We start from the raw sequence: 57671 nt of genomic DNA, 5'->3' as shown, positions 1-57671 counted from the left end.
CGGTGAACGTGGGGTCGGTGATCGGGATGGACTCGGTGCCGATCGTGTAGCAGAGCCCTCTGGCCAGGAACATCCCGGCCAGCGTGACGATGAACGGCTGGATGTCGAAGGCGTGGATCAGGTAGCCCATCACCAGTCCCAGGGCCGAGCCGACGAGCAGCACCAGCGGCACCACCACGTACGGCGGCCAGCCCGGCCCGGTCATCAGGCTCGCCGCGATCATCGTCGACAGCGCCACCACCGAGCCCACCGACAGGTCGATGCCGCCGGTGAGGATCACGAACGTCATCCCGACCGCCACGATCAGCAGGAAGGCGTTGTCGATGAAGACGTTCAGCACGATCTGCCCGGTGGCGAACCCCTCGTAGCGGATGCCGCCCGCCACGAACATGGCGACGAACAGGCAGGCCGTCACCAGCACCGGCACGTACTTGGCGGGGATCGTCCTGCCCCCGCCGAGGCTGAGCGTCGTCATGTGCTCACCCGTACTTTCTCCTCGGTCACGGGGCGGGGTGGAGCGGCCCGGCCGCGCCGGTGGAACACCTTGTCGCGGAAGGCCTGCGACTGGATCAGGCAGACCGCGGTCACCACGAGCGCCTTGAACAGCAGCGTGGTCTCCGGCGGCACGCCGATGGAGTAGATCGTGGTGGTCAGCGTCTGGATGATCAGCGCGCCGATCACCGTGCCGCCGAGCGAGAACCGGCCGCCGGCCAGCGACGTGCCGCCGATCACCACGGCCAGGATGGCGTCCAGCTCGATCCACAGGCCGGCGTTGTTGCCGTCGGCGCTGGACACGTTCGAGCTGATCATGAGGCCGGCCACGCCAGCGCACAGGGCGGCGAACGCGTACACCATGACGATGATCCCGCGCGCCCTGATGCCGGCCAGCCTGCTCGCCTCCGCGTTGCCGCCGACCGACTCGATGAGCATGCCGAGGGCCAGCCGCCGGGTGAGGAACACGGTGATCGCCAGCACGGCGATCACGATGAGGATCCCGAACGGCACCGTCAGCAGGTAGCCGCCGCCGATGAGCTTGAAGGCGGGGTCGTTGACGGTGATGATCTGCCCGTCGGTGATGAGCTGGGCCAGGCCGCGCCCGGCCACCATGAGGATCAGGGTGGCGATGATCGGCTGGATGCCGACCGCCGCGACCAGGAACCCGTTCCAGGCGCCGAGCAGCGTGCACAGGCCGAGTGCCAGCGCCACGGCCGCGAACAGGCCCTGGTCCTGGCTGATCTGCAGGCAGGCGAGCGCCCCCGAGATGGCCACGATCGAGCCGACCGACAGGTCGATGCCGCCGGTCGCGATGACCAGCGTCATGCCCAGCGACACCAGGATCAGCGGCGCGCCGAACCGCAGGATGTCGATGAGGCTCCCGTACAGGTGGCCCTCGCGGAGCTGGATGGAGAAGAAGCCCGGCGTGAAGATCAGGTTGACCAGTAACAGCGCGGCCAGGACCAGGATCGGCCAGAGCAGACGGCGCATCAGGTCCTGCCTCCGCTCGCGATGGTCTCCATGATCACGTCCTTGGTCAGCTCGTCGTCGTTGGGCAGCTCGGCGATCATCCGGCGGTCGCGCAGCACCGCGACCTTGTGGCTGAGCCTGAGCACCTCCTCCAGCTCGGCGGAGATGAACAGCACCGCCACGCCGCCGCCGGACAGCTCGGCGACCAGCCGCTGGATCTCCGTCTTGGCGCCCACGTCGATGCCGCGGGTGGGCTCGTCGAGGATGAGCAGCCGCGGCTCCAGGATCAGCCAGCGGGCCAGCAGCACCTTCTGCTGGTTGCCGCCGCTGAGATTGCGCACCGGGATCTCCGGGTTGGGCGGGCTGATCCGCAGCGCCTTGACGTACTTGTCCACCAGCTCGTCCTGCTGCTCGCGGGGCACCGGCCTGGTCCAGCCGCGGGTGGCCTGGAGGGCGAGGACGATGTTCTCGCGGACGGTGAGGTCCTCGATGAGGCCGTCGCGCTTGCGGTTCTCCGAGCAGAAGGCGATCTTGTGGCCCATCGCGGCCCTGGGCGTGCGCAGTGTGACCGGCTCGCCGCCGATCGAGAGCTGCCCGGCGGCGTGGTCGGCGCCGAACAGCAGCCGGGCCACCTCGGTGCGGCCGGAGCCGAGCAGCCCGGCGAGCCCGACCACCTGGCCCTCGTGGATGGTCAGCGTGAACGGCTCGATCGCGCCCGGCCGGCCCAGATCGCGGGCCTCGACCAGCGGCGTGGCGAAGCTCCTCGCCTCGCCGTGCAGCTTGTCGAGCGCCTCCAGCTCCTGGCCGATCATCTTGGCGACCAGCTCGACCTGGCTGAGCTCGCGGGTGAGGTACTCCCCCACCAGCCGCCCGTTGCGCAGGATCGTCATCCGGTCGGAGATCTCGTACACCTGGTCCAGGAAGTGCGTGACGAACAGGATGGCGATGCCCTCGTCCTTGAGCCTGCGCATCACCTGGAAGAGCTGGCCCACCTCGTCGGCGTCGAGGCTGGAGGTGGGCTCGTCCAGGATGAGCACGCGGGCCTCGACGTCGAGCGCGCGGGCGATGGCCACCATCTGCTGGATGGCCAGCGAGTACGACGACAGCGGCGCCGAGACGTCCAGGTCCAGGTCCATCCGCGCCAGCAACTCCCGGGCGCGGGCCCGCATCCGCTGCCAGTCGATGCGCCCGAAGCGGCGCGGCTCGCGGCCGATGAGGATGTTCTCGGCCACCGACAGGTTCGTGCAGAGGTTGACCTCCTGGTAGACGGTGCTGATCCCGGCCTGCCTGGCCTCCAGCGGGCTGCCGAAGGCGACGGGTTTCCCGGCCAGCTCGACGGCGCCCTCGTCGGCGGTGTGCACGCCGGTCAGCACCTTGATCAGGGTGGACTTGCCCGCGCCGTTCTCGCCCATGAGCGCGTGCACCTCGCCGGGCAGCAGCCGCAGGTCCACGCGGTCGAGGGCGCGCACGCCCGGGAACTCTTTGCCGATCCCGCTCATCCGCAGGATCGGCGCGGGTGCGTCCATCCGGCGCCCCCTCCCTTCCCGACCGGGCCGGCCACGCGGCCGGCCCGGTCGTCAGCGATCAGTACTGCCGGCTGGGCAGGGCCTCCTTGGCCTGCTCCTGGGTGAAGGTGGTCTCCTCCGTCACCACGCGGGCGGGTACGCTCTCGCCGGCGACGACCTTCTTGGCCAGGTCCATCAGCTGCGGGCCGAGCAGCGGCGAGCACTCCACGATGTAGTTGATCTTCCCGTCGGCGAGCGCCTGCATCCCGTCCTTGACGGCGTCGACCGTGATGATCTTGATGTCCTTGCCGGGCACCTTGCCCGCGCCCTCGATCGCCTCGATCGCACCCAGGCCCATGTCGTCATTGTGCGCGTAGAGCACGTCGATGTCCGGATGCGCCTTCAGGAAGGCCTCCATGACCTCCTTGCCCTTGGCCCTGGTGAAGTCGCCGGTCTGCGAAGCGATGATCTTGAACTTGGGGTCGGCGCCGATGACCTCGGCGAAGCCCGACTTGCGGTCGTTGGCCGGGGCCGAGCCGGTCGTGCCCTGCAGCTCGACGATGTTGACGGTGTCGGAGGCGTCCTTGTACTCCTCCACCAGCCACTGGCCGGCCTTCTTGCCCTCCTCGACGAAGTCGGAGCCGAGGAAGGTCTTGTACAGGGAGGTGTCCGCCGAGTCGACGGCCCGGTCGGTCAGGATGACCGGGATGTTGGCGCCCTGGGCCTCCTTGAGCACGGTGTCCCAGCCGGACTCGACGACCGGCGAGAAGGCGATGACGTCCACCTTCTGCTGGATGTAGGAGCGGATCGCCTTGATCTGGTTCTCCTGCTTCTGCTGGGCGTCGGAGAACTTGAGCGTGATGCCGGCTTCCTTGGCCGAGTCCTGGACGGACTTGGTGTTCGCGGTCCGCCAGCCGCTCTCCGCGCCGACCTGGGAGAAGCCCATGACGATCGCGTCGTCGCCGCCGCCTCCTCCCGCTTCGGAGCCGCCGCCGCTTTCGGAGCCGCATCCCGCCAGGGTCGCCGCGGCGAGCCCGGCGACGACCAGCATCGAGATCCTCTTCAACACGTGGGGGGTGTCCTTTCTGAGTTGTGAGCGCTAACACCTGGGGCGTGCGAGCGCCGTCCTGCAAGTGGCCGGGCTCAGCGCCCGGCCGTGCTGACGCGGGGGACGAACATGGGAGGGACGACGAGCCGCCCGCTTGCCTGCGGTCCGCCGGCCTCGATCTGCCGCAGCAGCACCCCGATGCTGTGCCGCCCGACCGCGCCGAAATCCTGCCTGATGGTGGTGAGCGGGGGCGAGAAGAACGCCGACTCGGGGATGTCGTCGAAGCCGACGACGCTCACCTGGCCGGGCACTCTCACCCCCTTCTCCGTGAAGGCCCGCAGCACGCCCAGCGCCATCTGGTCGTTGGCCACGAAGACCGCCGTGACGCCGGCCATGCTGGCCAGGCTGCGCCCGGCCTCGTAGCCGGAGCGCGGACTCCAGTCACCGGCCAGCGGCTCGGGCGCCTCCCGGCCGGCCCGTTCGAGCGCGGACCGCCAGCCGGCGACCCGTCCCTCGGCCTCCAGCCAGTCGCCCGGCCCGCGCACGTGCCAGACGGTCTCGTGGCCCAGGTCCAGCAGGTGCTGGGTGGCGAGCCTGCCGCCCTCGACCTGGTCCACGCAGACGACCGGCACCTCGCCGGCCTCGCCGCCCTCGACCGCGACCACCGGGATGTCGAGCGGCAGGTCGGCCAGCGCCTGGGCGGCCGACCGCTGCGGCGCGACCACCACGATGCCGTCGACGCCCTGGTCGGCCAGGTAGTCGAGGGCGTCGCGGACGCCGGTCTTGTCGATGGACTTGAGGCTGACGATGCTGATGAAGTAACCGGCCGCCCTGGCCGCCTGCTCGATGCCGTACACCGTGCTGGCCGGCCCGTAGAGCGTGGTGTCGAAGCTCACCACGCCCAAGGTCCTGGAGTGCTTGGTGACCAGCGCGCGGGCGACGAGGTTGCGGCGGTAGCCCAGCTTGTCGATCGCCTCCAGCACCCGGGTCCGGGTCTCGGTGCGCACGTTGGGATGGTCGTTGAGGACGCGCGAGACCGTCTGGTGGGAGACGCCGGCCTCCTTGGCCACGTCCGCCATCACCGGCGGGCGGCGTCCTCGGTCAACTCCCACGGCCGTGCTCCTTTCGGGCTTGGGACGACTGTGAACGTTAACAAGCCGGTCCGTCAAGGACCGTTTCGATTACGGTCGCGTTACGCGGCGGACTCTTGACGGGTCGCCGGACGCGCCCTTAACTAAGCGCTGTTGCTTATTGTTAACGCTAAACCTTGGTTGTTAGCGTTAACAAATCTCACCCCCCAAGGAGCTCCATGTGACCCGACTCGCCTTGGCCGTCATGCTCGTGGCGGGGCTGCTCACCGCGCCGGCGCACGCGCGGGCGGCGGAACCGGTCCCGGACGGCGCGGCCGTCGACCAGTTCGACGCCGGCGCGCTCGGCCCCGACTGGACCGTGCTTTCCCGCGACGACAGCCGGTGGTCGCTCACCGAGCAGCCCGGCTCGCTGCGCGTGCACGCCCTGCCCGGCGACACCTACCAGGGCACGAACACGGCCAGGAACCTCTTCCTCATGGACATCCCCGCCGGCGACTTCGAGGTGGTCACGAGCGTCCGCGCGCCGGTCGCGCTCGACTTCCAGAGCGCCGGCATCCTGGCCTGGCAGGACTGGGACAACTACGTGCGGACCGGGCTGGCCCACGTGGGCTCCGCCGGCGGGCAGGTGATCGAGACCGACACCGAGGTCGGCGCGGCCTTCACCGCGGCCTTCTCGGCCCGGCCGGGCTCCTCCGCCGAGATCGTCAAGCTGACCAGGACCGGCGCCGAGTTCGTCTCGTCCACCTGGGACGGCGCCGCCTGGAAGGAGGCCTCCAGGGTTACGGCGGACATCGACGTCAGGCAGGTCGGCCTGTTCGCGCTGGCCGCGCAGAACGGCACCTCGATGGCGGCCGACTTCGACTACTTCGCGGTCAGGGCGGCGCCGGGTCAGCCGGTCGTGCCCGAGGGCACGTTCACGCTCCGGCACGCGGGCGAGGACCCGTACCTGTCGGCCGACGCCTCCGGCGCCGTGCGGGCGACGGCGAAACCTCCGATGACCAGCCTCGCGCTGACGGCCGAGCCGGGCGGGCAGCTCAAGGACGCGGACACCGGGAAGTACCTGGAGGTCTCGGGCAGCCGGGTCCGCCTGGGCGCCACCGGATCGGCTTTCCAGCTCACCGACGCGGGCGGCGGCAAGGTCACGGTCACCTCCGGCGACCGCCACCTCGCCGTCAGCGGAGGCAGACTCGTGGCCGGTGCCGGCGCCGGCAAGTTCCGCGTCGAGGGCTACACCACCGGCGAGCTGACCGTCGACACCGGGGCGAAGGGCAAGAAGGTCGGCCGCGACCTGTACGGGGTCTTTTACGAGGACATCAACCACGCCGCCGACGGCGGGCTCTACGCCGAGCTGGTGCAGAACCGCTCGTTCGAGTTCGACCGGGTCGACGAGCCGAGCTACCACGGCCTGACCGCGTGGAGCGAGGTCGAGCGCGGCGGCACCGCCGCCGCGGCCGTCTCCGGCGAGCTGCCGCTCAACCCGGCCAACCGCAACTACCTGCGCCTGGAGGTGACCGGCGGCCCGGCCGGGGTGCTGAACGCGGGCTTCAACACCGGTCTGCCGCTGAAGCGGGGCGAGCGCTACGACCTGTCGTTCTGGGCCCGCCGCGACACCCCCGGCACGGTGACGGTGACCGTCGAGAGCGGTTCGGACGCGTACGGGAAGGCGGCCGTCAAGGTGCGGGCGGGCGGCTGGACCAAGTACGAGACCTCGTTCAGGGCGACCGGCACCACCGACGCCGGCCGGCTCGTGCTGCTGGCCCCGGAGGGCAGGACCGATCTCGACATGGTCTCGCTGTTCCCGCGTGACACGTTCAAGAACCGGCCGAACGGCATGCGGGAGGACCTGGCCCGGCTGATCGCCGACCTGGAGCCGCGCTTCCTGCGCTTCCCGGGCGGCTGCGTGACCAATGTCGGCACGTACGACCCGTACAGCGAGAACCAGGACCGGCGGCGCATCTACCAGTGGAAGGAGACGATCGGCCCGGTCGAGGAGCGGCCGGCGAACTTCAACTTCTGGGGCTACAACCAGAGCTACGGGATCGGCTTCTACGAGTACTTCCAGTTCGCCGAGGACCTCGGGGCCGAGGCGCTGCCGGTGCTGTCGGTGGGCGTGAACGGCTGCGGCGAGAACCGGCCGCTGACCGACCCGGCCAAGCTGGACCGCTGGGTCCAGGACACGCTGGACCTGATCGAGTTCGCCAACGGGCCGGTCACCTCCCCTTGGGGGAAGAAGCGGGCCGAGCTGGGGCATCCCAAGCCGTTCGGGCTGGACTACATCGGGCTGGGCAACGAGGAGATCTATCCGGAGTTCTTCGACAACTACCCGAAGTTCGCGAACGCGATAAAGGCGAAATATCCGGATATAAAGATCATCAGTAACGCAGGGCAGACCTCGCAGGGCGCCTGGTTCGACCGGATGTGGCAGTTCGCCCGCGACCAGAAGGCCGACCTCGTCGACGAGCACTACTACAACAACCCCGACTGGTTCCTGACCAACAACCGGCGCTACGACTCCTACGACCGCGAGGGGCCGAAGGTGTTCGTCGGCGAGTACGCCTCGCGCGGCAACACGTTCTTCAACGCGCTGTCCGAGGCGTCCTACCTGACCGGCATCGAGCGCAACGCCGACGTGGTGGAGCTGGCCGCGTACGCGCCGCTGCTGGCCAACGTCGACTACGTGGACTGGACGCCGGACCTCATCTGGTTCGACAACGACGAGGCGTACGGGTCGCCCAGCTACCACGTGCAGAAGCTGTTCTCCACGAACGTCGGCGACACCGTGCTGCCGAGCACGTTCGAGGGCACGAACCGGCCGGTCGAGGACATCTCCGGCGCGGTCGGGCTGGGCTCCTGGAACACCTCGGTCCAGTACGACGACGTCAAGGTCACGGCGGCGGACGGGACCGTCCTGCTGGAGGACGACTTCGCCGAGGGCTCCGCCCGGTGGCGGCCCGGCGCCGGCACCTGGGCCGTCCAAGATGGGGCGTACGCGCAGACGGCGCTCGTGGAGGACGCCCGGTCCACCGCCGGGTCGGCGGACTGGTCGAACTACACGATGGAGCTGACCGCCCGCAAAATCGGCGGGGCGGAGGGCTTCCTGGTGATGTTCGGGGTCCGCGACAGCGGAAACTTCTACTGGTGGAACCTCGGCGGCTGGAACAACACCCAGTCGGCGGTGGAGAAGGCGGTCAACGGCGCCAAGGCGTCGATCGCGACCTCCGCCACCACGATCGAGACCGGGCGCGACTACCGGTTGAAGGTCGAGGTGTCCGGCCGGCAGATCACGCTCTGGCTGGACGGGCAGAAGGTGAACGCGTTCACCGACCACGCCGTGGTGGAGCCGCTCTACCAGGTGGTCTCGAAGGACGCGAAGTCCGGCGACCTGGTGATCAAGGCCGTCAACGCGCAGGACACCGCCGTGCGCGGCACCGTCGACCTCGGCCGGGCGCGCGTCGGGCGGACGGCCACGGTCACCTCGCTGACCGGCTCGCCCTCGGACGTCAACTCCATCGCCGACCCGGACCGGATCGCGCCGGTGGAGCAACGGGTGACGGGCTTCTCCCGCTCGTTCGCGTACGACTTCCCGGCCCACTCGGTCACCTTCATCAGGCTGAGCGGGGACCGGTGAACCGGGCGGTGGAGTCTCTGATGACGAGCTTGCAGTCCATCTTGTGGACCCCCGGCGTCGCCTTGCCGCCGATCGCCGCGAACAGGTGCTGGGCCGCCGTGCGCCCCAGCCGCTCCAGGCTGGGGTCGACGGTCGTCAGCGGCGGCCGGGTCTCGGCGGCCAGCACCTCCCAGTTGTCGTAGCCGACCACCGCGAGGTCGTCGGGCACCCGCCGCCCCAGCTCGCGGGCCGCCTCCACGAACCCGGCCGCGATCTGGTCGCTGCCGCAGAAGACCGCGTCGATCTCGGGGCCCGCCGTCAGCAGCATCTCGGCGGCGTGCCGCCCCCACCGCTGCGACCACGTGCCCCACAGCGTCTCCCCGGCCTGCGCCACCCCGGCCTCGCCGAGCGCCGCGGCCAGCCCTTCGGCGCGGTCGCCCGCGGCCTTGTAGTCGACCGGGCCGGTGACGTGCGCGATCCGGCGCCGCCCGAGCGCGAGCAGGTGGCGCACCGCGAGCATCGCCCCGCCCACGTCGTCGGGCACGAACGAGACGTCCGACGGATCCTCCGACGGCCCGTACGCGTACACGACCGGCACCGGCAGGTCCTTGCTCACCGAGGGCCGCGGGTCGGTGCTCTCCCCCACCACGATCAGCCCGTCGACGCGCCGCGACAGCAGCGCCCGCAGGTGGTGCTGCTCCCTGATCGCGTCGCCGCGGGCGTCGCACAGCAGCACCGCCATCTCCCCCGCGCCGAACGCGTCCTCCGCGCCGAGCAGCACCGGGATGCTGAACCGGCCGGCGCTGTCGGAGGTCAGCAGCCCCACCGTGCGGGTCTGCCCGGACAACAGCCCGCGCGCGAGCGGGCTCGGCTGGAACGCCAGCTCCTCCGCGGCCGCCAGCACCCGCTGCCGGGTGGAGGCCCGCACGTCCTGCCGCCCGTTGAGCGCCTTGGACGCCGTGGCGACCGACACCCCCGCCAGCGAGGCCACATCGTTGATGGTCGCCCGCCTAACCGCCATCTCTCGAAACCCTTTTCTCTCACCGATCAGCTAGAGAAGACCCTAACACCGTTGACATGGCCTGAGGTTTCTTCTACGTTTCCGAAAACCTTTTAGTCCGCGGGGACCGAAGGAGTCACCATGAGACGACGGCTGGCCGGAATAGCCACCCTCGCGTTGTTAACGCTCACCGCCGCCTGTGGCGGGGGTGGAGGCGGAGGCGGGCAGCAGCCCGCCGACGAGCCCGTGACGATCACCATGTGGACCAGAGCCGCCACCCAGGCGCAGAGCGAGCGGCTGGTCAAGGCGTACAACAGCAGCCACAAGAACCAGGTGAAGCTGACGGTCATCCCGACGGACAACTACCAGCCGCGCATCGCCGCCGCCGCGGGCGCCAAGCAGCTGCCCGACGTGTTCGCCGCCGACGTCATCTTCGTGCCGAACTACACCTCGCAGGGCCTGTTCCTGGACATCACCGACCGGATCGCCGCCCTGCCGTTCAAGGACGGCCTGGCCCCGTCCCACATGAAGCTCGGCACCCAGGACGGCCGCCAGTACACGCTGCCGCACACGCTCGACCTGTCGGTCTGGTTCTGGAACAAGGACCTGTACGAGAAGGCCGGGCTGGACCCCGAGCAGGGGCCGAAGACGCTCAAGGAGTTCGCCCAGCACGCCACCACCGTCCAGGAGAAGCTCGGCAAGGACGGCAAGGTGCACGGCACGTTCTTCGGCGGCAACTGCGGCGGCTGCTACGTGTTCACCTTCTGGCCCTCGGTCTGGGCGGCCGGCGCCCAGGTGATGAACGCGGAGGGCACCGAGTCGCTCAACGACCAGCCGGCGATGACCGACGTCTTCAAGATCTACCGCGAGCTGCACGAGAAGGGCGCCACCGGCCCCACCACCAAGGAGGAGCAGGGCCCGACCTGGACCGGCTTCTTCCCGAAGGGCGAGATCGGCGTCATGCCGATGCCCTCGACCACGCTCGGCATGATGCCGGCGGACATGAAGATCGGCGTCACCGCGATCGCCGGCCCCGACGGCGGCGAGTCCACCTTCGTCGGCGGCGACTCGATCGGCATCTCCTCCACCTCGCAGAACGCCGACGCGGCCTGGGAGTTCCTGTCCTGGACCGTCTCGGACGAGGCGCAGGTCGAGGTCATGGCCAAGAACAAGGACGTGGTCGCGCGTACCGACCTGGCCGACAACAAGTACTCGGCCGAGGACCCGCGCGTGGTGCTGATCAACTCGCTGGTCGGCAAGGGCGAGACGCCGTACGCGCTGCGTTTCGGGCAGACGTTCAACGACCCGCAGGGGCCGTGGCTGCGGCTGGCCCGCGAGGCGGTGTTCGGTGACGCCGCCAAGGCGGGCGAGCTGAACGCCGAGGTCACGAAGTCCCTGCAGCAATGACGTTGACCGTCCGCAGGCCCAGGGGACGGGCGGGGCACGGCGCGCCGCCCGTCTCATGGTGGCGCGGCCGCAAGGCCCAGGGCTGGCTGTACGCCATGCCCACCGCCGTCATCGTGGCCGTCCTGTTCATCGCGCCGCTGCTGCTGGTGCTGTGGATGTCGCTGAACCGCTGGCCCCTGCTGGGACAGGCGACGTTCAACGCGCCGGACAACTACACGAAGATCGCCGACAACGCGCTCTTCGTGGACTCGGTCTTCTTCACGCTCAAGTACACCGTGATCATCACGGTGCTGCTGTCGGCGGTCGCGCTCGGCCTGGCGCTGCTCGTGCAGGAGAGCAGGCCGGGGGTCGGGTTCTTCCGCACCGCGTTCTTCCTGCCGGGCGCGGTCGGCTTCGCCGCCACCTCGCTGCTGTTCTACGGCATGCTGAACGCCGACTTCGGCCCGATCGACCCGATGCTGCGCGCGCTGGGCGTCACCGACGAGCCCGTCAAGTGGACCGGCACCCCGAACATGGCGCTGTTCTCCACGATCGCGCTGGTGCTGTGGCGCTTCGCCGGGTTCAACATGCTGATCCTGCTGACCGGCCTGCAGGCGATCCCGACCGAGGTGTACGAGGCGGCCAGGAGCGACGGCGCCAACCGGTGGCAGATCTTCACCCGCATCACGCTGCCGCTGCTGCGCCCGACGCTCGCGCTGATGCTGATCCTCAGCATCACCGGCTCCCTGCTCGCCTTCGACCAGTTCTTCATCTTCACCAACGGCGGCCCGGACAACAGCACGGTGTCGATGGTGATGGTGATCTACCGCGCCGCGTTCTTCCGCTTCGACCTCGGCGGCGCCGCGGCCATGTCGGTGGTGCTGCTGGTCGCGCTGGTCGGGCTGAACGTCCTGATGATGCGGAGGCTCAGATGAGGTACTACACGACCTTGTCGGCGCTGGCGGTGCTGTTCCTGTTCCCGCTGCTGTGGAGCGGCTACGCCTCGCTGGAGGAACCGTCCAACTACGTCGAGATGGCCGCCTACGGCGAGGGCGTCGGCACCTACGCCGCCAACAGCGTGCTCGTCGCCGTCATGACCGTCGGCGGCACGCTGGTCGTGTCGGCGCTGGGCGGCTACGCCTTCGCCCGCTTCGACTTCCCCGGCAAGAACCTCCTGTTCCTGGCCACGCTGGCCATCCTCATGGTGCCGTACGCGACGATCCTCATCCCGCTGTACGTGCTGCTCGGCTATCTCGGGCTGCAGAACTCGCTGGTCGGGCTCTCGCTGGTGTTCGTCATGTTCCAGCTCCCGTTCGCGCTGTTCATGATGCGCAACGCGTTCGAGGCGATCCCGCGCGAGTTGGAGGAGGCGGCGCTGGTGGACGGGTGCGGCACGTTCCTGGCGTTCACCAGGATCCTGCTGCACGCCGTGCGGCCGGCGCTGATCACCGTGGGCCTGTTCGCGTTCCTCGCCTCGTGGAACGACTTCTTCGCGCCGCTCATCCTGCTCAACGACGGCGCCTCGTTCACCCTGCCGGTGGCCGTGGTCAGCATGACCTCGCGCACCATGGGCGCGATCGACTACGGCATGCTCCAGGCCGGCGTCATGGTCATGGCCGTCCCCTGTCTCATCCTGTTCATCGTGCTGCAGCGCCACTACGTGCGCGGATTCATGTCAGGAGCTCTGCGTGGCTAACCCTGTCCTGCCCTCCTCGGGCGTGCTGTCTCCCCTCGGCCTCGACGCGGTACGGATCTCGCCCGGTTTCTGGGGCGACCGGGTGGCGCTCAACCGCGAGGTCACCATCGCGCACTGCAGGGAGTGGGAGGAACGCGAAGGCTGGATCGGCAACTTCCGCGGCGAAGGCCCGCGGCGGGGCCGGGAGTTCAGCGACTCGGAGATCTACAAGCTGCTGGAGGCCATGGCCTGGGCGGACCATCCGGACCTGCCCGAGCTGGCCGAGACCGTGGCCAGGGTCCAGGAAGGCGACGGCTACATCAACACCCGCTGGTCGGGCAGCCGCTACACCGATCTGGAGTGGGGCCACGAGCTCTACTGCTACGGCCACCTCATCCAGGCCGGCGTCGCCCGGCTGCGCATGCACGGCGAGGACCGGCTGACGCGGGTGGCGACGCGGGCCGCCGACCACGTCTGCCGCCGGTTCATGGAGGGCACGGAGACCTGCGGGCACCCCGTGATCGAGATGGCGCTCGTCGAGCTCTACCGGGTGACCGGGGTCGAGCGCTACCTGGAGATGGCCCGGCGCTTCGTGGAGCGGCGCGGCCTGCCCGCGCTCGCCGACATCCCGTTCGGCCGCGGCTACTTCCAGGACGACGTGCCGGTCCGGCAGGCGCAGGTGTTCCGCGGGCACGTCGTGCGGGCGCTCTACCTGGCCTCGGGCGTGGTGGACGTGGCCGTCGAGACCGGCGACGAGGAGTTGCTGAAGGCCGTCGAGGCGCAGTGGGAGCGTACGGTCGCCCGCCGCACCCACCTGACCGGCGGCATGGGGTCGCGGCACCAGGACGAGTCGTTCGGCGAGGACTACGAGCTGCCGCCGGACCGGGCCTACAACGAGACCTGCGCGAGCATCGCCTCGATCATGCTGGCGCACCGGCTGCTGCTGGCCACCGGCGACGTCCGCTACGCCGACCTGACCGAGCGGACGCTGTACAACATGCTCGCCACCGGCGTCGCGCTGGACGGCCGGTCGTTCTTCTACGCCAACCCCCTGCAGGTGCGGGTGCCCGCGGTGCCGCACGACGGCGTCAACCACGCCGCCGAGGGCGGGCTGCGCTCTCCCTGGTTCGACGTGTCCTGCTGCCCCAACAACGTCGCCCGCACGCTGGCCTCGCTGCCCGCCTACCTGGCGACGTCCGGCGCGGACGGGGTGCGGATCCACCAGTACACGCCGGGCGAGATCAGCCACGGTGACCTGCGGCTGCGGGTGGAGACCGGCTATCCGTGGGACGGCACGGTGACCGTACGGGTGCTGGAGGGCGGGGCGGGCCGGATCTCGCTGCGCGTCCCGGCCTGGGCTTCCTCGGCGACGCTCGCGTACCAGGAGGCCGCCGCCTCCCCGGACACCCGGGAGACCCGCGCGGTCGCGCCCGGGTACGCGGACGTGGAGAGGGAGTGGCGGGCCGGTGACGCGCTCGTGCTGGAGCTGCCGATGGAACCCCGCTGGACCTACCCCGACCGGCGGATCGACGCCCTGCGCGGCTGCGTCACCGTCGAACGGGGGCCGCTGGTGTACTGCGCCGAGTCCGTCGGGGACGAGCCGCCGCTCGCCGAGGTGGCCGTCCGGCCGGGCGCCCCGCTGTCCGAGCACGCCCGCGGCGAGGTGGTCGAGCTGGAGACCGAGGCGGTGCTCGGCGCCTCCCCGGCGGGGCCGTGGCCGTACCGCGACCGCCCCCACGGATGGAACGGCGGCCCGGCGGCGACGCTGCGGCTGATCCCGTACCACCGCTGGGGCAACCGCGGCCCCGCCACCATGCGCGTCTGGCTCCCGGTGGCCGACTGACGGGAACCCTCACCGGCTCCCCGGTCGTTCTTCCCGATAGACGATCCGGAGCCGGAGGAGAGACATGGGCTGGCACTACCGTAAGTCGATCAAGGTGGGACCCTTCCGGGTGAACCTGTCGCGGCGCGGCGTCGGGCACAGCGTCGGCAACCGCCGCATCCGCGTGTCCACCTCGCCGGACGGCCGCCGTCACGTCACCCTCCGCCTGCCGGGCGGCTTCCGTCTCGGAAAGACGTTCGGCGGGCGCCGCCGCTACTGATCCCCGGGCGACAGGCCGGCCTGGCGGATGACGCGCTCCAGGTAGCGGCGGGTGTCGTCGTCGCGGGGGCCGACGAGCATGCGGTACATGGCCGCGCCCACCACCATGTCGACGGCCGCCTCCACGTCGGCGCCGGCGGCCAGCCGCCCGTCGCGCCGGGCGCGCTCCAGCGTCTCCAGGACGAGCCGCCGCCGCGGCTCGATGTAGGTCTCGCGGTACGTCTCCAGCAGCGAAGGATGGGTCACGCTCGACCCGATGAGCTGGGCCAGCACGGCGCGGAAGCGGGCGTCGCCGAACGTGGTCGCCCACGAGTCCATCAGCCGCCCGTCCTGCTCGGGGACGTCGGCGCCGGCCCAGATCTCCTCCTCGGGCGCGACCGTGCGGGCCCGTTCGATCGCCTGGACGAGCAGTTCCTCCTTGGACGACCAGCGCCGGTAGACGGTCACCTTGGCCACGCCGGCGCGCTTGGCGATCTGCTCGAAGTTCGCGCCCTCCAGGCCGCGCTCGGCGAACAGCTCCAGCGCCGCCTTCATGATCAGGTCGTCGGCCCCCGGGTCGCGCGGCCTGCCGCGGGGACGCCCGCCGCCCGTCACCGGAACTCCACCCGCCCGACGCCCTCGCCCGGCGCGAAGGCCGGGGCGTGCCCCGGCCGCAGCCGCCAGTCGGCGGTGAGCACGCCGCCGAGGTGGTCGCGCAGCCGCCGGAACCCGTCCGCTTCCGGCAGCCCTTCGCGGAAGGCCGTGGCGACCGCTTCAGTCTGGTAGGCCGTGTTGTCGTGCGCGAACAGCGGCGCCATGGCGGGGTCGGCGGCCAGCGTGCGCCGCACCCGCTCGGCGGCCTCCAGCTGGTCGGCGGTGGCCTGCCCGCCGACCGTCATCTGCCGCACCTGGCCGACCGCCAGGTGCGGCAGCGTGTAGAGGGTGTCGCCCAGGAACAGCGCGGTGCCGCCGTCCATGCGCAGCGCCACGCACAGGTGGCCGGGCGAGTGGCCGGGCGTGGGCAGCAGGACGACGCTGCCGTCGCCGAAGTGGTCGTGGCTCTCGGGGAAGGCGTGGAAGGGCCCGGACCCGTACGCGGGGAACACCAGGGCGTCCCGGACCTCCCCGAACGTGTGCGCGTAGAGCGTGCCCTGCTCCCAGTCGCGGCGGTCCAGCACGACGCGGGCGTGCGCCAGGTGACGGAGACCGCCGGCGTGGTCCTCGTGCACGTGGGTGAGGAACACGGTGGTGACGTCCTTGAGGTCGTAGCCGAGGCGGGCCACCCGCACCCGCAGGTCCTGCTCGGGGGTCAGCTGGTATTCGTTCCGCTCGGTCAGCAGGCGCGAGGCGAGGTTGTGCCGATAGTACCCGTCATGATCGTGGGCCTGCGCCCCGTTGACGCCCGTGTCGACCAGCATCAGCCCGTGTCGCGGGTGATCGATCAGGTACGCGTGGACCGGCACCGTGATCTGCGCCTTGTCCACCAGCGTGCGGACGTAACCGGGAAGCCCCTCCCACCCGTCGAGCCCGCCGTAGAACTGGCCGTACGGCACGACCGTGTCGCCGACGTGCAGCGGGAACACCCGCACCCGGCCGTCGGCGACGGGCCGCCGCGCCCCGGGCGCGCGCAGCGCCGCCTGCGTCTCGCGCCGCCACCTGGCCTCGATCTCGCTCCGGTGGCGGGCGACCGGGCCGGTGGACAGCCCGGCCAGCGCGCCCAGCAGGATCCCGGCCCCGCCCGTCAGCAGGGCGCGCCTCGACGGCCCCGCCCCGCCGCGCCCGCGCCGGACCGCGCCCGCGAGCGCCGCCAGCAGGCACGCCACGGCCACGGCTCCGAGCAGCACCGGCGCGTCGGTGACGTAGAACACGACCGCGAAGTACAGGGCCAGCGTGCCCAGCCCCGCCGGGACGCCGAGGAACAGCAGCGCCCGCCGCCGCCCGAGCCGCCCCGGCCACAGCACGCCGCCGAGGAACGCGACGAGCACGGCCCCGTACGTGACGAGCGCGACCGGCGGCACGTCCTTCAGCCGCAGGATGACCAGCCACACGGCGGCCACGAGCAGCCCGAGCACCGCGAGCGCGATCTTGCCCAGCGTCTTCATCGGAACCCTCCAATATGTATACGCAAACGACTGCGTTTACATATTAGGCCTTTCTCGGCCCGGCGCGTACGATCAGGAGATGTTCTTCGAGCCGCCACCGGCGCGGGAGGAGCTGACGAGCCCGCCGCGTCCGGCACTCCCCGCCTGGTCCGCGCCGCCCGGGACGGAGCTGGGCGCCGCGACGACGGCCGACCGGGTGCTCGCCCGCGGCCCGAACGTCGCCGTCGCGCTCTCGACGATCCGCGCGTTCTCCACCGGCTGCCTGCTGAACGTCGAGGTGGTGCTGCGGCAGGCCGGCCTCTCCCCCGAGGCCTTCTGGGACCTCCAGATGTCCCTCTACCCCTTCGCCCGCATCAGGTCGGCGGGCGACCGGCTGCCCGACCGGCTGCTGCGGTTCGGCGTCCGCTACCCCGGCGGCGCCAAGGCCACCACCATCGAGGCGAACGGGCACATCCTGCCCGGACAGGGCCCGCCCGCCGGCCCCCTGCTCTCCTGGCTCCCCGTCGGCGGCGCCATGCGCGGCGGGCATGACCTCGCCGGCAACTCCATGGCCCTGTGGCTGTGGCCGCTGCCCCCGGCCGAGCCCTTCGAGTTCGCCGTCGAATGGCCGCTCGGCGGCATCGGCCTGACCTTCACCGAACTCGACGGCGCCACCGTCGTCTCCGCCGCCCGGCGCTCCGCCCTTTACTGGCCGTGACGCGTGCCCGACAGTCCGCCGCGGGCGGGTACGGCCTCATGGCCGGAGCCCTGACCGGGCCACGGATCGCGGCGCCTATCCAGCGCGCAACCGGCACGGCCCGCGCCGGCGGTCACTTCACGCCGTCGACGAAAGGCTTGGCCACCTCCATCACGGCCTTGCGCGCGGCGGCCGGGTCGAAGACCGGCTCCTGGTAGCCCGGGGCCTCGACGACGCCCCCGCCGGTCGTCGTACCCCTGAAGGTGAACTCGATCGTCTTCTCGCCGGACAGCACCTTGACCAGGATTTCCCGCGTGGGCTTGCGGTCCGGCTCCTTCGGCCTGGTGGTGGCCGACTCCACGGCGAACGCCTTCTCGCCGAGGCCGGAGATCTCCTCGCGGGCCTCGAAGGTCGTGTGGGTCACCTCGTTGCCGATGCCGCCCTGGGCTCGGTAGCGGTCGTACTTCTTGGCGTCGCGGTCGAACTGGAAGGCCGATCCGGTGTCACCGCCGCCCCAGTCGACCACGCGGGCGGTCAGCTCGCCGCCACGGGCGGTGAACTCCTGACCCGGCTCGTGCTTGACCTGCTCGCGGATGTTCCAGGTGCAGGCCGTCTGCTTGATCCTGCCGTCGTTGGTGCCGACGGACGGTCCTGAGACCGCGGGGAAGAACGCCGACTCGACGTTCTTGACCGTGAGGATCCCGCACGGCCCGTCGATCCTCACCTTGCCGGCGTCCTTGGCCATCTCGGCGGTGACGTGCTCGGCGACCTTGTTCGCCGCGGCCCGCACCTCGTCGCCCGTGGGGTACTTGGCGCCGCTCCTGTTGCTGCCGCCGTACTCGACCTTGATCAGCCAGGGACCCTGCCGGATGTGGACGGCGGCCTTGAGCCCACTGTGGCCGATCGAACTCTGGCTGTACGACTCGTCGCCGTACTGCAACTGCGTGAGCTCGCCGAACGCGGAGCCGGACGTCCTGCCGTCGACCCGCTTGCCGTCCCGGACGTTGACCCGCCGCTCGTGCGCCTTCTTGTCGTCGGCGAACCGGCGCTTGGCCCGCTCGACGGCGTTCTCACGCTCGCCGCTCCGGGCTTCCACCGAGATGCTCAGGCTGCGGTGGCCGAGGACGCCGCCGCCGACGTCCATCTTGTTGTCGCTCCACGAGCAGGCCGCCCGCTTCTCGCTCTCGGTGGCCGCCCCGGTGGACGCGTCCTTCCCGCCGTACCTGCCGTCGGTGACCAGGCTCTTGCGGAAGGCGTCCGGCACGGCCGCGCAGAGCTGATCGCCGGTGATCGCCCGCAGCTTCACCGGCGCGACCGACGGCGTCGGCTTGCGCTTCAGGGTCGGGAGGCGGTCCTCGCGCTCGAAGGCGCCGGGTGGCCGTCCGCCGTCGTCTGGACGGAGGAGCAGCCAGCCGCCGACCACCGCGCCGATCAGCATGATCACAGCCAGCCCGGCGAGTACGGCGATCAGCGGGCCCTTCCCGCCCCCTCTGGGCGGCGGAGGCCGCCACCCCCCACCGGCCCCGCCCGGCCCGGCCGGTCCCCCGTGCCATCCCCCCGGCCCGGCGTGCCGTCCCCCCGGCGCGCCGCCCGGTCCTCCCGGCCCGGCGTGCCGTCCCCCGGGGCCGCCGCCCGGTCCCCCTGCTCCGGCCGGCGGGAAACCGCCGGGGTGTCCGTGAGGCCCACCGGGCATACCCTGCGCACCGGGGCCCTGTCCGTAGGAGGGCGGGTATGGGGTGGACATCGGGACCTCTCGCGAATCGTTCAGCGGCTGAGCGGGTTCGGACGGTCTCTCGGCCGGCGGACACGCTCCGCCGTCAACCCCCCGCACCGCAGCAGAGCCTACGGACTGCGCGAATGCCGGCGTGTCAGGTGAACACCCGACAAAAGGTGATCGGGGTCAGCGTCCGTCGCGCATGCCGAACAGGAAACGGGTGACCCGGGTGCGCCGTACCAGGAGGTCGTAGGCGGCGACCGTGAGGACCAGGGACGCGGCCACGATCAGCGGATACTTGACGGCGATCGGCGCGTCCAGCCTGACCACCCCGTACGCGACCGCGACCACGATGGGCTGGTGCAGCACGTACAGAGGAAGCACGCCCGCCGCCAGATAGGCGTAGACCCGGCGGCGGGCCCCGCCCCGCGGGCGCGTGGCGGCGGGCCGGGCGGCGGCGCGGCGGTCGAGCAGGCCGAGGATGCCGACCAGCAGGCACCAGCCCGCCGCGCCGTACATGGCACGCGCGACGGCGGCCATGGGGGTCAGGTCGGTGAAGGGGTCGCCGCCGGCGAGCAGGAACATGGGCAGGCCGACCACGGGCAGCGCCAGGCCGACGGCGGCGGCCAGCGGCGCGTCGCGGCGGATCGCGGCGCGGAAGCGGTCGTCGGCCGCGAGCACGAAGCCGTAGCAGAAGAACAGCAGGTACGCCCAGCGGCTCCACCCGGCGTACTCCTGCTCCAGCCCGGCCAGCGCGCTGAGCAGCGACACCGGCACCGCCGCCGCCAGCAGCGCGCCGCGACGCCCGGCGGCGACGGCGGCGAGCCGGTCGCCGACCGCGCGGGCCCGGCCGGCGGGGAACCAGCGCGCCACGGCCGCGAGCATGAGGGCGAACACGAGCAGCAGCAGCATGAACCACAGGTGCCCGGTCTCGAAGTGCTCGCCCTGCAGCACGAAGGGGAACTCGGCCAGGTCGAACCGGGCCTCGAAGAAGCGCGGCAGGAAGGCCAGGTAGGACTCGTGGTAGCCGGGATCGGCGCGCAGCCGCAGCCACTGCGGCACCGGGACGATCGTGAGCGTGCCGAAGACCAGCGGCACGCCCAGCCGCAGCAGCCGCTCGGCGGTGAAGCCCGCCGGACCGCGGCGGCGCAGCGAGTGCCAGGCGCCGAAGCCCGCGATGAGGAAGAGGATCGGCATCGCCCACACCACCCCGAGGGCGGAGACGACGATGGACGCCCCGGTGGTCTCGGCGTTGCGTACATAGAAGTCGTCCGAGGCGTCGAAGACCAGCGCCGCGTGGAAGAACACCAGCCCGACGACCACCAGCACCCGGATCGAGTCGAGCTCGCTCCGGCGCGCGGGGGACGCGGGGGGCACGGGGGGCACGGGGGGCACAGGGGGCACAGGGGGCACAGGGGGCACAGGAGGCACAGTCTCCCCGTCGGCGGGTGAGGCCGGGCGCGGTTCCACGATCACGTGCCCCGGGCCTTCTCGTAGCGGGCGGGCGCCTCTGGCTGCTCGTTCATCCTGTTCCCTCCCTCGGCCCAGAGCTTCCCGCCGGACAGGAAGGCGTCGATCTCGGCCTGCTCCGCCGGCTCGATGGCGCGGTCCGCGCGCCATCGGGCGGCGGTCACGCGCAGGTACGGCCGCGCGGCGGCGACGTCGACGGCGTCCAGGAACGCGCCGAGCATGATCTCCTGCCAGTTCGGCACCGGCGCCTCGGGCACGGCGGTGGTGGCGAGGATGAGCCAGGTGCAGGCGACGTCGGCGCCCGGCGCTCCCCTGGCGGCGTTGGCCCAGTCGACGATGCGCGGCCCGGCGGCGGTGACGATGACGTTGGCGGGATGCAGGTCCAGGTGGAGCAGCCGGTTGCCGGGGCAGCCCCCGGCGCCCTGGAGCCAGCCGGGCGCGCGCACCCGCGCCACCGTGCGCAGCAGCTCGGCGAGGAGCCGGCCGTACGACGCGAGACGGTCGGGGCGCCGCAGCGCCGTCTCCCTCAGGCTCGGGCCCTCCAGGCGCTCCATCAGCAGGTCGGGCCCGTCGGCGTCGAAGACCTCGGGCGTCGGGATCCCGTTCCTGCGGGCGTGGCGCATGATCGACGCCTCCTGCTCCAGGCTGCGTCCGTGCCTGGAACGCTTGACGACCTTGCCCGCGCCCGCCTCGAAGACGAGGCAGTCGTGCCCGGATGCGATCAGGGTGCCCACACGCATATTTGTCAGATTAGTCAGTAAGGATGCCGGGCCGGAATCGACGGCCGTTGACCGCTTTTTGCGGCAACTTGTTGCCACCGGCCATGCCCGCGTTCGTGGCTATCGTGAGAGGGAACATCCGGCGATCGCGTATATCGGATTATTCAAATCCTAATGGTGTGGCATCTGAGGAGGTGACACATTGCTGGTGGTAACCGATCTCGTCAAGCGGTACGGCACGGTGCAAGCCCTCGACGGATTCACACTGAATGTGGCAGCCGGTGAAATCGTGGGACTGGTCGGGCACAATGGTGCGGGCAAGACGACCTTTGTGGAAATCGTCTCCGATTTGATCCGCCCCGACAGCGGACACGTGACCATTGACGGTAAACCGCCGTCCGCCACGCGCGGCCAGGTCGGCGTCGCACCCCAGCACATCGCCCTCTATCCCTCCGTCACGGTGCGCGAGCACCTGGAGCTGTTCGGCAGGCTCGCCGGGCTGAGGCCGGCGGCGCTGAGCGCGGCCATCGACGACCTCGCCGGCATCCTGCGGCTCTCGGAGATCATGGACAGGCGGACCGGGAAGCTCTCCGGCGGCCAGCAGCGGCGCACCCAGGCCGCGACCGCGCTCGTGCACCGGCCGGCCCTGCTGCTGCTCGACGAGCCGACCGCGGGCGCCGACCTGGAGACGCGGCAGGCCATGCTCGACGTGGTCAAGCAGCGCGCGGGTGAGGGCGCGGCGGTCGTCTACACCACCCACTACCTCCCCGAGCTGACCGAGCTGCAGGCGACGATCGCGGTCGCGCAGAACGGCCGGGTCATCGCCAGGGGCACCTACGAGGACCTGGCCAAGGACCTGCCGGGCGAGGTCCGGGTGACGCTGGAGGACGAGGAGGAGATCTCCGTCTCCACCACCCAGCCCACGGCGACGCTGATCGAGCTGCTCGGCCGCCTCGACCGCCCGATCAGCTCGGTCGACGTGCGCCACCCGTCCCTCGACGACCTCTACAGATCCCTGGCGGTCCACGATGCTTGTTGACAGCGTGCCGCGCCCGGCGGGCGCGTTCGACGCGCTCTACCGGATCTCCGCGATGGCCAGGCACAACACGATCATCCGGCTGCGCGACCCGGGCCAGGCGATCAGCTACGTGGTCATGCCGATGGTCCTCATGCTGGTGCTCAAGCCCCTGTACGTGCGGGCGGTCGACGGGGGCGCCACCCAGGTGTCCACCGGACTCATGGTGATGTTCTCGGTGTTCGCGATCTCGCTGGCCGGCAACGCGATCCTGTCTGAGCGCACCTGGCGCACCTGGGACAGGCTGCGCGTGAGCCGGGCCGCGGCCGCCGAGCTGCTGGTGGGCAAGATCCTGCCGATCTTCGCGATCATGGTGGTGCAGCAGGTGCTGCTGCTGACGTACGGGTGCCTGGTCATCGGGCTGCCCGTGCCCAGCGCGCCGCACTACGTGCTGGCGGCGATCCTGATCTGGGCCTTCGCGCTGCTCGCGCTCGGCGCGCTGCTCGCCGCGATCGTGCGCAGCCACGGCGAGCTCAGCGTGATCTGCGACGTGGGCGCGCTGACGCTCAGCTCCCTGGGCGGCGCCCTGGTGCCGCTGAGCCTGATGCCCGAGTGGGCGCAGCTCGTGGCGCCGGCCTCGCCCGGCTACTGGGCGCTGACCCTGATGCAGGCCGCGGTGCGCGGCGACCTGGCGGGCATGCTGCCGTCCGCCGCGATCCTGCTGGCGATCGGCCTGGCGGCGGGCGCGTTCGCGGCCCGGCGGCTGGCCCGCGGCTGGGGCCGCGGCGGGCTGATCTGAGGCGAGTAAGCAATGGCGACTTCAGTGAAGAGGGGCACGTCGAATGGATGAGCACCGACCACCGGGCGCGGGAGACGTGGCGATCGTCGGCATGGCCGGCCGCTTCCCCGGCGCGTCCGACGTCGAGACGTTCTGGCGCAACATCAGCACAGGTGTGGAGTCCTTCACCCGGTTCACCGACGAGGAGCTCTCCGCCGCCGGGGTCGACGCCGCGGTCTACCAGCAACCCAACTACGTCCGGCTACGGCCCGTCCTCGACGACGTGCGGGGCTTCGACGCCGGGTTCTTCGGCTACAACCCGCGCGAGGCGACGCTGGCCGACCCGCAGCAGCGCATCTTCCTGGAATGCGTGTGGGAGGCGCTGGAGTCGGCGGGCTACGCCGCCCCCGAGGGCCGCGGCACCGTGGGCGTCTTCGCCGGCATGAACATCAGCGGCTACCTGCTCACCCGCCTGCGGGCCTTCGCGATGGGCATCGACACCTCCGCCCTGATGATCGGCAACGACAAGGACTCGCTGGCCACGAACGTCTCCTTCCGGCTGGACCTCGGCGGGCCGAGCGTCACCGTGCAGACGTTCTGCTCCACGTCCCTGGTGGCGGTGCACCTGGCGAGCGAGAGCCTGCGCCGCGGCGAGTGCGACATGGCGCTGGCCGGGGGCGTGTCCGTGCGCATCCCCGACCGCACCGGCTACCTGTGGGAGGAAGGCGGGCAGGAGTCGCCCGACGGGCACGTGCGGACCTTCGACGCCGAGGGCCGGGGCAGCATGTTCGGCGACGGAGCGGCGGTCGTGGCGCTGAAGCGGCTGTCGGACGCGGTGGCCGACCGCGACACCGTGCTCGCCGTGATCCGCGCCTCGGCCATCAACAACGACGGCGCGATGAAGTTCAGCTACCTGGCGCCCAGCATCGACGGCCAGCGCCGCTGCGTCTCCGCCGCCCTCGCCAAGGCGGGCGTGGACCCGTCCGACATCTCCTACGTCGAGGCGCACGGCACCGCGACCGAGGTCGGCGACCCCATGGAGGTCGCGGCGCTGACCAGGGCCTTCGGGCCGACGAAGGAGAAGCAGTACTGCGTGCTCGGCTCGATCAAGCCCAACGTCGGCCACCTCGACAGGGCGTCCGGCGTGACCGGCCTGATCAAGGTCGTCCAGTCGCTGCGGAACGAGCTGATCCCCGGCACCCTGCACTACCGCTCCCCGAACCCCGAGATCGACTTCGGCGACAGCCCGTTCCGGGTCACCGCCGGCACCACGCCCTGGCGGCGCACCCCCGACCGGCCGCGCATCGCCGGTATCAGCTCGCTCGGCATGGGCGGCACCAACGCGCACGCCATCGTCACCGAGGCGCCCCTGCCCGCCCAGCGCACCACCCGGTCGCGCCGCTGGCAGATCCTGCCGCTGTCGGCGCGGTCCGCCGCCGCCGCCGAGCAGGCGTGCGCCAGGCTCGCCGGGCGGCTGGCGGACGCGCCGGACGACCTCGGCGACGTCGCGTACACGCTGCAGGTCGGCCGCAAGGTCTTCAACCACCGCCGGTTCGTGGTCGCCGGCTCCACCGGCGAGGCCGCCGGGCGGCTCGCCGACCCGGCCGGGCCGCTGGGACGCAACGACGCGACGACGGGCAGGAAGGTGGGCTTCCTGATCGCCGGGGTGGGTGAGCAGTACCCCGGCATGGTGGCCTCCCTGTACGCCGAGGAGCCCGCCTTCCGCGCCGACGTGGACGAGTGCCTGGCCGTGCTCGGGTTCACCGAGGCCGCGCAGCTGTCCGACGTGTTCGTGCCCGCGGAGCGCGACCGGGCGGCCGGCGACCTGGCCGGGCTGCTGGGCAGGGCCGCTCCCGCGCCGGCGTCCACGACGGACGCCCATCTGGTGCAGCCGGCCATCTTCGTCGCGGAGTACGCGCTGGCGCGGCAGCTGATCCGCTGGGGACTGACGCCGGAGATCATGATCGGCTACAGCCTCGGCGAGTACGTCGCCGCCTGCCTGGCGGGTGTCATGTCCCTGTCCGACGCGGTGCGGCTGGTCGCCCACCGGGCCAGGCTGATCGCCTCGCAGCCCGAGGGCGCGATGCTCGCGATCTCCGCCGACGAGCGCCGGCTGCGCGTCGTGCTGGGCGAGCCGATCATGCGCGACCTGGACGTGGCGGTGCGCACCGGCTCACAGGTGGTGCTCGCGGGCCCGGCCGAGACCGTGGAGGCGGCGGCTGCGCTGCTGCTGGAGGCGCGGATCGGCCACCGCAGGCTGGAGACCACGCACGCGTACCACTCCCGGATGCTGGCTCCGCTCGCCGAGGAGCTGACCGCCTGGATCAAGGAGAACGTGACGCTGCGCGCGCCCGAGCTGCCCTACGTCAGCAACGTCACCGGCGAGCTCGCCACCGCGGAGCTGGTGGGCGACCCCGGCTACTGGGCCAGGCACATGTGCGAGACGGTCGAGTTCGGCCAGGGGCTCGGCCACGTGCTCGGCGCCGACCTGGCGCTCGCCGAGATCGGTCCCGGGCAGTCGCTGGGCGCGCTGACGCGCGGCCACCCCGGTTGCGACCGCGCCCAGTGGCCGCTGATCGTGACCACCCTGCCGGCCGCCAACGACCCGCAGGACGCCGGCGCGGCGCTGGCGACCGCCGTCGGCAAGCTCTGGCTGACCGGCGTGCCCGTCGACTGGGCCGCGCTGCACGACGACGCGGGCTGGTCGCCCGGCCGGGTGCCGCTGCCGACCTACCCGTTCGAGCACCAGGAGTACTGGCTCGACATCGACGAGAGCGCGCTGGCGAGCGGGACTCCCGCGTTCGACGAGAGCGATCCGACGAGCATCGCCAAGGCGTACCCGAGGCTGCCCGACACCCGCTGGATCCACCTGCCCACCTGGCGGCAGACCACGACGCGGCCGGCCCGCGCCGAGGAGGCCGCCCGCTGGCTGGTCTACACCGACGAGGGGTTCGCCGACACGCTGGCCGCGCCGCTGCTGGCCCACCTGGCGGCGCAGGGCCGCGAGGTCGTGCTGGTGCGGCCGGGCGAGCGCTACGAGAGCGGCCCCGACGGCTTCCGGCTGCGCCCCGGCTCACCGGACGACACCCTGACGGCGCTGCGCGAGCTGGCGGGCCGCGACTGGTTCCCCGAGCGGGTCGTGCACCTGTGGACGGCGGACGACGCCGCGCCGCGCCCCGAGGACCCGCCGACCGAGGAGTGCCTGCGGCGCGGCCTGTACACGCTGGTGGCGCTGGCCCGCGCGGCCGGTGACCTCGGCCTGCCCGGATGGTCGCTGGACATCGTCACGGCGGGTAGCCACCGGGTGCACGCGGGCGAGGCGGTGCACGCCGAGCGCGGCACCCTGCTCGGCCCGACCCGGCTGATCCCGGTGGAGTACCCGAGGGTGCGGACCCGGCTGATCGACCTCGACGCCGGCGGCGGCGCCGCTCTGCTGGCCGAACTGCGGGCCGAGCCCGAGGACCAGGTCGTCGCGCTGCGCGGCGGCCACCGCTGGATCCCCGACTACGAGGCGCTGGACGCCTCGGTGATCGAGGCGGCCGCCCCGGCGGCGAGCGTCCGGCGCGGCGGCGTCTACCTGGTGACCGGCGGTCTCGGCGGCATCGGGCTGGCGATGGCCGAACGGCTGGCCGAGCAGTACCAGGCGCGGCTGGTGCTGCTCGGCCGCACGCCGGTGCCGCCACGCGAGCAGTGGGACGCCATCCTGAGCGCGGAGAGCACCGCGGGCGAGGTCCGCAGGCGGCTGGAAGGCCTGCGCCGGCTGGAGGCGTCCGGCGTCGAGGTGCTCACCGCCGCCGGCGACGTGTCCAAGGTCGAGGACGTGCGCCGCGCGGTCGGCGCCGCGATCGAGCGGTTCGGCGAGCTGAACGGCGTGCTGCACTGCGCCGGGGTGCCCGCGGTCGGGCTCATGCAGTTCAAGACCGTCGCCGACATGGAGCGGGTGCTGGCACCCAAGGTCGGCGGCACCCTCGCCCTGGCGCGGGTGCTGCGCGAGGTGCCGGTGGACTTCCTGGCGCTGTTCTCCTCCACCACCTCGGCCACCGGCGGCGGCGCCGGCCAGGTCGACTACTGCGCGGCCAACGCCTTCCTGGACTCCTTCGCCCTGGCCGGGACCCTGCCCGGCGTGGCGGTCACCTCGATCGACTGGTGCGAGTGGACCTGGAACGGCTGGACCGACGGCCTGGACAACTACGACGAGGGCTCCAAGCAGTACTTCGAGTGGTACCGCGAGAACTTCGGCCTCACCTTCGACCAGGGCTGGCAGACGCTGCTGCGGGTGCTGGCCAGCGGCGAACGGCACGTGGTGGCCTCCACGCAGGACTTCGCCCCGATGGTGGCGATGAGCCGCAAGTCGTCCATCGAGAGCCACCAGGCGACGGTCAAGAAGATCAGGGACGCCTTCGGGCGGCACCCGAGACCCGACCTGTCGACGGCGTACGTGGAGCCGCAGTCGCCCACCGAGGAGACCATCGCCGGTGTCTGGTCCGAGGCGCTCGGCCTGGAGCAGGTCGGCGTGCACGACAACTTCTTCGAGCTGGGCGGCAACTCGCTGCTCGGGATGGAGATCATCGCCGAGGTCAGGCGGGCGCTGGAGCTGTCGTACCTGCCTCCGCACATCCTCTACCAGGCGCCCACCATCGCCTCGCTCGCCGAGGCGGCCCGCGCGGGCCAGGAGTCCGGGGAACCGCCGGCGGAGGAGCGTGAACAGCAGCGATCCCGCATCGCCCAGCGACGCAACATGCTCAGGAGCGGAAGGACCTCATGACTGAAACCGACTACGACTCCGCGGTCGCGCTGATCGGCATGTCCGGCCGCTTCCCCGGCGCCGCGGACGTCGCCGGCCTGTGGCGCAACCTGCTCGCCGGAGTCAAGGGCCTGCGTACGATCACCGACGAGGAGCTGCGGGACGCCGGGGTCGAGCCGGGGATGCTGGCCGACCCGCGCTACGTCCGCGTCGGCGGCCCGCTGGAGGGCCTGGACACCTTCGACGCCACCGTCTTCGGGGTGAACCCGCGCGAGGCCGAGATGATGGACCCGCAGCACCGGTTGTTCCTGGAGTGCTCGTGGGAGGCCCTGGAGAGCGCGGGCTACTGCCCCACCGACGTGCCCGGACAGGTCGCGGTGTTCGGCGGCTGCGGCTTCCCCGACTACATCGTGCGGAACATCCGCCACCTGTCCGACCAGCCGGGCGGGGCGCTGCTGGCGGCGATCGGCAACGAGCGCGACTCACTGGCCTCGCTGGTCTCCTACAAGCTCGGCCTGCGCGGGCCGGCGGTGTCGGTGCAGACGTTCTGCTCCACCTCGCTGGTCTCGGTGCACCTGGCCTGCCAGAGCCTGCTGACGTACGAGTGCGACGTCGCGGTGGCGGGCGGCGCGTTCACGCCGCTCCCCCAGCCGTCCGGCTATCTGTACGAGCAGGGCGGCATCATGTCGCCCGACGGGCGGGTGCGCAGCTTCGACGCCGAGGCGAGCGGCACGGTGATGGGCAGCGGCGCGGGCGCGGTCGCGCTCAAGCGCATGTCCGACGCGCTCGCGGACGGCGACGTCATCCACGCGGTGATCCTCGGCTCGGCGTCCAACAACGACGGCCGGCTGCGGGCCGGCTACACGGCGCCCGGGGTGGACGGGCAGGCCGAGGTGATCGAGTCGGCGCTGGGCGTGGCCGGGGTCAAGCCCGAGACCGTCGGCTACGTCGAGTGCCACGCGACGGGCACCATGCTGGGCGACTCCATCGAGCTGGCGGCGATGAACCGGGTGTTCACCCAGGCCGGCGAGACGCCGTGCGTGCTGGGGTCGGTCAAGCCGAGCCTGGGCCACCTGGACCGCGCCTCCGGCGTCACCGGGCTGATGCGGGCGGCGCTCAGTCTCAAGCACGAGCTGCTGCCCGGCACCCCCGGCTACGAGACGCCGAACCCGGCGCTGGCCACCGCGCACGACCGCTTCACCGTACTGAAGGAACACCGGCCCTGGCCCGCGGGCCCGCACCCGCGCCGCGCCGGGGTCAGCTCGTTCGGGCTCGGCGGCACCAACGCGCACGTGGTGCTGGAGCAGGCGCCGCTCCGGCCGGCGCGGCCTCCCCGGCCGGGCCCTCACCTGCTGGTGTTCTCCGCCGCCGACGACAGCGCGCTGACCGCGCTCACCGAGCGGCTCCGCGACCACCTCGGCACCGGTGACGGCGAGGACCTCGCGGACGTGGCGTTCACGCTGCAGGTCTCGCGCGGCGGCTTCGCGCGGCGGCGCGCCGTGGTGTGCCGGGATCGTGAGGACGCCGTCGCCGCGCTCGGCGACCCGGAGCGCTGGATCGACGGCAAGACCCAGCGGCGCAACCCCCGGGTGCGGCTGGTCGCGCCGGACTCCGGCGTACCGGAGGAGTGGTGGGCCGAGCTGCACGCGGCGGCCGGCGCGGTGCTGCGCCCCGGCTCCCCCCAGGGCGGGCCGCGCGAGCCGGGACGCGAGGCGGCGCTGGCCGCGCTGGCCGAAGGGCTGCGCGGGATCGGCGTGAACGTGACCGACGACGAGGACGCCACCGAGACGGTCACCGTCGCGCCCGGCGACCGGGCGGACGGTGGAGCAAGTGACGGGGCGGGCTACAGGGCCGGTGACGGGGCCGGCGCGGCCGGGTGGGTGCTCGGCGCCGTGGCGCGGCTCTGGCAGGCCGGTGCCGCCGTCGACTGGGTCAAGCTGCACGGCGGGGCCGGGCGGCGGGTCGAGCTGCCGACCTACCCGTTCCAGCGCCGCCGGTACTGGGTGAACCCGCCCAAGGACCAGGCGCAGGCCCAGGTGGGCACCGGGAAGACCTTCGACAGGGCGCGGTGGACGTACCTGCCCGGCTGGCGGCAGCGGCCGCTGTCCGTCGCGGGCCTGGACGAGCGGCTGCGCGAGGCGGGCCCGTGGCTGGTGTTCGCGGCCGGCCCGCACGGCGAGGCGCTGGTCGGACGGCTGGTCGAGGCCGGGGCCGAGGTGACGACGGTGCGTCCCGGCGACCGGTTCGAGCAGGACGACGCCGGCGACTTCACCGTCAGGATCGGCACCGCCGACGACATCGCCGAGCTGATGTACTCGCTGGTGGCCGCCCCGCGCGCGATCGTGCACGGGTTCAGCCTGGCCGCCGAGGAGGCGGGACCGGACGACGACCCGGTGGCGCACTTCGCCGCCGAGCAGCGGCGCGGCTTCTCCTCGGTGCTGGCGCTGGCCAGGGAGCTGATCGACAACACCGGCTCGGCCCCCCGCGCCGAGCTGGTCCTGCTCACCCCCGAGGCGGTGAGCGTGGCCGGGGCCGACCTGCGCCACCCCGAGCACGCCACGCTGGGGGCGCTCGCGCCCAGCCTCGCCCAGGAGAACCCCCGGCTGCGCTGCCGCGCCGTGGACGTGGGCGGCGGCCTCGACCCGGCGGCGGCCGCGGCCCGCATCCTGGCCGCGGCGGTCTGCCCGTACGAGGGACCGGTCGCGATCCGCGGCGACGACACCTGGGTGCGGCACTACGAGCAGTACCCGATCGAGGCGCCCGAGCCGGACCGGCGGCCGTTCCGCGACGGCGACACGGTGCTCATCACCGGCGGCCTCGGCGACGTCGGCCTGGTCCTGTCCCGGCACCTGGCGAGCGCGTACGGCTGCCGCCTGGTCCTCACCGCCCGCAGCGAACTGCCGCCCAGGGAAGGATGGGACGACCACCTGGCCTCGGCGCCGCCGGGCGACCGGACGGCCCGGCACATCCGCAACATCAGGGACCTGGAGGAACGCGGCGCCACCGTGCTCGCCGTCTCGGCCGACGTGGCCGACGAGGACGCGATGCGGGCCGTCGTCGAGCGGGCCGTCGAGCGTTTCGGCGGCATCGACGTGGTGGTGCACGGCGCGGGCGTGCAGGACGGGGCGTACTTCAACTTCGCCCACCTCATGGACCGGCGGCAGTGCGACGCCCACCTGGCCGCCAAGGTGAACGGGTTCCACGTGCTGCAGAAGGTGCTCGGCGACCATTGCCAGGACCGCCGGATCACGCTGTCGTCGATCGCGGCGGTGCTCGGCGGGATGACGCTCGCGCCGTACGCGGCCGCCAACGCCGCGCTGGACGCGTACGTCCGCGCCACCCGCACCGCGGGCGGGGCGCGCTGGGTCACGGTCGACTGGGACACCTGGAACATCGACCCCGACCGGGTCGAGGGGCACAGCGGCGCGGTCATCGACTTCGCGATGACCCCCGCCGAGGGCGTGGACGTCTTCGAACGGGCGCTGTCGGCCGCCGACCGCGTCGGGCACCTGGTCATCTCCACCGGCTCGCTGGACAGCAGGATCGCGCAGTGGGTCACCGGCGACATCCACGAGGCCGGCGAGGACCTCGACGACCAGGAGCGCCACCCGCGCCCCGAGCTGAACAACCCCTACGTCGAGCCGCGGGAGGGCACCGAGGCCACGCTCGCCGAGATCTGGTCGCGGGTCCTCGCCATCGAGCCGATCGGGGCCCTGGACAACTTCTTCGAGCTGGGCGGGCACTCCCTGCTGGCGATCGAGCTGACGACCCGCATCCGCAAGACGCTCAACGCGTCGGTGCCGGTGACCGGGCTCCTGGAGTGCCCGACCGTGCGGCAGCTGGCCGAGCTGCTCGACGCCCGCGACGAAGAGGAGTGACCAGGCGATGAACCGTCCCGACCACCTCCGGGCCCTGCAGGGCTTCGTACGGCGGGAGCTGACCGGCAAGGACGCCTACCTCGACTCGCTGGCCGAGGCGCCGCTGCCGCTGTACGAGCGGTTCGGCGGCACCGGACTGGCCGGCTGGTGGCTGCCCGAGGAGTACGGCGGGCTCGGCCTCGGCCTGGAGGAGAGCGTCAGGATCACCTCCGAGCTGGCCTACGCCGACGCCGGGGTGGCGTTCACCCTGTTCATCCCGGTGCTCACCACGAGCATGGTGCAGTGGTACGGCAGCGAAGAACTGCGCAAGGAACACCTCGGCGGGCTGGCCGGCGGCGGCTTCGCCGCCACGCTGGGCAGCGAGCACGCGGCCGGCAGCGAGCTGGCCAGGATCGGCACGACCGCGCGGCGCGAGGGCGACACCGTGGTGCTGGACGGCCAGAAGGCGTTCTCCACCAACACCGCCTTCGCGCGGTTCCTCGTGGTGATCGCCCGCGCCGCCGACGACCCGTCCGGTTACCTGGCGGTGCTGGTGCCGGGCGACGCGCCCGGCGTGACCGTGGAGAAGCGCTGGGACGTGATCGGGCTGCGCTCCTCGGCGACCTACCAGGTGTCGCTGTCCGGCGTCCGGGTCCCGGCGGGCAACGTCCTGCGCGGGAACGGGCTGCGCCTGCTGGAGATCGGCCTGAACGCCAGCCGCATCCTGATCGCCACGACCGCGCTGGGCATCGCCCGCCGCATCCGTGACGTGTGCATGGAGTACGGCAAGTCCAAGTCGGTGAAGGGCGCCCCGCTGACCGCGAACGCGGTGTTCGCCGGCCGGCTCGGCCAGTTCGAGATGCAGATCGAGGTCATGACCAACCAGTGCCTGGCCGCGGCCCGCGCCTACGACGCCATCGCGGCCCGGCCCGACGCCGGCGAGGAGTTCATGCGGGTGGGCACGCTGAAGTCGGCGCTCACCACGAAGATGTTCTGCGGCCAGACCGGCTGGCAGATCGCCTCGGCGGCGTCGGAGATGTTCGGCGGCCTCGGCTACACCCACGAAGCGGTGATCGGCAAGCTGCTGCGCGACATGAGGTACGTCTCGATCGTGGAGGGCGGCGACGACGTGCTGCGGGACCTGGTCTTCAGCCGGTACGTGGTGCCGGTGTCGAAGCGGTCGTGACCAGCGCCGCGGCGTAGCCGGGAGCGACGTCCAGCCAGCGGACGGGAACCTGGGAGCCGGGGAGGGAACGCGAGAGCGCGCTCCCTCCCCGGCTCTCGGCGCACGTGCCGGCTTCCGGGCGCACGAGGACGTCGCGCAGCCCGGCCAGCCCGGCCCCGCTCGCCTTGACGTACGCCTCCTTGGCCGTCCACAGCCTGAAGTACTCCGCCAGGCCCGCGCCGGGCCCGGCCGCGCACACCCGGGCGGCCTCCTCGGCCTGGTACATCCGCCGGGCCATCTCCAGGTGGTCGAAGTCGTCGCGGACGCGTTCCACGTCGACGCCCACCCGGCCGCCCGGCGCCGCCACCGCGATCAGCGCCCACTCCCCGGAGTGGGACAGGTTGAAGTCCGGCACTCCCCCGGAGTGGGACAGGTTGAAGTCGGACCCTTCCCCCCAGCCCTCCAGGTTGAAGTCGGGCCCTCCCCCCGAGCTCCGCAGGCACGGGCGGCCCGACGCGTCGGTGCCGAAGGCGAGCTGTGCGGCGGGCACGCCGCACAGCTCGCCGAGGACCGCGCGCAGGGCCGCGTGCGCGGCCACGTACCGCCGCCGCGCGAGCGGCTCGGCCAGCGCCGCGGCCTTCTCACGCTCGGCGGCGGACAGGCAGTGCCACCATCCCGGCCGCTCCGGACGGTCCACGTTGACCCGCCAGACCCGCGCACCCACCGCGCCACCTCCGCCCGAACCGGCCCGCCAGACCCGAGCACCACCGGCCGCGCCGCCTCCGCCCGAACCGGCCCGCCAGACCCGAGCACCACCGGCCGCGCCGCCTCCGCCCGAACCGGCCCGCCAAGCCGTGGCACCCACGGCCGTAGTTCCTCCGTCCCGGCTGGCCTGGCGCGCCTTCACACCCACGGTCGCAGCGCCTCCGCCACGATGCCGCGGGTGCGGGCCGCCTGTTCGAAGACCGCGAAGTGGCCGCCGTCGAAGGGGTGCAGGGCGAACTCGTCCGCGGTCTGGTCCCGCCAGGCCGCCACCTTCGCCGGCGCGACCCGCGGGTCGGCGCCGCTCGGCATCGCCGTGATCGGCACGGCCAGCGGCGGCTCGTCCGTGTAGCGGTAGGTCTCCTTGACGGTGAAGTCGGCCTGCACGGCGGGCAGGATCATCTCCAGCGCCCCCGGGTCGGCCAGCAGCCACTCCGGCGTGCCGCCCAGCTTGCGCAGCAGCGCGACCACCTGCGCCCTGGTCATCTCGCGCACCGGCGGCCCGCCCTCGTAGGTGACGTGCGGGGCGTCGGAGCCGGAGACGAACAGGTGCACGGGCTGCGGACCGCCGCGCCGCCTGATCTCCCTGACCAGTTCGAAGGCCACGATGGCGCCCAGGCTGTGCCCGTACAGGGCGTACCTGTGGCCCGCCGCCGACAGGTCGACGTCGGCGAGCACCGCGTCGGCCAGGTCGGAGACCAGCGGCTCCATCCGCAGGTAGGGCGGCTCCTTGTGCCGGCTCTCCCGTCCGGGCGGCTGCACCGGCTGGACCGCGATGCCCGGCAGCTCGCGCTGCCACAGCCGGAACGCCGACGCCGAGCCGCCCGCGTGCGGCAGGCAGTAGAGCGGCAGCGCGCCGGGCTCCGCGCCGGTCAGGGCGCGGAACGGCAGCCAGCTGGTCAGCAGGCCGTCGGTCGTCTCGTCATAGACGGTCATCTCGGTCCCTCACTCGACGATCTCGACTCTCACGTACGCGGGCGGCGGCTGCACCGCGGTCAGGTCGGCCTCCAGCACGACGTGCGCGCCGTCCCTGCTGACCTCGCCGAACCCGGCGAACGCGTACGTGATCTGCATCATGCGGTTGCGGCCCGTCTCCACGAAGTCGGCCCGTACGGCCACGCCCGCGTCCACCGCCAGCCGGAGGATGTGGTTGAGCAGCACCATGCCGACCCCGCGCGACATCACCCGGCACGACATCAGCATCATGCGCAGCCACCAGGCGTCCTCGCCCTTCTCCACCAGGGCCAGGCCGATCTTGCCGTAGCCGCCGAACCTGTCGGTGAGCGAGGCCACCAGGAGCAGGTGGTCCGGCGACTCCCGCAGCGCGTCCAGCTCCTCGTAGGAGTAGGTGCGCCCGGTGGAGTTCAGCTGGTTGGTGCGCACCGTCAGCTCCTCGGCCCGCTGCAGGTCCTCCCTTCTGGCGGGCGCGATGGTGAAGGACATCTCCAGGCCGGCCAGGAACTCCTCGTTCGTGCCGACGAAATCGCCTTCGAGCTCATCCCTGGCGATCTGGCTGCGGTACATCCCGCGCCGCAGCGCCGACTCGTCGGTGACGAAGCGCGGCCGGAACTCCGGCCGGGCCAGCGCCTCGTCGAGCTCCAGGATGTCCACGCAGGTCACCTCGGGGACCCCGTGGGCCACCTCGGCGCGCTCGAACTCCTGGTCGTCGACGAACGCGAAGGCGTCCAGGCCGAGGTTGAGCGCCTTGGCGATGTGCCGGATGGAGTCGGACTTCGGGTTCCAGTTGATCTGCGGATAGAGGAACATCTCCTCCAGCCCGAGGGCACGCAGCTTCTCCATGGCCGCGTCCCTGTCGTTCTTGCTGGCGACGGAGTGCAGGATGCCCATGCGGTCCAGTTCGTGGATCCGCTCGACGACGGCGGGCCGTACGGTGACGTCGCCGTCCTCCAGGAGCACCCCGTTCCACAGGGTGTTGTCGAGGTCCCACACGATGCACTTGATGCGGCCCTGTTTCGGCTTCTCCGGGAGCGGGGCCGCGGCGGTGGCCGCGGTTGTCACGGACATGTCGTCTTCTCCCTTTCCGCCTGGCCGGCGATGGTGATCCGCTGGATCTCGTTGCTGCCCTCGATGATCTCCATCACCTTGGCGTCGCGGTACAGGCGCGCCACCGGGAAGTCCGGGCTGCACCCGTTGGCGCCGTGGATCTGCACGGCCTCGGCCGCGTGCCGCACGGCGGCCGTGGAGGCGAAGTACTTCGCGATCCAGGTGGCCATGAGCGTCGCCGAGTCGCCGGCGTCCTTCAGGCGGCCGGCCTCGGCGAGCAGCAGCCTGGCCGCCCGCGCGTCGGTCACCATGTCGGACAGCTTGGCCTGGATCAGCGGCAGCTCCCGCAGCGCCGAGCCGCCCACCCTGCGGTGCGCGGCGTACGCGGAGGACGCCTCCAGGCACGCCTGGAGGATGCCCAGCGACCCCGCCGCCACGCTGTAGCGGCCCAGGTCGAGGGTGCCGGTGAGCACCATGCCGGCGGTGAAGCCGCTCGGGCCGAGCAGCGCGTCCGGCCCGAGCACGACGTCGTCGAAGGAGATCTCCGCCAGCATCGAGGCGCGGGTGCCGAGCATGTCGTCGATGGGCTTGACCCGGACCCCCGGCGCGTCCCTGCTCACCAGGAAGGCGCCGATGCTGGCGGCCGTGCGGGCGAACACCAGGAACAGGTCCGCCCGCTGGCCGCCCGTGGTCCACTTCTTGACCCCGTTGAGCACCCAGCCGCCGCCGGACTCGACGGCGGTCGTGGTGATCGCCGAGGTGTCGCTGCCTGCGCCGGGTTCCGACAGGCAGAACGCGCCGAGCACGTCGCCGCTGCCGAGTGCGGGCGTCCACCGTTCGCGCTGGGCGGCGGTGCCCCACCGCTGCACCGTCCACGCCACCATGGTGTGGACGGTGAGGAGGCTGCGCAGCGAGGAGCAGCCGCGCCCCACCTCCTCGTGCACCTCCCCCAGCGTGACCATGTCCATCCCGGCGCCGCCCGAGCCGGGCGGCAGGAAGGGCGCCCACAGGCCCGCCTCGGCGACCCGTTCGATGAGCTCCTCCGGGACGCGGCCCACCCGGTCGTACGCGTCGGCGTACGGGACGACGTGCGTGTCGACGAACGCGCGGGCCGAACGGCGGTCGGTGACCTGCCCGGCGCCCGTCCCGAGGGCCGGCGCCGGGTCGGTGAGCGTCACGCGGCGGCCAGGTCGGCCGAGAGCTTGGCCACCAGGCTCGCCATCGACTCGGCGGTGCGGAAGTTGTCGATCCGCAGCTCCTCGTTGGGGATGGTGAGCTCGAAGGTCTTCTCCACGAACATCACCAGCTCCATCGCGAACAGCGAGTTGACGAAGCCGAGGGCGAAGATGTCCTGCGATGCGTCGATCTCCGCCTGCGGGTAACGCTCGCGGACGAAGGCGAGGATCTGGTCCTTCGCGGTAGCAGACATGGATACGGCTCCCTTTCAGTTCGTTGACGCGTACGTGTAGAAACCCCTGCCGGACTTGCGGCCGTGCAGCCCCGCGTCCGTCATCTGCTTCAGCAGCGGGCAGGGGCGGTACTTGCTGTCGGCGTAGTGCTCGTAGAGCACCTCGACGCTGTAGAGGATCGTGTCGACGCCGATCAGGTCGGCGGTCTCCAGCGGTCCCATGGGGTGGCCGAAGCAGCCGCGGAACACCTCGTCCACCGACGCGGCGTCCGCCACGCCCTCGTGCACGAGGTAGGCCGCCTCGTTCACGGTGAGCATGAGCACCCGGTTGGAGACGAAGCCGGACGAGTCCTTGACGCGCACGGCCTTCTTGCCCATGGCGCGCAGCAGGTTCTCGGTGCGCTCGATCGTCTCCGGCGAGGTGTGGAAGCCGGGGATCAGCTCCACGACCGGCTTGGCCGGCACCGGGTTCATGAAGTGCACGCCGACCACCCTGTCGGGGCGGCCGGTGACGGCGGCGACCTTGGTGATCGGGATGGCGGAGGTGTTGACCACGAAGACGGTGCCGGGGCCGCACTCGGCGTCGAGCGTCTCGTACACCTCCCGCTTGACGTCCCAGTTCTCCGTCACGTTCTCGATGACGATCTCCGCCTTGGCCGCGCCGGCGGCGCCGACGGCGGTGGTGATCCTGGACAGCACCTCGTCGGGGTCCAGGGCGGGACCGCCCATGAGGCGGCTCATCCGGGTGTTGCGCGTGATGGCCGCCAGCGCGGCGGCGAGCGTCTCCTCGTCCTTGTCGACGAGCACGACGTCGTGCCCCGTCGCGGCGAGGTTCTGGGCGACGCCGACTCCCATGACGCCGGCGCCGATCACCCCGGTCACAGTCATGTCATCTCCGTTCTGCTCATCGTTTCGCTCCTTGGATCCGGTGGTCAGCGGCGTCTGCGGGCGGCCGAGGCCTCCAGGCCCGAACGCCGCAGCTGGGCCCGCACCTGGCTGCCGCCGTCGGAGGCGGCCGTGGCCGCGCCCGAGACGAGCGCGTCGACGGTGCGGCTCAGCGCGGCCACGGTCGGCGCCTCGTAGAGGATGTGCGGCGGCAGCTCCGGCAGCTCGAACGCGCGCCGGACCGCGGCCACGATGGCGACGCCGAGCAGCGAGTTGCCGCCCAGTTCGAAGTAGTTGTCCAGCACGCCGACCTGGTCGAGCCGGAGCGACTCGCCCCAGATCGCGGCGATCGCCTCCTCGGTGGCGCCGTCGGGCTCCTGGTAGGACGTGACCAGCTCGGGCCGGGGATGGCGCTCGCCGCCGCCGCCGATGGCGGGAGAGGTGACCGCCTCCAGGGTGAAGCGGGAGCTGCCGGACACCAGCGTGGGGAAGTCCTGCGTGGACACGACGACCCGCGGCTCGCCGGTCGACAGCGCCCGCAGCAGCGAACGCCAGCCGTCGGCGAACCCGATCCCGACGCGGGCCCGGTTCTTCCTGAAGAAGTCGCGCAGCGCCTCCTCGTACCCGTCGAGCCCGGCCTCCCAGGCGTTCCACGTCCACTCGCCCCAGCCGACGGACACCACCCGGCGCCCGGTCGCGGCGAGACGGCAGGCGTAGCCGTCCAGGAAGGCGTTGGCGGCGCAGTAGTCCACCTGGCCGGGGCCGCCGCCGGTGGCGGAGGTGATGGAGGAGAACAGCACCAGCAGGTCCAGCTCGACCTCGTCCGGCCGGCCGACGCGCAGCGCCTCGGCCAGCGCCAGCGTGCCGGCGATCTTGGGGGCGAGCACCTCGTCCAGCTCTTCGGGCCGTTTGAACTGCATCAGTCCCATGGCCGGGACGCCGGCGGCGTGCAGCACGCCGTGCAGCGCGCCGAAGCGCTCGGCCGCCGCCTCGACGGCCCGGCGCACGTCCCGGGCGCTCGCGGCGTCGCCGGTGACGACCTCGACCTCCGCTCCCAGCGCGACCAGCTCGGTCACCTGCCGCACCCTGTCCCGGGTGACCTCGTCCGCGGGACGCTCGCCGGACAGGACGGCGGGCCAGTCGGCTCGCGGTGGCAGGCCGCGCCTGGCCAGCAGCACGAGCTTGGCCTGGTAGTCGCGGGCCAGGTGCCCGGCCAGGCCGAGCGCGATGCCGCCCAGCCCGCCGGTGATCAGGTAGACGCCTCCCCGGCGCAGCCCGGTGTCGTCCGCGGCCGGGCCGCCGGGGAGCGGCGGGGCGGGCATGCGGGCGTAGTCGGGGACGTAGCGGCGGCCGTGGCGCAGCGCCACCGTGCGGTCCTCCTGCGGGCGGGCCAGCTCGGCGCCCAGACCGCCGAGGTCACGCGCGGACGGGCCCGCCGGAAGGTCGATCAGGCGGGTGGTCACTCCTGGGTACTCCAGCGGGATCACCAGGGACGGCCCGAGCAGCGTGGCGCCGGCGGGGTGGGCCACCTCCTCGCCCAGCACCTGCTGGGTCCCGGATACGGCCACGTCGAGCGACCATTCACCGATACCGGACTCCCCGGCCGCCCGTGCGAGCGCGACAAGCGTGTGCAGACCGTACGCAATGTCGGTGTCGCGGACGCCCGTGTCCTGGACGCCGGGCTCGTGCGTCGCAGGCTCCAGGTTCCACAGGTGCAGGACCCGCTCCAGGGGCCGGCCGGCCGCGCGCAGGTCGCGCAGTACGGCGAGCATGTCGGCGACGTGGCCCGGCCTGACCGTGTGGCCGTCGGCGGTGGCCGCGTACGCCTCGCCGGGGCGGACCGGCGTGACGGCGGCGCCGGCCCCGCGCAGGGCCGCCAGCACCTCGTCGGCGAGCCCGTCGCGGGTGAAGACCAGCCACGAGCCGGGCGTCCGCTCCGCCGGGGCGGGCGGCGCCGTCTGCCGCCACACGGGCAGGTAGAGCCACTCGTCCTCGGGCAGCTTGGGCAGGCTGGTGATGGCCTCGAACAGGTCCTCCGGCTCGGCCGCCCCCCGGTCGATCTCACGCCGGGCGGGCGGGTCGATCCAGTAGCGCTGCCGCTGGAACGGGTAGGTGGGCAACGGGATCCGCCCGGGCAGCCCCGCCGGGTCGGCGCCCTCGACGCGCCCGTGATAGGCGTCCCAGTCGACGGTGACGCCGCCGAGCCAGAGCCGGGCGAGGCAGTCCGCCAGCGCCTCGTCGCCCTGCCTGGCGTCGCTCGCGGCGGGCTGCGTGTGGGTGATCAGGGGCCAGCGCTCCGCCGGGCAGCCACCGGCGCGCACCAGCGCGCCCAGCGACTGGCCGGGGCCGATCTCGACCAGGGCGAGCTCCGGCTCGGCCAGCAGCGTCTCGATCCCGTCCTGGAACCGTACGGTCGCGCACATGTGCCTGGCCCAGTAACCGGGATCGCACACCAGCTCGGCGTCGGCCAGCGCGCCGGTCACGTTCGAGACGTACGGGAGCGCCGGCGGGTTGAGCGTGACCTCGGCCTTGATCCACTGGGTCAGCTCGTCGCTCAGCGGCTCCAGCATGCGGGAGTGGAACGCGTGGGCGGTCTCCAGCGGGCGGCACGCGATCCCGGCCCCCCGCAGGTCCGCGGCCAGCGACTCGACCGCCTCCACCGGCCCGGCGACGACGACCGTCCCGGGACCGTTCACGGCGGCGACGTCGAGCCCGCGCTCCTCCAGCCGGAAGCGCCTGCGCACGGCGTCCGCCGGCAGCGACACCGCCAGCATGGCCCCCGGCGGCAGCCCCGAGATCAACCGCGCCCGGTGCGCCACCAGGGCGATGGCGTCAGGCAGCGACAGGACTCCCGAGAGGCAGGCGGCGACGTACTCGCCAAGGCTGTAACCCAGCATGACCGCGGGCTGCAAACCCCAGGACATCAGGGTGCGCGCCAACGCGTACTCGACGGCGAACAGCGCGGGCTGCACCACTTCAGTACGCTGCAGCGCCGCGTTCCGCCCCTCCCCACCAGCGGACGCCCGGCCCGGTAGCGCGCCGTTCGAGCCCTCCCCGCCGGCCGGCGACCGGTTCGTGAGCGCGCCGTTCGAGCTTGCCCCGCCGGTGGGCGCACGGCCGAGCAAGGTGGCCAGGTCGGCGCCCGCCTCGCGGTCGCCGGTCAGGAGGTCGGCGAGGCCGGCGTCGCCGAGGTGGTTCTCCAGCAGCGCCAGGCACTCGTCCAGCGCGGCGCGGAAGGCGGGTTCGTGCCGGTAGAGGTCGCCGGCCAGGCCGGGGTACTGCTCGCCGACGCCCGCCAGCAGGAAGCCCGTCCGGCGGCCCTGCACGGTCTCCACCCGGCCCAGCAGCCCTTCCCGGCGCGACCCGGTGAGGACGGCCGCGGCGGCGGCGCCGTCGGCGGCGACCAGCGCCCGCCGGTGCTCGAACGTCTTGCGCCCGGCCTGGAGCGTGTAGGCCACGTCGGCCAGCCGCGCGCCGGGCTCGGCGGCCAGGTGCTCGCCGAGCCGCCGCACCGCGGCGTCGGCCGCGGGGGCGTTGCGGGCCGAGACGGGCAGCACCTGGTAGCGGCGGGCCGACGGCCCCGGATCGGGCCGGCGGGGCGGCTCCTCGATGACCATGTGCACGTTGGTGCCTCCCATGCCCAGGGAGTTGAGGCCCGCGATGCGCGGGCGTCCGTCGCGGGTGCGCCACGGGGACAGCTCGGCGTTGACGTAGAACGGGCTGTCGTCGAAGTCGATGTCAGGGTTGGGGCTGGTGTAGTGCAGGCTGGGCGGGATCACGCCCTCGCGGGCCGCGAGCGATGTCTTGATCAGGCCGCTCGCGCCGGCCGCCCGGTCCAGGTGCCCGACGTTGGTCTTCACCGACCCGATGGGGCAGTACCCCTTGTCCCTGGTGGGGCCGAAGGCGCGGGTCAGCGCGGCCACCTCGATCGGGTCGCCCAGCTCGGTGGCCGTGCCGTGCGCCTCGACGTAGCTGATGTCCTCGCCGGTGACGCCCGCGTCGGCCATCGCGTCGGCGATCACCCTGGCCTGGCCGACGACGCTGGGCGCGGTGTAGCCGACCTTGAGCGCGCCGTCGTTGTTCATGGCGGAGCCGCGGATCACCGCCCAGATGTGGTCGCCGTCGCGCACCGCGTCGGGCAGCCGCTTCAGCAGCACGGCCGCCGCGCCGTCGCCGAACATGCTGCCCCTGGCGCGGGCGTCGAAGGCGCGCACGTGCCCGTCCGGCGACTCCTGCCCGCCGGGGCCGAACAGGTGGCCCACCCGGTCGGGCACCCGGATCGAGACGCCGCCCGCCAGCGCCAGCTCGCACTCGCCGTCGCGCAGGCTCCGCACCGCCAGGTGGGCGGCGACCAGCGAGGTGGAGCAGAAGGTCTGTACGGCCACGCTCGGGCCGTACAGGTCGAGCAGGTACGAGACGGTCGTGGTCAGGGCGTCCTTGTCGTTGCCCATGATGACCTCGAAGTCGCTGACCTCCTGCTGGCCGCCGCCGAGCAGGTGGTCGGTCATCCGCAGCAGGTAGGTGCTGATGTTGGCGCCGCCGAACACGCCGACGCGGCCCCGGTGCTCGGGCGCGGCGTACCCGGCCTGCTCCAGCGCCTCCCAGCACACCTCCAGGAAGGCCCGCTGCTGCGGATCGTTGATCGCGGCCATCCGGGGGCTCATGCCGAAGAAGGACGCGTCGAAGCCGCTGATGTCGTCCAGCACCGGCCGGGCGGGCACGTACGCCGGGTCCTTGATCTGCTCCGGGTCGGCCCCGGCGGCGAGCAGTTCCTCCTCGGAGAAGAACGTGATGGACTCGACGCCTTCGCGCAGGTTGCGCCAGAACTGGCCGACGTCGGACGCGCCCGGGAAGCGGCCGGCCATGCCGACGATCGCGATCCGCCGGTCGTCGGCGGGCTCGCCCGCGTCGCGGGGAGGCGCCTCGGTGACGCGGAGCGCGGGCCGGGCGGCCGGCTTGTTCGCGCCGCGCTCGTCGAGGATCGCCGCCAGGGTGGCCACGGTCGGCGCCTCGAACAGCGAGACGGTCGGCACCGCGACGCCGAACCGCTTCTTCACCAGCGCGAGCATCTGGAGCGCGACCAGCGAATTGCCGCCCAGGTCGAAGAAGTTGTCCCTGGTGCCCACCGGTTCGACGCCGAGCACCTCCGACCAGAGATCGGCCAGGTCGCGTTCCACCGCCGACAGCGGCGGGGTGTAGGGCTGGGGCAGTTCCGGACGGGGAAACCGGTCGCCGCTCCCCGTACCCGTTTCCGTGAAGTCGGCGGGCATGGCGTGCGGCAGCCGGTCGTCCAGGCCGCCCGCGGCCACCACGAGGCTGGGCCGGGCGGCGGCCAGCAGCTCGTCGAAGGCGGTGAGCGCCTGCTCGGCGGTCATGGAGTGGGCGGCCATCGCCGCGCCGAGGCCGCCCTCCACCCGGCCGAGGGTGACCGACCAGGTGTCCCAGGCGGCGCTCAGCCATCGGGTGCGGCGGGAGTGGTTGCGCCGGCCGATCGCGGTCAGCGCGGCGTTGGCGGCCGCGTAGCTCGCGAAGGCGATGCCGCCCAGCACGGCGGAGGTGGACGAGAACAGCAGGCAGAAGCCGGGCGCCCGATCGGCGGGCAGCTCGTCCAGCACCCGTTCCAGGACCAGCGCGCCGCCCACCTTGGCGGCGAAGTGCCGCTCGACGGCTTCGGCGTCCAGGTCGCGCAGCGGGCGGAAGGTGTCCTGGCCGGTGTCGGCGGCGGCGTGCACGACGCCGTCCACCCGCACGTCGCCGTCGAGTATCGCGCGCATGGCGGCGGCGTCCGTCACGTCGACCGCCGGGGTGAGCACCTCGGCGCCCAGCTCCCGCAGCCGGCGCACCCCCTCCCTGCGGGGATCGCCGTCCTCCTCGGGCACGCCGCGCCGGCTCGTCAGGATCAGCCGGCCCGCGCCGGCCCGCACCAGGTGCTCGGCCACGAGCAACCCCACGTCCCCGAGCCCACCGGTGATCAGATACGTCCCACCCCGGCGAACCGTGAACCCGCCCTGCGCGGGGACTTCGGGGGCCTGGGCGGGGATCTCGGGGGTGAAGGTGCGGATCAGGCGGTGGCCGTCGCGGTAGGCGGTGAAGACTTCGCCGGAGGGGCGGCGGATCTCGGCGGCGAGGGCGGCGGCGAGCTCGGCGGGGGTCGCGGCCGGGTCGAGGTCCACGGCGGCGCAGTCGAGGTTCAGGTACTCCTGGTTGCCGACCATGGGCAGGGCGGCGGCGGCGGCCTGGGCGGGGTGGGGCACCTCGCCGTCCGTGACGGCCTGGCCGCCCGAGGTGGCCAGGATGATCCGGGCCCCGCCGCCGGAGTCGCCCCAGGCGTCGAGCAGGCGGGCCAGGGGCGGCAGCTCGTCGCGGCCGTCGGCGGAGGGATCTTCCCTGTCGAGGAGGCGCAGGTCGACCAGGACGGTGGGGGCGCCACCGGCCAGCCGTCCCGCCAGCTCGGCATGGCAGGCCGCCGACCCGGGGTCGATGGCGTAACCGTCGGGCGTCTCGGCGAAGGCGTCCGACGAGGTGACGGTCACCACCTCAAGTCCGTCGGCGTCGAGCGTACGGGCCAGAACCCCGGCCACCTCGTCGCGGCCCGCCAGCAGCACGCAGCGGGCAACCTGCACGGCCGGGGGCGGCGACTCCGGCGCGGCCGTCCACCGCGCGGCCATCAACCGCACATGCGGCTCGGACCCATCGCCGGAGACAGCACCTCTGACGACGCCCGAAGCGGCACCGGAGAGGACGCCCGACGCGGTACCGGAGGCAGCGCCCGAGGCGGGATCGGCGGCGGTGCGTGTGGCGGCACCAGGGACGGCGGCGTGCGGAGCGGCGGGGCGGTCGGCAGCGGGCGGGTCGACCCAGTAGCGGAGGCGCTGGAAGGGGTAGGTGGGGAGGCCGACCTTGGCGACCGGCCGGTCCTGACGGTAGCCGGACCAGTCGACCGGCACGCCCGCCAGCCAGAGCCGCCCCACGGCCTCGGCCAGCACGGCGGTGGCCGGGCGCGGGTCCTGGGCGCCCGGCAGCGTCCCGACGACCAGCGGCCAGCGCTCGCGGGCGCAGTCGCGGTGCCCCCGGGCCATCGCGCCGAGCGACTGGCCGGGCCCGATCTCCAGCAGCGCCGCCTCGTCCTCCTCGCGCAGCAGGGTGGCCAGGACGGCGTCGAACTGGACGGGCGCGCACATGTGCTCGGCCCAGTAGGCGGGGTCGGTGACCTGCTCGGCGGTGGCCAGGGTGCCGGTCACGTTGGACACGTACGGCACGCGAGGGGCGCGCAGCGTCACGTTCTCCGCGATCCACGCCGTGAGCGGCTCGCGGAGAGGCTCCATCATGGCCGAGTGGAAGGCGTGCGTGGTGGCCAGCGGCCGGCACGGCACCGCGTCGGCCTCCAGCAGGGCCCGCACGGCCGCCATGGCGTGCGGTTCGCCCGCCAGCACGGTCAGCTCGGGACCGCTGACGGCGGCGACGTCCACGCCGGCGATCCCGGCCCGCGCCAGGCGCTCGCGGGCCTCGGCGGCCGACAGCGGGACGGCGCTCATCGAGCCTTCGGGCAGCGCGCCGATGAGCCGCGCGCGGTGCGCCACCAGGGCGAGCGCCGACTCCGGCGACAGCACTCCGGCCAGGCACGCGGCGACGTACTCCCCGAGGCTGTAGCCGGCCAGGATGGCGGGCCGGACGCCCCACGACTGCACGAGGGTGGCGAGCGCGTACTCGACCGCGAACAGCGCGGGCTGCAGCACGGCGGTCGGGGTCGCCGCGGCGGCCGGGCCGCGGCCGAGCAGCGCGCCCAGACCGCCGGCCTCGGCGCGCGGGGCCAGCATCTCGGCGAGCGGGTCGGTCCCGCCCATCAGGCCCCGCAGGACGGTGCGGCACTCGTCGAGCGCCTTACGGAAGACGGGCTCGGTGCGGTAAAGCTCGGCGGCCATGCCCGGGTACTGCTCGCCGGTCCCGGCGATGAGGAAGGCGACGGGCCGGTCGGCGCGGCTCTCCGTCCGGCCCAGCACCGCCCCGTCGCGGAGGCCTTCGGCGGCCTCGGCGGTGGACGAGGCCACCAGCATCCTGCGGTGGCCGAAGACCTGCCGCCCGCTCTGCAGCGTGTGGGCCACGTCGGCGAGGCGCGTCCCGCCGAGCGGCCCGGCGAGGTGCGCGGCGAGGCGCTCGGTCATCTCGTCGGCGGCGGCGGCCGTGCGGGCCGACCACACCAGCGGCTCGGGGCGCGGCTCTTCCTCCGTCCTCGGGACCAGCGGCGCCTCCTCCAGCACGACGTGCGCGTTGGTGCCGCCGATGCCGAACGCGCTCACCCCGGCCCGGCGGATGTGTCCCGACTCGCGCGGCCAGGCGCGCCGCCGGGTGACCACCTCCAGCCGGGCGTCACCGGCGCCGAGTTGCTGGTTGGGCTCGGTGAGGTTGAGCGTCGGCGGGATCTCGTCGTTGCGCAGCGCGAGCGCCGCCTTGATCAGGTTGGTGACCCCGGCCGCCCGGTCGAGGTGGCCGAGGTTGGTCTTGACCGAGCCGATCAGCAGCGACTGCCCGTGGAAGACCTGCTGGAGCGCGGCCAGCTCGGCGGCGTCGCCGAGCGCCGTGCCGGTGCCGTGCGCCTCGACGTAGTCGATGTCGGCGGCCGTCAGGTCGGCGCTCGCCAGCGCCTCGGCCATCACGGCGGCCTGCCCCTGCACGCCGGGCGCGGTGAACCCGGCCTTGCGACCGGCGTCGTTGTTGACCGCCCAGCCGCGCATGACGGCGTAGATCTGGTCGCCGTCGGCGAGCGCGTCCTCCAGCCTGCGCAGCGCGACCACGCCGACGCCGCTGCCGAGCGGGGCGCCGAGTCCGGTCGCGTCGAAGGCGCGGCACTCGCCGTCCGGCGGGGAGATGCCGCCCTGCTGGTAGAGGTAGCCGACGCGCTGCGGCACGCTGACCGCGACGCCTCCGGCCAGGGCGAGGTCGCACTCGAAGCCGGCCAGGCTGGTGGCGGCGGCGCAGACCGCGACCAGTGACGTCGAGCAGTAGCTCTGCACGCCGTAGGTCGGACCGGACAGCCCCAGCGTGTGCGCCACGCGGGTGGTCAGCGAGTCCTTGTCGTTGGCGAGCCCGAGCGCGAGGTCGCCCATGACCGCGCCGATGCCGCTGGGCAGCAGGTTGTTCTGCATGTACGAGCTGTGCGCGCAGCCGCCGAAGACCCCGATCGAGCCGTCGAAGCGCCGGGGGTCGCAGCCCGCGTCCTCCAGGGCCGCGTGGCTGTGCTCCAGGAACAGCCGGTGCTGCGGGTCGAGGATCTGTGCCTCCTTCGGGCTGAACCCGAAGAAGGCCGCGTCGAACAGCTCGACGTCCTCGATCACCGGTGCGGCCTTCACGTACGCGGGGTCGGCCAGCAGGTCGTCGGGGACGCCGGCGGCACGCAGCTCGTCGTCGGTGAAGCGGGTGATCCCGGACGCGCCGGCCCGGATGGCGGACCACAGCTCGGCGACGTCGGACGCCCCCGGGAAGCGGCCCGACATGCCGACGATGGCGATGTCGGTACCGGAGCTCTCGGCCTCGATGTCGTCGATCACGTCTGCGGACCTCATTTCCGGCCTCATTTCCGGTTACTGGAACGGGCCCGGCGCCGCCGCTGCCCCCGTGCCGAACTCGTGGTGAGCGATTCCTGGCGGCCCCCGCCGCCGTCGAGCGCGGCGGCGAACTCCGCGATGGTCGGGTGCTCGAACAGCAGCGCGGGCGGCACCGGGCGCCCCAGCCGCTGCTCGATCGCGAGCACCATGGCCATGCCGACCAGCGAGTTTCCGCCGAGGTCGAAGAACGGGTCGTGCACGCCGACGCCGTCGATGCCCAGGTAGGCGCCCCACAGCTCGGCCATCTCGGCCTCCGCGGCGGTGCGCGGCGCGGCGAAGTCGGTGCGCAGCTGCGGGCGCGGGAACCGCTCCCCTTCGGGTACGGCGGAGGCGGCGCCGACCAGGTCGTCCAGGTCGAGCATGCCCGTCCAGGCGGCCAGCACCTCGCGCAGCGGTTGTCGCACCGCCATCACGTTGCCGTGGCCGCCGGCCACGATCCGGTCCAGCAGGGCGCAGCCGGCGTCCTCGGCGAAGCCGTACCGGGCGCGGTAGGCGGCCACCCGGTCGGCCAGCCCGCCCGCCGACTTGAGGTTCTCCGACTGCCACACGTCGTGCTGCCAGGGGCCCCAGGCGACCGACACGACCCTGGTCGACGGGGCTGTGGCGGCCAGCGCGTCCCCGTACGCGTCGAGGACGGTGTTGGCGGCGCAGTAGTCGCCCTCGCCGATGCCGCCGAACGCGGTGACCGCGGAGGAGTACAGCACGAGCAGTTCCGGGCGTTCGGCGGCCGGGGTCGCGGGGCCGACCAGCTCGGCCAGCGGCCCCATGGCCAGCACCTTGGGCGCGAGCACCCGGCCGGCGTCGGCGACGGTGCGCCGGCTCAGCAGGCCGGCGGCGGGCAACCCGGCGGCGTGGACCACGCCGGTCAGGGAGCCGAACCGCTCCCGGCCGCGCCGCAGCGCCTCCCTGAGCTGCTCGGGCACCCCGGCGTCGGCGGTGAGCAGCAGCACCTCCGCCCCGCCCGCCTCCAGTTCGGCTACGTCACGCAGGGTCCGCTGGACGCCCTCCGCCCGCTCGCCGCCCGCTTCGCGGTCCAGCGGGGTGCGGCCGACCAGGGCGAGCCGCCGTACGCCCGCGCGTACGAGATGCTTGGCGAGCGCCATGCCCAGCCCGCGTGTCCCGCCCGTGATCAGGTACGAGCCGTCGGCCCGCCACACCGGGGACGCCGGCGGCTCTGCGGTGACCTCGGCCCACGCCCGCACCCAGCGCCGCCCGCGCCGCCACCCGGCCACCGGATCGTCGTCCGCCGCGCCGGAGTCCCACTCGCGAAGCAGCTCACGAGCGACCTGCCCCGCCGCCGTGCCGGCTTCCGGGGCCGGTCCGTGGGCGGGTGCGCCGACGGTTTCGGGGTCGAGGTCGAGGCCTCGCCAGGTCAGGGCGGGGTACTCGTGCCTGGCCGCGCGGCCGAGGCCGTGGGCCAGGGCTTGGTGGGGAGCCGGGATGTCGCCGCCGAGGATCTCGGCGGCGCCGCCGGTCACCGTCAGCAGCCGCACCTCCCGCTCGGCGGGCAGGTCGCCCAGTGCCTGGATGGCCAGCATGAGGCTGTCGAAGCCGCGGGCGACGGCTGTCCGCAGCTCCTCGTCACCGGGGAGGCCGCCGGTCCCGGCGTCCAGGCTCCACAGGTACGCGACGTGCACGGGTCCGTCGGACGGCAGGTCGGCGAAGACGGCCCCGTAGTGGGCGGGGACGGCGGGGTCGAAGGTCAGGCGGCGGCCTTCGCGGCGCGGCGGCCCGTCGCCCGCGACCACCTCGACCACGGAGGCGCCGGCCAGGTCGGCGAGCGCCGCGCCCACACCGCCGGAGTCGGCGAACACGACGAGCGGACCGGTCAGGTCCAGCCTGGCCGCGGGCGCTTCCCGGACCGGATCCTGCCGCCAGGAGGGGACGAAGGTGTAGTCCGCGGGCTCGGCATGCCGGTCCGCGTCCGGCCCAGCGGACCCGACGTACTGATCAGCGTCCGAGCCGGTGGCTGCGGCATCCCGGGCGGCATCTGACCCAGCGGGAGCTCCGTGAGCGGTGGTCCGGTCGGGCCAGAAGCGGGTGCGTTGGAAGGGGTACGTGGGCAGGCTGAGCACGCGGCCCGCGCCGGCGCGGGTGCGTTCCCAGGTGACCTCGGCGCCGAGCTCCCACAGCCGGGCGCAGGTCCGGAGCAGCTCCTCGTGGGCGTCGCGGGGAGCGCCGCCGGTCCAGCGGGGCGGCAGGGTGCCGAGCACGGCGACGCCGGAGCCGCCGGCCAGGTTCTGCCTGACCAGCCCGCCGAGCGTCTGGCCGGGGCCGAGTTCGACGAACGCGTCCACGTCCTGGTCCACGCAGTGACGCACGCCGTCGGCGAAGCGGACCGTGCTGACGAGCTGGTCGGCCCAGTAGGAGGTGCCGGTGGCCTGCTCGGCGGTGAGCGGCAGCCCGGTGAGGTTGGAGACGACGGGGACGGCCGGCGCCCGCCTCGGCACGGTGTCGAGCACCGCGGCGAGCTTCTCCCTGGCCGGCTGCAGCAGCCTGGAGTGGAAGGCGTGGGCGGAGCGCAGCGCCCGGCAGGCGATGCCCTCCCCGGCCAGGGCGGCAGACGCCGCCTCGATCTCGGCGGGGCTCCCGCTCAGCACGGTCATCGACGGCCCGTTGCCCGCGGCGACGTCCACGTCGATCCCGCCGCTCACGAGCACGGGGACGATGCGCGCCTCGGGCGCGGCGACGGCGATCATCCGCCCGGCGGGCACGGCGTTGATCAGGTGCGCCCGTTCGAGCACGACGTGCAGCGCGTCCTCCAGGGTGAAGACCCCGGCCAGGCACGCGGCCACGTACTCGCCGAGGCTGTAGCCGATGAGCAGGTCCGGGGTGACGCCCCAGTGCCCGAGCAGCCGCGCCAGCGCGTACTCGGCGGTGAAGAGGAAGGGGTGGGCCACCTCGGCGTGGTCCAGGGGGCCGGGAGCCTCGGGCGCCTCGCCGGTGCGGCCGAGCAGGGCGGCGAGATCGCCGGGGGCGGCCGAGGTCTCAGCGAGGAACAAGGGCCGCAGGTCCGTGCCCGAGCGGCGCTGGACCAGCTCGACGCAGCTGTCCACCGCCTCGGCGTACACCGGCTCCTTGGCGTACAGCTCCCGGCCGAGTCCCGCGTACTGGTCGCCGACCCCGGGGAGCAGGAACGCGACGCGGGGCCGGCCCTTCACCCGGTGGCCCCCGCCGCTGTCGGCGGCGGCGCGCAGCCCGCGTACGGCGTCGTCCAGATCGGCGCAGACCAGGGCGCGGCGGTGGTCCAGCTCGGCCCGGCCGGTCTGCAGGGTGTGGGCGAGGTCGGGCACGGTCGCACCGGGGTGGGCGCTCACCCAGTCCGCCAGCCGGGTGGCCTGCTCGCGCAGCGCGGCGGCGCTGCCGGCCGACAGCGGCAGGAGGTGGACGGTGTCGCGCGCCGGCGTCTCGGGCGGGGCGGGCGGGGGCGCCTTCTCCACGATCAGGTGGGCGTTGGTGCCGGACAGCCCGAACGAGCTGACTCCGGCCAGGGCCGGCCCGTCCCCCTGCGGCAACGGCTCCAGGCCGGTGACCGGGCGGATGGCGCCGTTCTCGGGGAAGGCGGCGGCCGGGTTGGTCAGGTGCAGGCTCGGCGGAATCTGCCCATTTTTCAGGATCAGCACCGACTTGATGAGACCGGCGACTCCCGCCGCGGCCTGGGTGTGGCCGATGTTGGTCTTGATCGCGCCGACGCGCAGCGGCCGGTCGGGCGAGCGGCGGCCGAAGACGTCGTGCAGCGCGGACAGCTCGATGGCGTCCCCGAGTCGGGTGCCGGAGCCGTGCGCCTCCACGTAGGCGACGTCGTCCGGTGAGACGCGGGCGGCGGCGAGCGCGCGGCCGATCACGTCGGCCTGCGCGCGCCGGCTCGGGGCGGTGAGCCCGTTGCTGCGCCCGTCCTGGTTGACCGCCGAGCCGCGCAGCACGGCGTGGATGCGGCGGCCCGCGGCGACGGCGCTGGACAGCCGCTCCAGCACGACCAGGCCGCCGCCCTCGCCCATGACGTAGCCGTCGGCGCTCTCGTCGAAGGTCTTGCACCGGCCGTCGGAGCACATCATCAGACCGGCGCACGCCTGGATGTAGAGGGACGGGTGCATGGTCAGCGAGGCGCCCGCGGCGACGGCCAGGTCGCACTCGCCCCTGCGCAGGCTCTCGGAGGCCAGGTGGACCGCGATGAGCGACGACGAGCAGGCGGTGTCGACCGTGAGGGTGGGGCCGTTCAGGTCGAGCTGGTACGCGATGCGCCCGGCCGCGACGCTGGGCACCGAGCCCTGGCCCAGGTAGGGGTCGGCGAGCGCGGCGCCGCCCTGCCTCTCGATCTGCAGCCGGCCGTACTGCAGGGTGTCCATGAGCCCGATCATCACGCCGGTGCGGCTGCCGGCCAGCCGCGCGGGCGACAGGCCCGCGTTCTCCAGGCCCTCCCACACGAGCTCCAGCAGCAGGCGCTGGTGGGGGTCCATGCGCAGCGCCTCGCGCGGCGAGAGGCCGAAGAACTCGGCGTCCCAGCCGGTGATGTCGTCCAGGAAGGTGCCGTACCTGGTGTAGACGCCGCCGGGGGTGCGCGGGTCGGGGTGGTAGTAGTCGTCGATGTCCCAGCGGCTCGCCGGCACCTCGCGCACCGCGCTGCGGCCCTCGCTGAGCAGTTCCCAGAGGCCCTCGGCCGTGTCGCCGCCGCCGGGATAGCGGCAGGCCATGCCGACGATCGCGATGGGCTCGTGGGCGCGCTCCTCCGCCTCGGCGAGCCGGCCGCGCGCCTGGGCCAGCTCGACCGTGGCGCGCTTGAGGTAGGCGCGGAGCTTGTCCTCTGTCCCCATCTTTCGTGCCTTTCCGGTCGAGGTGGTCATGGGTCACAGGTCGTTGTCGATCAGGGCGAAGATCTCCTCGTCGGAAGCGGAGTCGATCTTCTCCATGACGCCGCCGACATCGTGCTGTCCGCCGCCGCCGAGCTTGGTGAGCGCGCCCTGGAGGATGGTGGCGAGCCGGTCGCGCATGCTCTCCGCCTCGCCGTTGGCCGCGGCCAGCAGGTCGTCGACCCGTTCCAGGGCGGTGCGCAGGGTGTCCTCGGCCGAGGGCGGCGCCGGGACGAGCACTCCGGCCAGGTACGCCGAGAGCGAGCGGACCGTGGGCTGGTCGAAGACCAGGGTCGCGGGCAGCCGCAGCCCGGTGTCGGTGTTGAGCCGGTTGCGGAGTTCGACGGCCGTCAGTGAGTCGAAGCCGAGCTGGTTGAACGCCTGGTCCACGTCCACCTGGGCGGGGTCGCCGTGGGCGAGCACGGCCGCGACGTGGTCGCGTACGGTGTCGGTGAGCAGTCGCAGCGCCTCGTCCCTGCCCAGTGCCGGCAGCCGGGCCGCCAGCGGGCCCGCGTTCCCGGCCCCGGCTCCCGCCGCACGGCGCGGCACGCGTACGAGGCCGCGCAGCATGCCGGGCAGTTCACCGTTCTCCGCCCGCGCCCGCAGACCGGCGGGATCCCAGCGGGCGGCCACCACTCCGGATTCCGCGTCCGCGAGGGCGGCGTCGAACAGCGCCAGCCCTTCCTCCACCGCGAGCGGGGCGACTCCCGCGCGGGCCAGCCGCGCCTTGTCCGCCGCGCCCATGGCGCCGGTCATGCCGGACTCCACGTCCCAGAGCCCCCAGGCCACCGACACTGCCGGCAGCCCGGCCGCGCGCCGGGCGGCGGCCAATCCGTCCAGGAACGCGTTCGCCGCCGCGTAGCTGCCTTGGCCCGCGTTGCCCAGCACTCCGGCGAGCGAGGAGAACAGCACGAAGAAGTCCAGCTCGGATTCCCGGGTCAGCTCGTGCAGGAACCACGCGGCATCCGCCTTCGGCCCCAGCACCCCGCTGATCCGCTCGGGGGTCAGCCCCTCCACCAGCCCGTCGTCCAGCACCCCGGCGGCGTGCACCACACCGGCCAGCGGCCCGGCCGACGCCACCACGTCCGCGAGTTGCGCACGATCGGACACGTCGCAGGCCATCACCCGCACCCGGGCACCGGCTCCTTCCAGCTTCGCCACGAGCTCCGCCGCACCCTCGGCCCGAGGCCCGCGCCGCGACACCAGCACCAGATCCCGCACCCCGTGCAGTTCCACCAGCCGCAGCGCCACCAGCGCCCCCAGCCCACCGGTCCCACCGGTCACCAGCACCGCACCCGGCCGGGCGGAAGAAGCCCCGCCCGACGCCGCACCAGCCATCCCGGAAGAAACCCCAGCGGACGCCACAGCGAGCAGCCGGCCGGAGGCCGACGCAGAGGTCTGGTCGGAAGCTGGGGCAGAGGTCTGATTGGGGGTGGCGGAAGGGGTGGTTGCCGGGCGGCGGGTCAGGCGAGGGGCCAGGATCTGTCCGTCGAACACCCGTACCTGGGGCTCGCCAGAAGCCAGGACCGCGTCCCAGCCGGAGAACCCTTCCGGCACCTCCGCCAGCACGAACCGGCCCGGCTGCTCACTCTGCGCGGACCGCACCAGCCCCCACACCGCCGCACCGGCCACATCCCCCGGCCGCGTCGCGAACACCACCGGGGACGCCCCGGCCTGCTTCACCGCCGCAAGCACACGCGAGGTCAGCTCACGCACCGCCACCGGAACGTCCGCCGACCCGCTCACACACCACACCACCTCCGGCTCCACCGAGCCAGGCGCGGAGGGAGCCACTTCGGCCCACTCCACCCCGTACAGCGGCAGACCGGTCGAGGCGGACGGGCGGACGTCGGCGGGTCGTGCGCGTAGTGCGCCGATGGACAGGACCGGCGCGCCGTCGGTGTCGGCCACCTCGACGACGGCGTCCTCGCCGCTGGTCGTGAGGCGTACGCGCAGCGCGGCGGACTCGGAGGCGTGCAGGCGGACGTCACCGAACGCGAACGGCAGCCGCAGCTCGTCGTCCTCCACGGCCAGCACGAGGGGGTGGAAGGACGCGTCCAGCAGGGCGGGGTGGACGCCGAAGCCGGTCACGTCCACGCCCTCCGGCGCCACCACCTCCGCGAACAGCTCCTCACCACGACGCCACAAGGCCCGCAACCCCTGGAACGCCGCACCGTACTCGTAACCCCGCTCCCCCAGCCGCTCGTAACCCCCCTCGACCTCCACCATCACCGCGTCCACCGGCGGCCACACCCCGGCCCACTCGCACGCACCATGGCCCGGGACGTCCCCGGCGAGCACACCGGAGGCGTGGCGGATCCAGGCGTCGTCCTCGTCGCCGGTGCGGGAGTAGACGGCGATCTGTCGCCGTCCCGCGTCCGGGGGGTCGACGGTGATCTGTACGGTGACCGCGCCCTGCTCGGGAAGGAACAGCGGAGCCTCGATGACCAGTTCGTCGAGCCGGGCGCAGCCCGCCTGGGCGCCGGCTTCCAGGGCCAGGTCGGCGAAGGCGGCGCCGGGAAGCAGCACGCGGCCCGCGACCGCGTGGCCCGCCAGCCAGGGAGCGCCGCGCAGGGAGATCCGGCCGGTGAGCACGTAGCCGTCCCCGGCCACCGGCACGACGGCGTCGAGCAGCGGGTGGCGGGAGCCGTCGATGCCCGCGCCGGACACGGGGCCGGCCTGGTCGCCGGTGAGCCAGAACCTGCGCCGGGCGAAGGCGTAGGTCGGCGGCTCGTGGCGGGGACGCGGCGCGGAGGGCAGCGCGTCGCTCCAGGAGACCTTGGCGCCGAGCACCCAGGCGTGGGCCAGCGCCGTGAGGAAGCGGCGACGGTCGCCCGTGTCGCGCCGCAGCGTGTGGCAGACGCCCGCGGGCACGCCGGCGGCCTCGCAGATGGCCTCGGTGTCGGGGCCCAGCACCGGATGCGGGCTGACCTCGACGAACAGCGGGGTGCCCGCTCCGGCGACGGCGCTGACGGCCTGCTCGAACCGTACCGGGTTGCGCAGGTTGTCGTACCAGTAGCGGGTGGTCAGCTCGGCCGGGTCGATGAACGCGCCGGCGAGGGCGGAGCAGAAGCGGACGTCGGCGGCGCGCGGCCGCACGTCGCGCAGCGCGGCCATCAGCTCGTCGCGCAGCGCCTCGACGTGCGGGGTGTGGGAGGCGTAGTCGACCGCGATGCGGCGCACCCGCACGGTGTTCTCGCACGTGGCGGCGAACTCCTCCAGGGCGGCGACCTCTCCTGCCACCACCGAGCCGGTGGGGCTGCTGTGCACGGCCACCCACAGCCGGTCCGCCCACGGTTCGATCCGCTCCTGGGCCCTGGCCGCGGGCAGCGCCACGGCGAGCATGCCGCCGGTGCCGCCGAGCCGGGTCAGCACCTGGCTGCGCAGGGCCACGATCTTGGCGGCGTCCTCCAGCGAGAGCGCGCCCGCGACGTACGCGGCGGCGATCTCGCCTTGGGAGTGGCCGAGCACCGCGGACGGCCGCACGCCGAGGGAGCGCCACAGCTCGGCCAGCGCGACCATGACCGCGAACAGGACGGGCTGGATCACGTCGGTGCCGTCCAGGGACCGCGCGCCGGGCGCGCCGCGCAGCACGTCCTCGACCGACCAGCCGGTGTGCGGGCGCAGCGCCTCCTCGCAGCGGCGGAGGGCGGCCCGGAACGTCTCGTCCTCGTCCAGGAGGTCCACGGCCATGCCCGCCCACTGCGAGCCCTGACCGGGGAACACGAACACCGGCTGGACGTTGGGAGCCGCGACCCCGCTCACCACCGCGGCGTCGGACCCGCCTTCCGCCAGCGCGGCCAGCCCCGCCAGCAGCTCCCGCCGGTCCCCGGCCACGATCACGGCGCGGTGTTCGAAGCTCGCCCGCCGGGCCAGCGCCCGGCCCGCGCCTGGCAGGTCCCGATCAGAGGCGCTTTCGGCGTACGCGACCAGCCGCGCCGCCTGTGCCCGCAGTGACTCCGCCGACCTGGCGGACACCGGCCAGACCAGCGGACCGTCACCGGCCGGCACCTCCGGCTCGGCCGGCGCGCCCTCCAGGATCACGTGCGCGTTCGTACCGCTGACCCCGAACGAGGAGACCCCCGCCCGCAACGGACGCTCGCCCGGCACCTCCACCGCCTGGGTCAGCAGCCGCACCCCACCGGACTCCCAGTCCACGTGCGGGGTCGGCTCCTTGACGTGCAGCGTCGGCGGCATCGTCCGGTGCTCCAGCGCCTTGACCATCTTGATCACACCGGCCACCCCGGCAGCCGCCTGGGTGTGCCCGATGTTCGACTTCAGCGACCCCAGCCACACCGGCCGCTCAGCCGGACGACCACGCCCGTACGTGGCCAGCAACGCCTGCGCCTCGATCGGATCGCCCAACGTCGTGCCGGTGCCGTGCGCCTCCACGACGTCGATGTCCCGCGTGTCCAGCAACGCGTCGGCCAGCGCCTGACGGATCACCCGCTCCTGGGCCGGACCGCTCGGCGCCGTCATCCCGTTGGAGGCGCCGTCCTGGTTCACCGCCGAACCCCGCACCACCGCCAGGATCCGCCGGCCGTTGCGCCGCGCCTCCGACAACCGCTCCAGCACCAGCACCCCCACACCCTCCGCCCACGCCGCACCATCGGCGGTGGAGGAGAAGGACTTGCAGCGGCCGTCGGGAGCCAGCGCGCGCTGGCGCGAGAACTCCACGAACGGCGCGGGCGTCGCCATCACCGACACGCCGCCCGCCAGGGCCATCGAGCACTCGCCGCGTCGCAGGGCCTGCACCGCCAGGTGCAGCGCGACCAGGGATGAGGAGCAGGCGGTGTCGGTGGTGAGGGCCGGGCCCTCCAGGCCGAGGGTGTAGGAGACGCGGCCCGCCAGGACGCTGGACGCGCTGGAGGTGAACAGGGTGCCTTCGACCGACTCCGGCGCCTTGTGCAGGAATCGGGTGGAGTAGTGCTCGTACATGCTGCCGGCGTAGACGCCGGTACGGCTGCCCCGCAGCGTCACCGGATCGATCCCCGCCCGCTCCAACGCCTCCCAGCACGACTCCAGGAACAACCGATGCTGCGGATCCGTCGCCAACGCACTCCGCGG

32 protein-coding genes (1 of these 32 running past the window's edge) are annotated in these 57671 nt (G+C 73.1%); 12 read left to right on the top strand and 20 right to left on the bottom strand.

The window, feature by feature from the left end:
• From yjfF to KME79_RS30040, 5 genes are all read right to left on the bottom strand, one after another.
• A protein-coding gene (gene yjfF, locus KME79_RS30060; protein ID WP_219547825.1) for a galactofuranose ABC transporter, permease protein YjfF crosses the window boundary here: on the bottom strand, positions 1-475 show its 5' portion. Its footprint begins 512 nt before the window's first position; 475 of the gene's 987 nt are visible here — the first part of the coding sequence; its start codon is at positions 473-475; its stop codon lies beyond the left edge, outside the window.
• Positions 472-1485, bottom strand: a complete 1014-nt coding sequence (locus KME79_RS30055) for an ABC transporter permease (protein WP_219547823.1) — start codon at positions 1483-1485, stop codon at positions 472-474. Before KME79_RS30055 ends, yjfF begins: the two co-directional genes overlap by 4 nt.
• Positions 1485-2990 carry a sugar ABC transporter ATP-binding protein gene (locus tag KME79_RS30050; RefSeq protein ID WP_148030072.1) on the bottom strand — a complete coding sequence of 502 codons (1506 nt, stop codon included), beginning with the start codon at positions 2988-2990 and terminating at the stop codon, positions 1485-1487. The genes KME79_RS30055 and KME79_RS30050 overlap by 1 nt, the downstream gene beginning before the upstream one ends.
• 58 nt (positions 2991-3048) lie before the next feature.
• Positions 3049-4038 carry an ABC transporter substrate-binding protein gene (locus KME79_RS30045; protein WP_219547821.1) on the bottom strand — a complete coding sequence of 330 codons (990 nt, stop codon included), beginning with the start codon at positions 4036-4038 and terminating at the stop codon, positions 3049-3051.
• Between the two features lie 74 nt (positions 4039-4112).
• The gene (locus KME79_RS30040) at positions 4113-5096 is read right to left on the bottom strand and encodes a LacI family DNA-binding transcriptional regulator (protein ID WP_148034373.1); all 984 of its coding nucleotides are present in this window, start codon (positions 5094-5096) and stop codon (positions 4113-4115) included.
• Positions 5097-5328: 232 nt separating this feature from the next.
• On the opposite strand from KME79_RS30040, the gene KME79_RS30035 reads away from it, so the two are divergent.
• Entirely contained in the window at positions 5329-8736 is a 3408-nt protein-coding gene (locus KME79_RS30035) for an alpha-L-arabinofuranosidase family protein (protein ID WP_219547819.1), read from the top strand.
• Here the strand turns inward: KME79_RS30035 and KME79_RS30030 are convergent.
• Entirely contained in the window at positions 8714-9736 is a 1023-nt protein-coding gene (locus tag KME79_RS30030; RefSeq protein ID WP_246640662.1) for a LacI family DNA-binding transcriptional regulator, read from the bottom strand. The two genes, KME79_RS30035 and KME79_RS30030, sit on opposite strands and share 23 nt — an antisense overlap.
• Positions 9737-9856: 120 nt before the next feature.
• Here KME79_RS30030 and KME79_RS30025 point away from each other — a divergent pair, with 120 nt between their 5' ends.
• From KME79_RS30025 to KME79_RS30005, 5 genes are all read left to right on the top strand, one after another.
• Positions 9857-11122 carry an ABC transporter substrate-binding protein gene (locus KME79_RS30025; protein ID WP_219547817.1) on the top strand — a complete coding sequence of 422 codons (1266 nt, stop codon included), beginning with the start codon at positions 9857-9859 and terminating at the stop codon, positions 11120-11122.
• Positions 11119-12036 (top strand): carbohydrate ABC transporter permease, encoded by a 918-nt coding sequence (locus KME79_RS30020; protein WP_148030067.1) that lies wholly within the window; start codon positions 11119-11121, stop codon positions 12034-12036. Before KME79_RS30025 ends, KME79_RS30020 begins: the two co-directional genes overlap by 4 nt.
• Complete coding sequence (locus KME79_RS30015) at positions 12033-12797, top strand: carbohydrate ABC transporter permease (protein ID WP_148030066.1); 765 nt, start codon at positions 12033-12035, stop codon at positions 12795-12797. Before KME79_RS30020 ends, KME79_RS30015 begins: the two co-directional genes overlap by 4 nt.
• Positions 12790-14619 (top strand): glycoside hydrolase family 127 protein, encoded by a 1830-nt coding sequence (locus KME79_RS30010; protein WP_219547815.1) that lies wholly within the window; start codon positions 12790-12792, stop codon positions 14617-14619. Before KME79_RS30015 ends, KME79_RS30010 begins: the two co-directional genes overlap by 8 nt.
• Positions 14620-14683: 64 nt before the next feature.
• Complete coding sequence (locus tag KME79_RS30005) at positions 14684-14878, top strand: DUF4236 domain-containing protein (protein WP_148030064.1); 195 nt, start codon at positions 14684-14686, stop codon at positions 14876-14878.
• Here KME79_RS30005 and KME79_RS30000 read toward each other — a convergent pair.
• The gene (locus KME79_RS30000; RefSeq protein WP_308249101.1) at positions 14872-15471 is read right to left on the bottom strand and encodes a TetR/AcrR family transcriptional regulator; all 600 of its coding nucleotides are present in this window, start codon (positions 15469-15471) and stop codon (positions 14872-14874) included. The genes KME79_RS30005 and KME79_RS30000 overlap by 7 nt on opposite strands.
• Complete coding sequence (locus tag KME79_RS29995) at positions 15468-16958, bottom strand: N-acyl homoserine lactonase family protein (protein WP_219547812.1); 1491 nt, start codon at positions 16956-16958, stop codon at positions 15468-15470. The genes KME79_RS30000 and KME79_RS29995 overlap by 4 nt, the downstream gene beginning before the upstream one ends.
• 79 nt (positions 16959-17037) lie before the next feature.
• On the opposite strand from KME79_RS29995, the gene KME79_RS29990 reads away from it, so the two are divergent.
• Positions 17038-17655, top strand: coding sequence for a hypothetical protein (locus KME79_RS29990; protein WP_219547810.1), 618 nt, complete (start codon positions 17038-17040; stop codon positions 17653-17655).
• Positions 17656-17767: 112 nt separating this feature from the next.
• Here the strand turns inward: KME79_RS29990 and KME79_RS29985 are convergent, their stop codons facing one another.
• The 3 genes from KME79_RS29985 to KME79_RS29975 all read right to left on the bottom strand — a co-directional run bounded on the left by KME79_RS29985 (position 17768) and on the right by KME79_RS29975 (position 21558).
• Entirely contained in the window at positions 17768-19072 is a 1305-nt protein-coding gene (locus KME79_RS29985) for a hypothetical protein (RefSeq protein WP_219547808.1), read from the bottom strand.
• Between the two features lie 462 nt (positions 19073-19534).
• Positions 19535-20725, bottom strand: coding sequence for an acyltransferase family protein (locus KME79_RS29980; protein WP_219547888.1), 1191 nt, complete (start codon positions 20723-20725; stop codon positions 19535-19537).
• Positions 20726-20820: 95 nt separating this feature from the next.
• Entirely contained in the window at positions 20821-21558 is a 738-nt protein-coding gene (locus tag KME79_RS29975) for a phosphotransferase (RefSeq protein ID WP_219547806.1), read from the bottom strand.
• 187 nt (positions 21559-21745) lie between these two features.
• On the opposite strand from KME79_RS29975, the gene KME79_RS29970 reads away from it, so the two are divergent.
• Genes KME79_RS29970 through KME79_RS29950 form a run of 5 tightly spaced genes read left to right on the top strand, consistent with a single transcriptional unit; the run spans position 21746 to position 33117 of the window.
• Positions 21746-22576, top strand: a complete 831-nt coding sequence (locus KME79_RS29970) for an ABC transporter ATP-binding protein (RefSeq protein ID WP_308249103.1) — start codon at positions 21746-21748, stop codon at positions 22574-22576.
• Complete coding sequence (locus KME79_RS29965; protein WP_219547802.1) at positions 22566-23351, top strand: ABC transporter permease; 786 nt, start codon at positions 22566-22568, stop codon at positions 23349-23351. The genes KME79_RS29970 and KME79_RS29965 overlap by 11 nt, the downstream gene beginning before the upstream one ends.
• Before the next feature lie 43 nt (positions 23352-23394).
• Entirely contained in the window at positions 23395-28095 is a 4701-nt protein-coding gene (locus tag KME79_RS29960) for a type I polyketide synthase (protein ID WP_219547801.1), read from the top strand.
• Positions 28092-31952 carry an SDR family NAD(P)-dependent oxidoreductase gene (locus KME79_RS29955; RefSeq protein ID WP_219547800.1) on the top strand — a complete coding sequence of 1287 codons (3861 nt, stop codon included), beginning with the start codon at positions 28092-28094 and terminating at the stop codon, positions 31950-31952. The genes KME79_RS29960 and KME79_RS29955 overlap by 4 nt, the downstream gene beginning before the upstream one ends.
• Before the next feature lie 7 nt (positions 31953-31959).
• Positions 31960-33117 (top strand): acyl-CoA dehydrogenase family protein, encoded by a 1158-nt coding sequence (locus KME79_RS29950; RefSeq protein ID WP_219547799.1) that lies wholly within the window; start codon positions 31960-31962, stop codon positions 33115-33117.
• On the opposite strand, the gene KME79_RS47145 is transcribed toward KME79_RS29950, so the two are convergent.
• From KME79_RS47145 to KME79_RS29905, 9 genes are all read right to left on the bottom strand, one after another.
• Positions 33080-33820, bottom strand: a complete 741-nt coding sequence (locus tag KME79_RS47145; RefSeq protein ID WP_219547798.1) for a 4'-phosphopantetheinyl transferase family protein — start codon at positions 33818-33820, stop codon at positions 33080-33082. The genes KME79_RS29950 and KME79_RS47145 overlap by 38 nt on opposite strands.
• Before the next feature lie 179 nt (positions 33821-33999).
• On the bottom strand, positions 34000-34794 hold the full coding sequence (locus KME79_RS29940) for a thioesterase II family protein (RefSeq protein ID WP_219547797.1): 795 nt from the start codon (positions 34792-34794) through the stop codon (positions 34000-34002).
• Between the two features lie 9 nt (positions 34795-34803).
• Complete coding sequence (locus KME79_RS29935) at positions 34804-35883, bottom strand: HAD-IIIC family phosphatase (protein ID WP_148030051.1); 1080 nt, start codon at positions 35881-35883, stop codon at positions 34804-34806.
• On the bottom strand, positions 35874-37040 hold the full coding sequence (locus KME79_RS47140; protein WP_148030050.1) for an acyl-CoA dehydrogenase family protein: 1167 nt from the start codon (positions 37038-37040) through the stop codon (positions 35874-35876). Before KME79_RS47140 ends, KME79_RS29935 begins: the two co-directional genes overlap by 10 nt.
• Positions 37037-37291: an acyl carrier protein gene (locus KME79_RS29925; protein WP_148030049.1), complete on the bottom strand. Its 255-nt coding sequence runs from the start codon at positions 37289-37291 to the stop codon at positions 37037-37039. Before KME79_RS29925 ends, KME79_RS47140 begins: the two co-directional genes overlap by 4 nt.
• Positions 37292-37306: 15 nt before the next feature.
• Positions 37307-38158, bottom strand: a complete 852-nt coding sequence (locus KME79_RS29920) for a 3-hydroxyacyl-CoA dehydrogenase family protein (RefSeq protein ID WP_219547796.1) — start codon at positions 38156-38158, stop codon at positions 37307-37309.
• 44 nt (positions 38159-38202) lie between these two features.
• Positions 38203-47715: a type I polyketide synthase gene (locus tag KME79_RS29915; protein ID WP_219547794.1), complete on the bottom strand. Its 9513-nt coding sequence runs from the start codon at positions 47713-47715 to the stop codon at positions 38203-38205.
• Between the two features lie 8 nt (positions 47716-47723).
• Positions 47724-52568: a type I polyketide synthase gene (locus tag KME79_RS29910; protein WP_219547792.1), complete on the bottom strand. Its 4845-nt coding sequence runs from the start codon at positions 52566-52568 to the stop codon at positions 47724-47726.
• Positions 52569-52601: 33 nt separating this feature from the next.
• On the bottom strand, positions 52602-57659 hold the full coding sequence (locus KME79_RS29905; RefSeq protein ID WP_281429532.1) for a type I polyketide synthase: 5058 nt from the start codon (positions 57657-57659) through the stop codon (positions 52602-52604).
• Between the last annotated feature and the right edge of the window lie 12 nt (positions 57660-57671).

The organism is Nonomuraea harbinensis (assembly GCF_019396385.1).
Taxonomy (GTDB): Bacteria; Actinomycetota; Actinomycetes; order Streptosporangiales; family Streptosporangiaceae; genus Nonomuraea; species Nonomuraea ferruginea.
This window is presented reverse-complemented; position numbering and strand designations above follow the sequence as displayed.

What these genes read in the sequence shown, in the direction of transcription:
- KME79_RS29925 (WP_148030049.1), bottom strand. Translation starts at nt 37,291, where the DNA reads ATGTCTGCTACCGCGAAGGACCAGATCCTCGCCTTCGTCCGCGAGCGT.
- KME79_RS30040 (WP_148034373.1), bottom strand. Translation starts at nt 5,096, where the DNA reads ATGGCGGACGTGGCCAAGGAGGCCGGCGTCTCCCACCAGACGGTCTCG.
- KME79_RS30055 (WP_219547823.1), bottom strand. Translation starts at nt 1,485, where the DNA reads ATGCGCCGTCTGCTCTGGCCGATCCTGGTCCTGGCCGCGCTGTTACTG.
- KME79_RS29910 (WP_219547792.1), bottom strand. Translation starts at nt 52,568, where the DNA reads ATGGGGACAGAGGACAAGCTCCGCGCCTACCTCAAGCGCGCCACGGTC.
- KME79_RS29920 (WP_219547796.1), bottom strand. Translation starts at nt 38,158, where the DNA reads ATGACTGTGACCGGGGTGATCGGCGCCGGCGTCATGGGAGTCGGCGTC.
- KME79_RS29915 (WP_219547794.1), bottom strand. Translation starts at nt 47,715, where the DNA reads ATGAGGTCCGCAGACGTGATCGACGACATCGAGGCCGAGAGCTCCGGT.
- KME79_RS29975 (WP_219547806.1), bottom strand. Translation starts at nt 21,558, where the DNA reads ATGCGTGTGGGCACCCTGATCGCATCCGGGCACGACTGCCTCGTCTTC.
- KME79_RS30050 (WP_148030072.1), bottom strand. Translation starts at nt 2,990, where the DNA reads ATGGACGCACCCGCGCCGATCCTGCGGATGAGCGGGATCGGCAAAGAG.
- KME79_RS30020 (WP_148030067.1), top strand. Translation starts at nt 11,119, where the DNA reads ATGACGTTGACCGTCCGCAGGCCCAGGGGACGGGCGGGGCACGGCGCG.
- KME79_RS29940 (WP_219547797.1), bottom strand. Translation starts at nt 34,794, where the DNA reads ATGACCGTCTATGACGAGACGACCGACGGCCTGCTGACCAGCTGGCTG.
- KME79_RS29950 (WP_219547799.1), top strand. Translation starts at nt 31,960, where the DNA reads ATGAACCGTCCCGACCACCTCCGGGCCCTGCAGGGCTTCGTACGGCGG.
- KME79_RS29985 (WP_219547808.1), bottom strand. Translation starts at nt 19,072, where the DNA reads ATGCTGATCGGCGCGGTGGTCGGCGGCTGGCTGCTCCTCCGTCCAGAC.
- KME79_RS30030 (WP_246640662.1), bottom strand. Translation starts at nt 9,736, where the DNA reads ATGGCGGTTAGGCGGGCGACCATCAACGATGTGGCCTCGCTGGCGGGG.
- KME79_RS29935 (WP_148030051.1), bottom strand. Translation starts at nt 35,883, where the DNA reads ATGTCCGTGACAACCGCGGCCACCGCCGCGGCCCCGCTCCCGGAGAAG.
- KME79_RS30005 (WP_148030064.1), top strand. Translation starts at nt 14,684, where the DNA reads ATGGGCTGGCACTACCGTAAGTCGATCAAGGTGGGACCCTTCCGGGTG.
- KME79_RS30025 (WP_219547817.1), top strand. Translation starts at nt 9,857, where the DNA reads ATGAGACGACGGCTGGCCGGAATAGCCACCCTCGCGTTGTTAACGCTC.
- KME79_RS29990 (WP_219547810.1), top strand. Translation starts at nt 17,038, where the DNA reads ATGTTCTTCGAGCCGCCACCGGCGCGGGAGGAGCTGACGAGCCCGCCG.
- KME79_RS30015 (WP_148030066.1), top strand. Translation starts at nt 12,033, where the DNA reads ATGAGGTACTACACGACCTTGTCGGCGCTGGCGGTGCTGTTCCTGTTC.
- KME79_RS29965 (WP_219547802.1), top strand. Translation starts at nt 22,566, where the DNA reads ATGCTTGTTGACAGCGTGCCGCGCCCGGCGGGCGCGTTCGACGCGCTC.
- KME79_RS29960 (WP_219547801.1), top strand. Translation starts at nt 23,395, where the DNA reads ATGGATGAGCACCGACCACCGGGCGCGGGAGACGTGGCGATCGTCGGC.
- KME79_RS29955 (WP_219547800.1), top strand. Translation starts at nt 28,092, where the DNA reads ATGACTGAAACCGACTACGACTCCGCGGTCGCGCTGATCGGCATGTCC.
- KME79_RS29995 (WP_219547812.1), bottom strand. Translation starts at nt 16,958, where the DNA reads ATGAAGACGCTGGGCAAGATCGCGCTCGCGGTGCTCGGGCTGCTCGTG.